Origin of the sequence: Staphylococcus sp. HMSC065D05 (assembly GCF_001813195.1) — a bacterium.
Taxonomy (GTDB): domain Bacteria; phylum Bacillota; class Bacilli; order Staphylococcales; family Staphylococcaceae; genus Staphylococcus; species Staphylococcus epidermidis.
Window position 1 is genome coordinate 1 of sequence record NZ_KV811730.1, and the last position, 57671, is coordinate 57671.

The window sequence follows — 57671 nt, forward strand, 5'->3', positions numbered from 1 at the left end:
ATTAAGTTCCCGTTTAAGGGGGTCAGTACCATGTGTCCTAGGCTTTTTAATTTATTGCCTCGATAACTAAAATTAAAACTTACTTATATATAAGAGAGTCAATTTTAGTCCTCGTTGCTGAGAGGACAACGAATGTTGTCCCACTTTTCTAATTATATTATTAGATTTGGATTACATACCCCAAGCAGATAAACCTTGTGCTTTATATGCTTTATAAGCTGCATTGATTTGATCATTTACTGAACCAGTTGAACCCCAACCTGGCATAGTTTGGAATAATCCAGCTGCACCTGAAGCATTACGTGCATGTAATTGACCATTTGATTCTCTAGCAATGATGTGTTCCCATGTTGAAGCAGATACACCAGTACGTGCAGCCATTTGAGCAGCAGCATATGAACCTACTGAACCAGCAGTATTACCATTTGATAATCTTACTGAACTACTGTGAGAGCTGTAGTTATGGCTTGGTGCTGAGTATGAAGTAGTTGATGTGCTGTAGCTACGACTTTCTGAAGAAGTTGGAGCTGAAACAGCTTGTACATTTGTGTTACTAGATTGTGCATTTTCACTTACTTCTTGGTTTGATGATGATTCTGTATAATCAGCATCTGAACCTGCTACAGTGTAGCTCCATGACCATTCAGAACCATTTGAAGTAAAGTTGTATTGGTATCCATTGTCTACGAAATGAATATCGTAAGCACCAGCTTGAACTGGTTTAGCATTTAATTCTTCAGGATTATGTTGTGCTAAATCTACTAAGTGTGCTTTATCAACGTTAGTAGTTTCTGAAGCGTGTGCTTCATGTCCTGATAAACCATAACCTGCAATTCCTAAAGATACTGCTAATGTAGAAGCGATAACTGTTTTTTTCATGATATATAAATCCTCCAGATATAAATTTAAAATTTGTTTGTTTTGTTATTTAAATGTTTTAAATTCGTTGTGCTATATTGAAAATGTTTTTTGTTAACTTTTGACGTTACCCACTATATCATAAAAATCGCCTTTGTATATTACACGTTCCTTACAAAAGGTTACAATATCAACACTCTTTTGTAATCTTAAAACAGATATATTTCAGTTTGTAACATATAATTTCTTAATATTAGTTTCATATTCCATCTTAATTTAAGTAATTACATCGTGTTTCAAGCTGAAATACCATTATATTAAGTTATCTGTAAAATTACAGATTGCAATGTTGTTACATAAATGAAATAATTCTAACTATTTGATTCTAAGTATTATCATTTTTTATGAAGATTTGTTCATTTTAATGAGATTACTTTTTAACTTTTATTCTTTAATAAACAAAATATAACGCTATGTATCAATTTGGAACTCAAAATATCTTTTGTATTAAACGACGTTACCTTTTTCTATATAGGTGAGTTATCCTTTTAGAATATATAATAGAAGAAACACAGTATTTTCATTCATAAACATTTCATTATATTAAAAAAGAGAGTGAGACCAATGAATAATGCTTTATCCACGGTCTCACTCCCGAGATTTTTATTTAAAATTAATACGTTTTAACTCCCCATAGTACTTCTTCACATTTCCTAATAATTGTTTTAAGTACTTCAATCCGACCCGTTTTTTTATGATCTGCCGGGACAATATACCAAGGGGCATATGAAGTGTTTGTAGATTCAATCATATCTTGACTTGCTTCTAAATATTCATCCCATTTTTCTCTATTACGCCAATCTTCTTCAGTAATCTTCCATTGTTTATCAGGATTATTTTCACGGTCTTTAAAACGTTTTAGCTGCTCATCCTTATCTAAGCTCAAGAAGAATTTTAAAATGATTGTACCTTCATCTGTCCACATCTTTTCAAATTGATTAATTTCATCAGATGCACGTTGCCATTCATTCTGGCTCGCAAAACCTTCTACACGTTCAACTAGTACACGACCATACCAACTACGATCAAATATTTCTATATGACCTGATTTTGGCATCTTTTTAGCAAATCTCCACAAATAATGATGATTAAGTTCGACATCCGTAGGTGCACTAATACCATTCACTTCATACCCTGTTGGATCTAGTTTTTCTCTAATACGTTTAATATTGCCACCTTTACCGGCAGCATCCATACCTTCGAAAACCAAAACAAGAGGAATCTTTCTTTCATATAAAGCAAATTGGATTTCTCTCATTCTCTGTTGCAATTCAACAATGAGATTTTTATACGTTTTTTTGTCTACTTTCTCAAGATTATTATCAAATAAAGAAGTCGTGAAGCTTGATGTGAACTTACCGTTAACTTTAGTCGTTTGTTGTTCGACTTTTTTTATAACTTGCTCAAGTCTATCTATTAAATGTAAGTACATTTTTTCAAAAGCATGCTCACGCTCTGTGTAATCGATGACTTTCCAATCTTTATCCTTGTTGATGAATTGATGCATTTGATTTAGATAACTTTCTTGAGGTATAACATTTTCATATTCTTGAACTTTCCATCTAGTTAATGGATTATCTTTTGTCTGTTGAATATGTTCATTGCGTTTTTCTTCATTTATTTCTATGAAAAATTTTATAATTTCATAGTTATCATCCTTTAACATCGATTCAAAATGATAAATTTGATTGACTAAAACATCATAATTTTTATATTGATCATGCTTAATTTTATTTTCTTTATAATCTAAAAAGTGTGAATACCAACTTCTAAAATAAATATTTATATTACCCTTTTGCGGTAACGTATTCCAATATTTTTGTAAAAATTGATAACGTAAATCGTTTGATTCTGGCGATTTAGTAGCTATAAATTGCGAATATTTGGCATCTAGGTGCAATAGTAATTCATTTGATAAACGTGTCTTCCCTGAAGCAGGAATCCCCTCAAATAATACCATAATTGGAATACCTAATTCATGAGTACGTCGACTTAATCGAGATACTTTCAATTGTAATTCTTCTAGTTTCCCTGACATCATTTCACCCTCTATATATGTTAAAGTTAGATGCTATATTATTATATTTTAACATAGAAAAATCTCTTCAACGTTCAAACGTCGAAGAGAGATGACGGTTTATCCCATAAATTTAAAAATATCATTCTCATACAAATGAATAAATCTTCTAAGTATTAAATCTAAAATCCATGCAACTAGAAACGGCACAACAAAAAAGGCGATGACAATAAGTAATAAACTTAACCATGCAGAATCAACATGCATAAATTTGAAGGCATTAATAGGTCCAACCATTCCGATAAAACCAAATCCGGCTGATTCTTTTGTTCCTGAAATACCAATAATTCCAGAAGCAATACCAGATATTGCCGCTGTCAAGAAAATCGGAATCATAATGACAGGGTATTTAACCATATTTGGCATCATCATTTTCACCCCACCGAAAAATATTGATAAAGGAATACCTACATGATTAACTTTGCTGGTACCAATCAATAATACAGCTTCTGTTGCTGCTATACCTATTGAAGCAGATCCTGCAGCAATACCTGATAATCCAATAGCAATAGCTATGGCAACAGTTGACAATGGCGATATGATTATAAAACTAAACACCATAGAGATTAACATACTCATAAACACTGGTTGTAATTCAGTAAAGCTATTAACCATGTTACCAATTCCCGTAGTAATTAACCTTACATATGGTAAAGTAAATACGCCGATTGTAGCTGCTAAACCACCAACAACTGTCGGAAAAACAATTAAAGCCATACTACCAACACGTTCTTCTATTAATAAAATAAGTAACACGGCGATGGACGCAGTTAACATCGTATTAATTAAATCACCAATTCCCGTAATTACCCATGTACCTTGTTTAAATTGAGCTGCACCACTCCCAACATATGAAGCACTTGCTACTACAGCTATTGCTAATGGTGTCATATTGAACTTCATAGCTATCAATGCTCCAATAAGCGCTGGCACTGTAAATTGGATGGCTTGAACGACCCCTAATAAAGTTTTGAAAATAGGATGATATTGCATAAAGTATTTAAAAATTTCTCCCAAAATCGCATTTGGAACGAGTCCGGCTACTATTCCAATTGCTACCCCTGATAACACTCTAAAAATAAAATCCTTTGGTCCATCGATATTTTTTATCGTCGACATAAGTTAAACCTCCCAATGTGCTAAGTAAAATTATGTATAAAAAGAGTCTCGAAGCCTATATATGATTCAATTAAATCTTTCATAGATGCTGTAACTTAGAGGGATAATTAGTGAAATGCATATATGACATTCAAGACTATGCTCAATAGTATACCATATTTTTCTGAAAATTAAGATAACTTATTTGCCATTTAATTCAAAACATTAATTTTTTAATTAAAATACACTTCATAACCTTTAGTTTAAATACTAACGTTATGAAGTGTTACCTAACTCACCCTATTTGAAATAATAAGTGCTTTACTCTTCCTCAGTTTCAATTTTAGCTTTGCGAGATTCTTTTTTATATTTTTGATACATCAATAGCATGATAACAAACCATACGGGTGCAGAAAGTACGGCATAACGCGTTGCACTATTAATCAATAATATAATAAAAATAAATGCAAAGAACCCTAAAATACTGTAAGCCATGTATTTTCCGCCCCACATTTTATAGTTACTCTCTTTATGCTGTTTCGGATCATGTCTTAAATAACCTAGATACGCAATCATAATAATTGTCCAAATCATAATATTTAAAACAGTTGAAAATGTTGTAATTTGTACAAACACTTTAGTCGCATCTTTAAAAATTGCATTTAACACGACTGAAATACTTAATAAGCCACATGTCACTAAAATAGCATAATGTGGTACACCGTGCTTATTGGTTCTATGTAAGAATGCTGGACCCTGCTTTCTTCCAGCTAATCCAAACATCGTACGGCTATTAGCGAATATACCACTATTACAAGAAGACGCTGCGGCTGTGAGCACAACAAAGTTAATAATACCTGCTGCAAAAGGGATTCCAACTAATCCAAACATTTTAACGTATGGACTGTCAGCAGGATTTAATTGTTGCCATGGTACAACAGACATGATAACTGCTAACGATCCTACATAAAATAATAATATTCTAAACGGTACATTATTAATTGCTTGAGGAATTGTTTTGTGAGGGTTTTTAGTCTCTCCTGCAGTTATTCCAATCAACTCAATACCAATAAATGAGAAAATTGCCATTTGGAATGACATGAAGAAACCTTGTGTACCATTAGGGAAAATGCCTCCGTCTTTCCATATATTCGTCACCGTTGCAGGGCCATAGCTTGTCTTCATTCCAAATACAATCATAACAACACCAACAGCTATCAAAGCTAAAATAGTCAAAACTTTAATAATAGAAAGCCAAAATTCTAATTCTCCAAATAATTTAGCACTAAATAGATTTAAAGCAACTAAAACTAAAATCGTCGCTGCAGCTGTTAACCAGTTTGGAATTGTTGGATACCAGAAGGCAACATACTTGGCAACAGCAGTCACTTCTGCCATTCCTGAAATAATCCATGTTAGCCAATATGTCCAGCCCACCATAAAACCTGCCATAGAACCAATATGATGATGGGCAATATCACCAAACGATTTAAATCCTAAATTGGATAACAGTAATTCTCCCATAGCTCTCATGAACATAAAGAGAACAAAACCTACTATTATATATGTTAATAAGATAGATGGTCCTGCTAAATGAATAGATTGGCCAGCACCAAGAAATAAACCTGTTCCAATAGCCCCGCCAATCGCAATTAATTGTATATGTCTATTGCTTAATTCTCTTTGCAGTTTATCTGCCATAATCTTTTCTTCTCCATTTCATAGAGTAAATCACTGACTGAAAATGATGTCGTACGTCATACCCCTTGTTTTATAATAAATTTCTTTTAATTATAGAAAAATAGTATTACAAATTTAAATATACCCTATTTTTAAAATTTTCAATCAATCTTATTTTTTAAAACCTCACTAAAGCCCGTTGATATCTTTAGTGAGGTCGATGTTCTTTATTCTAAAATGATTTTCATAGAGCGTTGTACACTATCGGCATACATACCTCCAAATTTAAGTAAATGTATCATAAGTAAATATAATCTATAAAATTCTATACGCTTTTGTGATCCCTTGGCTAATGGTAGCTGTTGATTATATTCGTCATAGAACTCTTGTGTAAATCCACCAAACACTGTAGTGATTCCTATATCAAACTCTCTATCGCCGTAAAGTGGTGCAGGATCAAACAAAGCAGGTTGGCCATTTGTTAAGAACATATAGTTACCTCCCCATAAATCACCATGTAACAGAGAAGGTTTACTAGTATGATTTGATAGCTCGTCAACAATAACTTTTCTTACACGTTCATACATCTTTTTATCTTCTTGTTTCCACATTCCTACACGTAATAACTCATCTTGTATGTGATCCATTCTACGATTTATAAAAATCTCTTTCCATGTCTCAGTCCATGAATTATCAAATGAAATATCTGCACCTTCATGCGGTAAACGGAATCCAAATTTATTATCTTGTTGGTATTGGCTATGCATTCTAGCAACTAATCGAGCAAGTTCTCTTTGACTCCCTTGACTACCTTCTTCAAGAAAACTTAATAATAAATATGCATCTCCATTTATCTCTCCACTTGCAATTACTCTTGGAGCTGTTATACCTGCATTTTCAAATTCATTTAGTCCTGCAATTTCTGCGGCATAAAAGGCTTCTGATCGTTGACGTTGAACGAGTAGAAAAAAAGTATCTTCTTCAACTGTAGTGACTTTAAATGCTTCATTTACATCGCCTCCACTTACTGGAGAAATGTCTTTCACATTGTCAAGCGGCAATGCGCTCATCCATTGTTCATTCATTTTCTCACCCTCTTAACTTTATATTATATCTACATTATTATATTACCTATAATGAAAACATTAATCTTAACTTCTTTATATTATTAAATTAAGTCAATTTTTTAACTTTCTAATATTTAACTATGAAATTTTACATGAAAATGCTAGTCTATTAAAAGAATGAATTTCAAACATATTAACTGGGGATAGTAAGCCTCAAATATAATGAAATAGGAGCATTTATATGTACAAATTAGTTAAACCTTTATTATTCAAATTAGATCCTGAACGAGCACATGGTTTGACCATCAATGCGTTGAAGTGTGTTCAAAAATGTTCACCCATTTTACCTATCGTTAATAAGTTATTTACTTATAACAATCCAATATTAACGCAACATATTCACGGTATTTCTTTTGATAATCCTATCGGGTTAGCTGCAGGTTTTGATAAATCTTGTGAAGTTCCAAAAGCACTTGAAAACATTGGCTTCGGTGCAATTGAACTCGGCGGTATAACACCTAAGCCTCAACCAGGTAATCCAAAACCACGCATGTATCGTTTACTAGAAGATGATGCACTCATCAATCGTATGGGATTCAATAATAAGGGTATGGATAAAGCATTAAGTAATTTACGTAATCATTCATGCTCAATACCAGTAGGATTAAATGTTGGTGTGAATAAAACAACTTCTTATGAAAATCGCTATCAAGATTACATTAAAGTGATCGATACATTTAAAAATGATGTCTCATTCTTTACAGTGAATATTAGCTCCCCAAATACAGAAAATCTCCAAAACTTTCACGACGAAGATGAATTTTCGATGCTATGTGATGCTTTAAAAACATTTAAAGCTAAGAACAATATTAATGTACCTATCTTTTTAAAGTTAACATCTGATATGGAATTAGATGGTTTTAAAAAAATCTTGCCTTCAATTACAGATACATTCGATGGGGTTATGTTGGCAAATACCACACGACAACGCGATGGATTAAATTCAAAAAATAAAATTCAAGAAGGTGGTTTGAGTGGCAGACCATTATTCGAAAGAAACTTACAGCTGGTTAAATATGCCTATCAACAAACACGAGGTAACTTCTTAATTATTGGAACTGGTGGTATATTCAGTTCTGAAGATGCTATCAAAATGTTAAGAAACGGTGCGTCATTACTACAAATATACTCTTCATTAGTCATTGAAGGACCAGGTTTGACTAAGAAAATGAATAAAGAAATCGCGCATTATTTAACTCGACATGGTTATGCTAATGTAAGTGATATTATTGGTTTAGATGCATAAATTACAATTATGAAACTGCCTTTTAAATAATGAATAATTTAATAAATAATGTATAAAAGTTTAAGAACGCTATTATTCATTGGAGGTCCTATCATGGGTAAAAATAACAAAGCAGATACCGATACTAAAAAAGATAGTAATAACAACCATAAACATCAAAATGACCATATAGATAGACAAGGTTTAAATGGTTATCAAAAAACTGATTTGGATCTTGAGATAGAACGAGAACTACAGGAAATGATGGAAAATGGAGAATCTGATAAAGAAACAAAAAGTAAGCATTTCAAAATCTTATCTTTCGTTTCAATGATTGTCATTGCAGTGATAGCCATCATACGATTCATACAAAAAACGATATAAATATACAAATGCCTACTCATATGAGTAGGCACATTTTATATTTTAAAATTGTTGTAAAAATGCTTGAGCATCTTTATTTATTTGTTTAAAATCTATACCTTGCTTCATCGCTGCAAATACACAGCCACAATAACATTGTCTAAAAATATTATAATCATTACACATTTCGATAGAACGTTCATACCCTTTATTCTTTTTAAAATCACTTGGTAAATATTTTACATTATATATATTTTGTACATCCATACCTAGTTCATTGATTAATTGGGCATTTTTCTTTGGAGAGAGTGTGATTGCACTACCAAAATAATCGTAACCATGTTCTAAAGCAGCTTTTGCAACAATTTCTAATCGCATCTCGAAACAAGCCGTACACCTTAGTCCACCTTCCGGCTCTTCAGTTAGACCTTTATCTTTTGCCATTTTCATAAATTTATGCGGTTCATATTCGGCTTCAATATACTTTACATTTGCACCTGTTTTATTATTAAAATCATTTACAAATTGTTCTTGAACTTTAGCACGTCTTAAATATTCACTTTTGGGATGTATATTAGGATTCGCAAAATAAATCGCTATATCCGCATATTGTGTTAAAAATTCTAACGTATATGTACTACAAGGTGCACAACAACTATGAAGTAAGATTTTTGGACGTTCTCCATCACGTTCCCATTGAGAAATTATCTTTCTTAATACTTTATCATAGTTGATTTTTTGATTTTTCATTTTAGCTAAAATTTGATTCGCTTCAATCACAATATGACCTCTCTTTCATCTACATAACACATTATTTAATAATATTATATATTACCGAATATATAAAGGAAATATTGAACGTACAAGACAATTCGACTTTAACTCTTAAAAAATTTAAAAAAGTGACCGAATTCGAATTGCGTGTATTGCCACATTTTAACAACAAGTCCTAAAAATAAAAATTTGTAACATAGCTACTTTAAAATTAGTCATCAATTCCCACTATAATAAAACACCTGAGACAATTATTTTTGCCTCAGGTTCTTGCATTAAATATTAATAACCAGATCCAACTTCTTCACCATCTTCGTCATATTCTGTAACATAACCGTCGTCAATGTCTACCGTGTACGATCCAGCTAAATCTCCATCTTTATCTAAGAATGAAAAGCCCCATTTACCATCACCGGTTTTTTCAGGTTCTTTATACGTATACGTATCAGTATCTAGTGTATGTCCTTCATATGACTCTACTTTATCAATTACATTTTCACGCGTTACTTCACCACTACTTGAATCGTTATCTGACTCGTCATCTGAATCATCATCGTATTTTTCATCTGATTTTTTATCGACATACTGATCAATAGCTTCTTCATCGAATTTGACTGTGACATCTGTCACACCACCATCTTTTTCGCTTGCACTTGCTACATTAACCGAATTCGATTTAAAAGTTTTTCCTTCGTATGAACCTTCAGCGTGAACGATAACTTCTTCATCTGGATCATAAGGACCATATGTTTCTGATGAAAAACCATCTCCTATTTCTTTACCATTAGCATATATTTTTACATTATCTAATATATATCCGCCTTCAGTATCAACATTAAAACGTTTTTGTTTAAACGATTCATATGCAATACTATCACTTTCACTCATATCAATTGTAATAGCGCCTTTAAAATTTTTACCTTCCATGTCTTTTGATGCTTTTAAATTATAATCACCGATAGGAAATGTTCCTAATTCTTTATCGTCATCTTCTTCTACAGAAATATGATGTTTATCCCCGTTAAATTCATAAGTAATTTCACCACTATCACTTGAAACGAGCGTAATTGTTTTTTGAGGAACATTAAATTGATAGTTATCAAAAAAAACATATTTTTTTCCGTCTTTAGATATATTTAAAATATTATTACCATTTGCATCTACAGATAAATTGTTATAGTGATTATTTTTAATATCTTTGGTGTTTTCTTCAACTTTGTCAGCAACATGCTTTAAATCATTTTCTGCTTTAATATACTTTAAGTACGCACGTGCTTCTTCTTCACTTAAACGATGATTGTTTGATGTTAATTGCTTAGATAACGATTTAGCATCGTCTTTTTTGATAGCATGTGCAATGTGAGTCGCTTGTTTTTCTGGTGACATTTGATTTTTAGCTATAGTAAAGATTACTACCAAAGCAATGATAATAGCTAACACTATAATAATAATCAACCAAGTTTTTTTATTACTCTTATTGGAACGTGGTTGATGATGAGAATAGCGTTGTTCTGAATATTTATAATTAGTTCCATCATTTCTCACAGATGTACCACAATTTGTACATACCTTTACACCTTCTCGAAGAGGTTGACCACAATGACTGCAATATTTCATATTTTAATAAGTTCCTCCTTCAAATAAATCTCCTAGTTCTTCTATAAAATCACCAAATATTTGATGGAAAAATGCCTCACCAAAAATACGAATAAATAAGAACAAAATAATGATATAAATAATCACACCATAAAAGCTGGATATTCTTGTTTGATTACCTGTGCTATACTTCGCAATTAGATAAATACCAGAAGCAATAAATAATAATAATGACAATAATGCTATACTTCCGCCAAAGCTGTATGATTCTGCTAATGTTAAAATTACAGAAATAATTAAAATTGCTAACGAAACACTATTAATTAACACATAGTCTGATAATACTTTTTTAAAGGTAATAGGTTGTCTAACTACTAAACGTGTAAGTCCAAATATTGCACCTACTATGACAACCAAAAATAGAATAATACCGAAAATGATACTCGTTACCAAACTACCTCTTGTAGTACCGAAAATACCAATCTCAACTGGTATTACGGAAGCGAGTAAAATTGCTAATACAATAAAACCGATTATTAATAATGATAATAATAATTTAAAACTGAAAACATGATTAGTTTGAATGATTTTATCAGGTGCAGTAAATGCACTTTTAAAGAACCCTTTACTTTCATTTGTTACTTGTTTAGCTTGTTGACCTATTTGACTTTGTTGTTGATTGTGATTGTGTTGATTTTGAGGAATTTCTCGATGTTGAGGTCTTTGGTGGTATGTAGAGAGATTTGATTGTTGGATATCATTATGTGACTGCTTAGATTGTAATGTTGAATCTGCTACGTCATTTTCATTTGATCTAGTCTCATCATGAGATGTTGAATCAACATTTTGATGAGTCGCTACGTTGTTTTCTTTATTATTTGATGTTATGTTTTGTTCTTCATCATTCTTTTCAGCTTTTGTTATTTCACTTTCTGCATTTCTGACTGACTGTGGATGTCGACTTATTTTATGCCCACATTCACCACAGAATAAATCATCATCTTCTATTGGATTACCGCAATTCGGACAATGCATATAAAACCCTCCTACAATAAATATTTTGTAATCTTTTAAATTATATCATTTTATTTATATTGTTTTCTATAAAAATCCTAAAAATCTTATTTATTTAATCGGGTATAGTGAATTGTGGTACATAGATTTCATATAAAGGAGTATATATTTTCCGCCACTTTTTCAACTCATATATTCTCAAATTGACTTATAGTAATAGCATGACATTTTACTTCATTATTACTATTTAGACATTTATTTCAAAACAATATCATTGAAATATAAAAAAGAGTCTGGACATCCATATACCTTGTGTCCAGACTCTTAATCATCCTCTTAGTAATTTATTGGTTCAATCATCATCTTATTTATAACTTTTCAGTTTTTTGATTTTAAAATCGATAATGAACCTATCAATTGAGAATGAATTCCATCTCATCTCTTATACATTTGATATCGTATTTTCTTTCTCATTTATCATTTCTATAATTTCATTATTTTCATTTAACACAGCTACTTTTGGTGAGTGATTTACCATTTCATCTTCATTTAATTGTGCATATGTCATAATAATAATGACGTCTCCAACTTCAACTAGCCTTGAAGCCGCGCCATTTAAACACATCTTTCCACTACCACGTTCTCCAGCAATGACATATGTTTCAAATCGAGCACCGTTATTATTATTAACAATAGCAACCTTTTCATTGGGTAAAATATCAACCGCATCTAATATATTGGCATCTATTGTTATACTTCCAACGTAATTTAAATTAGATTCTGTAACTCTAGCCCTATGGATTTTTGAGTTCATAAATGTTCTAATCAATATAGTCATCTCCAATAATTATATTATCTATCAATCTTGCTTTAGAAAATTTAACTGCCAATGATATGAATATTCGTCCATGAATCTCTGATTGTTGTATAAGATTTGGATAACTATAAATACCCAAATCATCAATATGTCCACTAATATTTTTGTTTAAATACGCAGCGATTTGACTTATAATCTCATTGCTATCTCGTTCACCCGCTTCATACAAATTCTTTGCTAAGCGTAGACTTTGATATAAATGTTTTGCCTCTCTTCGTTCTTCAGAGGTCAAGTAAATATTTCTAGAGCTTTTGGCTAAACCATCTTTTTCTCTTACGATATCAATGCCAATAACGTGTACAGGAAGATTAAAGTCTTTAACCATCTTTTCAACAATAGCTAATTGTTGCGCATCCTTTTTCCCGAAATAGGCATAATCTGGTTGCACAATATTAAATAATTTGTTGACCACGGTCACAACACCTTCGAAGTGTCCAGGTCTTTGTGCTCCCTCTAATACTTGTGCTAAATGTCCAACTTTGAGATGAACACCTAATTCTTCTGGATACATTTCATCTACACTTGGATGGAAAACATAGTCCACTTTTAACTTTTTTACTGCATCCACATCATCATCGAGTTGACGTGGATAAGCGTCAAAATCCTCATTTGGACCAAACTGTAAGGGATTCACAAATATACTAATAACCGTGAGATCATTTTCGTTTACAGATTGCTTCATCATGGTTAAATGACCATCATGTAAAGCTCCCATAGTCGGAACGAATCCTATTGTTTTACCTTCACGTTGATATTGTTTAACAATAGATTGCATTTCATTAATTTTTGTAATAACTTTAGTCATGTTGCTCTACCTCATCCATAATACGTTTTTTATAAGTATGCTTTTCAGAAGGAAACGCCCCGTCTTTAACCTCTTCATTATATTGCCTTAATCCATCAATACCGGTTGAAAAGTCTGCAAATTGTTTAACAAACTTAGCGTGTCGATCAACACCGTAATTTAACATATCATGATAAACTAATACTTGCCCGTCAGTATCTTTACCTGCCCCTATACCTATAACTGGAATAGTGAGTTGCTGACTAATTTCTCGAGCTAAATCACTAGGTATGGCTTCTAAAACCAGTACTACTGCACCAGCAGTTTCCATTGCTTTAGCATCTTTGATAAGTTGCATAGCGGCTGCCTTTGTATCCCCTTGAAGTTTATACCCCATTACACCTACACTTTGAGGTGTAAGACCTAAGTGAGAAACAACAGGTATACCCATTTTAGTTGCTTTTTGAATAAATGATGTAAGATGAGCCCCTTCTACTTTGACAGCGTTAGCATTCGTGTTTTGATAAAGCTTAAGTGCATTTTTTAAATCTTCTTCATCACTTAAACCAACAGTCCCTATAGGCATATCAACAACTATAAATGTATCCGGAGCACCTCTTTTAACAGCCTTACCATGATGAATCATATCGTTCAATGTTACTTGAACAGTACTATCATATCCTAACACTGTCATTCCTAAAGAATCTCCTACTAAAATCATGTCAATTTCAGCTTGTTGTGCTTGCTTAGCACTAGGATAATCATAAGCTGTAACCATAGAAATCTTTTGCTGTGATGCCTTCATTTTGTTTAAATGATTTAAAGTTTTCAATTCATTTCACCCTCAATTTCCTTTATTATTAGCAATAGTATAATGAATCGTAAAAAGAAAGGAAAGAATAAAGTTATGACAATTGCCATTATAGGTTCAGGTGCAGTGGGTACAACATTAGCTGTTGAATTAAAAAAAGTTCTACCAGATACGGAACTCATCGGCCGGCAAGATAAATTAATGACCTATTTCCCAGAAAATACTACAAATGGATGTCATATTAAAGTGACTTCATTTAATCATATTAATCATACTTTTGATGTCATTATCATAGCTGTTAAAACACATCAATTGGATGACGTCATTAAACAATTACCTAAAATCACTCATGATAATTCGCTCATTATCTTAGCACAAAATGGCTATGGACAGCTTAATAAACTTCCATATCAACATGTCTTTCAAGCAGTCGTCTATATTAGCGGACAAAAAGTCAACAACAAGGTTCAACATTTCAGAGATTACCAACTATGTATTCAAGATAGCACACTAACTCGTCAATTCAAGCAAATGGTTCGTCCTTCCAAAATAGAGGTGGTTTTAGAAGAAAATATTGAAAAAAGCATTTGGTATAAATTATTAGTGAATTTAGGTATAAATACCATCACTGCTATTGGACGTCAACCAGCTAAAATTTTAAAATCTCCTCATATTGAGTCGATATGTCGTCGTATATTAGTTGATGGTCTTAAAGTTGCTAGAGCTGAACAAATTGACTTTGAAGATCATATCGTTGATGATATTTTAAATATTTATAAAGGTTATCCAGACGAAATGGGAACAAGTATGTATTACGATGTCATTAACAAGCACCCTCTTGAAGTCGAGGCCATACAGGGTTATATATATAAATGTGCAAAAAAACATCATTTAGAAACACCCTATCTAGATATGGCTTATACATTTTTATACGCTTATCACCTCGAATACACCCAACCAGATTGATATCTTAGGTGAATCATTCATTAAAAAATATGACTTTTTCTCAAATAAATGTCTTTATTCTACAAATAAACAACCTCATATTTGAAATGCGTTTACTTTATAAATTCTAACCATCATAAACATACAACAAAGCCTAGAACACAAATTCATGTCCTAGGCTTTGTTAACGTACAGACAATCTATACTTGAATTGAAGAAGTTATTTATATCAAACTTTTTCAATAGTAGTACAAGAAATCCCAACATTGTGAGTTTCATTCAGAAATTTTCTATGTTGGGATTCGTTACCAGGATAAGACAATATATTCAATACATATTTTATCCTATCCCTCATCTATTTAGTATACAAATCATCGTAGTCTATAATGTTTGGAGTTAAGGTACATCTAGCTAACAATTATTCAGCTTCTCTGATTTCATCAGCTATATCTTTATAGTCAATGTCAGCATCAGTAAATGATTTAGCATCTACTGGGAAGTGTTGTTCAAATGTTTCAAAGTTTTGTATTTCAACAGTCACATCATCCACTTCAAAGTCTAAAATATGACCACCGAAATCACGATCATCATTTGCAAAGTGAATATGGAAACCTGCAGAACCAATACCATGGAATAATTCTGGAGTGAAGAAACCTACGATTGAACCTTTGATATTTTCACGTGTTTCTTCAGGTTGTCTACGAGCTGAATCAATTAAACGTGTGTATGGAGGTTCTTGACCAGGCATCATACGTACATGCATTTTTTTAAACGTTCCTGAAATTTTAACTGCTGAGAACATATTTTCACTTGTCATTTGTTTTTTAACTTCATCGAATACTTCTTCTTGATTTTTATTAGAAGTTTTAAAACTTGAGTCTGACTTGAATTTTGTAACTGTTGCATATGGTGTCATTTCGTCGCCTGTCAATTCTATAAACTCTTTATGTTCATTTGCATGATAAGCTTTACCATCAACAAAAATTACTTCTCCATCAGAACCTGTAAGCGTAGCAATACCTAAATCACCATGCTCTAATAAGTCATTAATTGAAGCAGTTCCTTCTAATAAACCTGCCATTAAAGTTCCTAATGTTCCGTGTTGATACAATACATTAGTCATTCATAATCACTCCTATTAATATTCATTACTTGAAGAAACGCATCCTAAGGTAGCCTTTCAACCTTAGAGTGCGTTCTATTAAAATTCAACTTAGTATCATTGATTAATATATTAATTTAAAGCATTGGGTAACATATTTGTAGATAATTTAACATTATCTGCATAGTTAACTGGGATATCAATTAATACTGGTCCATCAGTTTCGTAACCCTCTTTAAGTGCTGCCTCTAATTCTTCTTGATTAGTCACACGTAATCCTTTAGCGCCAAATGATTCTGCATATTTTACATAATCAACTGGTCCAAATTCTACACCTGCAGAGCGTTTGTATTTCATTTCTTCTTGGAATTCAACCATGTTATAACGACCATCATTCCAAATTAATTGAATGATATTTAAGTTTTTACGTACTGCAGTTTCTAATTCTTGTCCTGAGAATAGGAAACCACCGTCTCCAGCTACAGAAACAACTTGTGTATTTGGACGTACAAGTGCAGCTGAAATAGCCCATGGAAGTGCAACACCTAAAGTTTGCATACCGTTACTGAATAGTAAATGTCTAGGATTGTAACTTCTGTATTTACGAGCCATCCAAATGTAATGGCTTCCCACATCTACAGTTACAGTAGTATCATCAGTTAAAACTTTTTGCATTGTTTCAATGATTTCAACTGGGTGCATCACACCTTCTTTGTGAGTTGCTTTAATTCCAGTTGCTTCTATGATTTCGCCTCTTAATTTTTCAAGTTCATCTAAATGATCTTGATTAATAAATGGTTCATTTACATGTTCAGAAATCATATCGATTGTACTTGCAATGTTTCCAATTAACTCTTTAACTGGTTGCATGTAATTTGTGATTTCAGCATGTTCTTCGTCGACATTGATGATTTTAGTATCTAATTCTTTATTCCAGTTACTTGCTTCATATTCAATAGGGTCATAACCGATTGTGATAACTAAATCACTTTTTCTAAGTAATTCGTCACCCACTTGGTTTCTAAATAAACCAACACGACCGAAGAAGTGATTTTCTAATTCGCGACTAATTACGCCGGCACCTTGGAATGTTTCAACAACAGGTAAATTTGTTTTTTGAACTAAACGGCGAATAGCTTCTGTTTCAGCTTGGCTTGAACTTCTCATTCCAGCTAATAATACTGGGAATTTAGAATTTTTAATAGCCTCAATCACTTCATTAATTTCTTGTTCTGAAGGTACACCAAGATGTGGTTTTTGACATAATGAAATTGCATCAGCTTTGACAGGTGATGAAATAACATCTTGTGGAATACTGATAAAGCTCGCTCCATTTTTACCTGAAGTAGCTGTACGCATTGCATTCGTAATAACCTCTGATAGTGATTCTGGATCTTGTACTTCTGCACTATATTTAGTTGAGGATCTAAGTAATGATGCATTATCAATACTTTGATGTGTTAAACGTAATAAGTCATTTCTTTTAACTTGACCACCGATAGCTAATACAGGGTCACCTTCAGAAGTTGCAGTTAATAAACCAGTAGTTAAGTTACTTACCCCTGGGCCACTTGTAGTAATAGCCACACCTGGTTTTCCTGTTAAACGACCAATACCTTGTGCAATCATCGCTGCATTTTGTTCATGACGCGTAACGACTAATTCAAGATCGTCATCCTCTAGTGCATTAAATAAGTAGTCGATTTTTGCACCTGGAATACCAAATACATACTCAACTCCATTATTTTTTAAAGTATCAATTACCATTTGTGCTGCAGAATATTGTTTTTCCGCCATTTATATTCATTTCCTTTCAAAAATTAAGTTCATTCAAAACATCTTCGTCATTCTTATAAGTTTTAAACTAAATGTTTTATAGAATCATAAGTGTCTTCTAAAGTTTTCACTGATTTTTCTAGTAATTGTAGTTCGTTATCATTTAATGGTGTTTCATAAATTTTAACTGCACCATTTTGATTGATAAGTGTTGGTAAGCCAAGATAAACATCTTTAAATCCATATTGACCATTAAGTTGACTAGAAACTGTCAAAATACTATTTTCATTATTTAATAAAGCTTTAGAAATACGTAATAATGCTAGAGCTATACCATAATACGTAGATCCTTTAGCTTGAATGATGTCGTAAGCAGCATCTCTTGTATTAATATAAATTTCATTCGCTTTAGCATCGCTACCAGTTTCTTCTTTCAATGTATCATACACTGAAATACCTCCAACGTTTGCTTGAGACCAAACTGCAAGTTCAGAGTCACCATGTTCACCTATAATGCTAGCGTGAACACTACTTGCAGTAACACCTAATTCTTTACTTATTAAATATCTGAATCTTGCACTATCAAGCACTGTACCAGAACCAATAACACGTTCAGCTGGTAAACCTGTAACTTCTTTAACATAACGTGTTAAAATATCAACTGGGTTTGCAGCAATTAAGAAGAAACCATCAAAGCCACTATCCATGACACTAGTTACGATACTTTTCATGATTTTAGTATTTTTCTCAACAAGTTGTAAACGAGTTTCACCCGGTTTTTGAGGTGCACCTGCTGTAATAACAACTAAATCTGCATCTTTACAATCTTCATATTCTCCAGCTTTTACAGTCACTGGTGAAGCACTGTAAAGTGCACCATGGTTTAAATCTTTAACGTCTGCTTCCACTTTATCTTTTGCAATATCAATAATTACAAATTCATCTGCAATTCCTTGAGTCACCATAGCAAATGCATAACTTGAACCTACGGAACCGTCTCCTACTAGAACAACTTTTTTCCCAAATTTTTTCATTTTAACGAACTCCTTCATAATAAAGTTACACAAATAACTGTGTTAGCTTATTTGTATAATATTTCTATTAAAATAACTAGAATTTTACTTCAGTTCAGATATAAAAAATTCATTTTAATGACAATTTTTCAACACTTTTCTGAAGTAATCAACTCAGCGACTAACTTTATTACGTTTATTATTATAGTACGTGACAAAGTATTAATAAAATACATAATAACGATGTTAACCATTCATAAAAGGAATAGGTTTCCTATAGAAAAATGTAATACTTTGTTTGTTCATATATGAAATAAACGAATGTGAGTTAATCGCGGTCTTTTTTCGACAATAAAGACATCAATTCAATACCTTTATTAAAAGACTACCTACTAGGCCATACCCACCTCTATGTATAAACTAACAATTAAATACAATGAATTCCAAATATTTATCAATAAGTATAACGTCAAAGCATCGAAAAATCGTAATTGATTAAAATATCTACCGTCGCATACCTTTTTCAAGAATTTATAATATAAAAGTTTAACATCGGCACATTTTAAAACTAAGCCATCAACTTCCAATACACAAAACACCTGAGACAAATATCAATGTCTCAGGCTCAGTTATTTAAGTATAAACACCTACTTGAAAAGCACACTTCAATTTATGTACTAGTCATTTTAATATTTAAATAGTGGAGCAAGAACTATTAGTGTACCTTAATGAATTTTAAGTGCATATGTACAATACATTAAAAATGTGTTCGTGCCTCTAACATATCTTTGGCGTTATTAAAAATAGACAAGTTGTTATATCGACTTTGATATAAAATCCTTTACTAAGTATTAAGCTATGTTGGTTTCATCTCAGAAATAAATTCGATCCATTTGCGAGTTACATGATTGAGATAAGCATCTTTTCGCCATATCACGCCAAGATGCCATGATAATTCAACATTCTCTAATTGAATGGACGTTACGTTATTCCCCATTAAATTAACTAAACTTTCTGGAACGATACTTATTCCAATTCCTTGTTGAATCATGTTAGCGATAAAGCTAATTTGAGAAATATTAGCAACAGTTTTAGGGTAATAGCCTAGCCTTTTACAATTCTCTATAATTTGATCTTTTAAATAATAATCATCATGAAATAAAACAAACTCTTCATCTTTCAAATCTGCCATGTCTACTTTATTTAAATGTGCTAAGTGGTGGTCATTACTTACTACTAATAGTAATTCCTCGTTATACAAAGAAGTTGAATGAAATTCACTGTGATCTACAGGTAGTGTAGTAATACCAATATCCACATCATCATTAGATGTTAAGTTCTCAACAATTTTACCACCACCCTCAATCACTTCATATGTCACATTAGGATAGAGTCTGTGAAACTGATTCAATGCATTTGTAAACATTTGAACATTCATCATTGGTGATAATCCTATTTTAATATGACCTTTTTGAACGTTCACAATGTCATTCATTTCTAAAGATAATTTCTCGAATAAAGCTAAAAATTCTAAACTATTATCATAAAATGTTTGACCTATATCTGTTAGTTTTATTTGTTTTTGTGACCGGTCAAACAATGTAATATCATATTCATTTTCAATATTTTTAATCGCTTTGCTAATCGTTGACTGCGCAATGTATAAGTGTTCAGATGCTTGCGTCATACCACCTTGTCGTACAACTTCTACGAAATATTTAATTTGTTTAATTTCCATTTATATTCATCCTTAATTATTAACATTTGATTGATAGATATTTCTTCACATAGAACCATCGTTTGATATCTAGCATTTTTTCATCGACATAACTTCTTCAATTATTCATTTACACTAACACTGATTAAACAATAAATCCTTGTATATATTTGTTTCAATTGACTAATACCGATTATTTTTCATCAGTATCACGATGCTCTCTTTTACGATAACATGTTTTACAAATATAGTTACTTTACTAATTTATAAATCATGTGAAGAAATACATGACAAATACCATAATTTAAAACTCCTGTGATATTAACATTCAATTTATATTTGTCCCTATTGAAATTTAACTATATTAACTTAATCACTGTGAAAATAATTTTTATTAATTTTTCAGAATTTTTAGACAAAACATTTATCTTCTGTGCTATTATATTAATTATCAGAATCAGCCAACTCATTTATCTACATGTAGATGATTTTTAATACGTATTGTTAAGGAATGTTTGCTGACTCATGTTAATAGTAAGTTGATGTTATGGAGGTTTGTTATGGGAAGTTTTTTTAATCGGATGACTCGGAAAGAGAATCCTACTATTTATCAAAATAAAGATGGGCATCTTAAACGCACGCTACGTGTACGCGACTTTCTTGCACTAGGTGTTGGTACAATTGTTTCTACATCTATCTTCACTTTACCAGGTGTTGTCGCGGCTGAGCATGCCGGACCTGCTGTTTCGTTGTCATTCTTATTAGCTGCTATTGTGGCAGGTCTTGTAGCCTTTACTTATGCAGAAATGGCATCTACAATGCCTTTTGCAGGATCAGCTTATTCATGGATTAATGTACTTTTTGGTGAATTATTCGGATGGGTTGCCGGTTGGGCGCTTTTAGCAGAATACTTTATTGCTGTTGCTTTCGTTGCTTCCGGCTTTTCTGCTAACTTAAGAGGTCTTATTGCACCATTAGGTATTTCTTTACCTAAATCATTATCTAATCCATTTGGAAGTAACGGTGGTGTCATTGATATCATTGCTGCTGTGGTGATTATTTTAACTGCATTACTATTATCACGCGGAATGAACGAAGCTGCTCGTATGGAAAATATATTGGTTATTCTAAAGGTGTTAGCCATCATTTTATTTGTGATTGTAGGGCTCACTGCGATAAATTTCAGTAACTATATACCATTTATTCCAGAACATAAGGTTACTGATACTGGTGATTTTGGAGGTTGGCAAGGTATTTATGCTGGAGTTTCAATGATTTTCTTAGCTTATATTGGTTTTGACTCTATTGCTGCTAATTCAGCTGAAGCGATTAATCCACAGAAGACAATGCCTAGAGGAATCTTAGGATCACTCATAGTAGCTATTGTATTGTTTGTTGCCGTAGCACTTGTTCTTGTTGGCATGTTCCACTACTCTCAATATGCTGATAATGCAGAGCCAGTAGGTTGGGCATTACGAGAAAGTGGTCATGGTATTATTGCTGCAATTGTTCAAGCAATTTCTGTTATCGGTATGTTCACTGCATTAATTGGTATGATGCTTGCAGGTTCACGTCTATTATATTCATTTGGACGAGATGGTTTACTCCCTTCTTGGTTAAGTCAATTAAATCACAAACATTTACCTAATCGAGCACTTGTCTTACTTACAATCATTGGTGTAGTTATCGGATCAATGTTCCCGTTTGCTTTCTTAGCACAATTGATTTCCGCAGGTACCCTTGTTGCATTCATGTTTGTGTCACTAGCCATGTATCGATTAAGAAAACGCGAAGGGAAAGATTTACCTAAGCCAGAATTTAAATTACCTTTATATCCTATTTTGCCTGCAATTACATTTATATTAGTATTGCTAGTATTTTGGGGATTAAGTTTTGAAGCTAAATTGTATACACTGATATGGTTTATTGTAGGTATAATTATTTATTTAATTTATGGAATTAGACATTCCAAAAAGAATGATGAAGAAGCGTATCAAGTACCTAGAGAATAAATGAAAGACCCATAGATTAAATTAAAATATAGGGAGTAGGACAACGAACTCGTTATGAATTCTGTCCCACTCCCTATATTAATATTGTTATTTAGTGTCGAGGCTTTGCTATTCATCTACTTTTTTCTTACCAACCTTGACCACTAATGTCATATTGATTTAATTCTCCTCTTTCCAACTTTTCAAGCGCCTGTTCTATTGTATCTAATGCTTTATCAAGTTGCTTATAGGTAATCACAAGTGGTGGTTGAAATCTTAAAACATTACCCGCAACTGCTATGATAATCACACCATTTTCAAAGCAGTAATTACATATCTTTAATGCTGCTTCAGAATCTCTAGTTTTCTCAATTTTATTTGATACTATGTCTATTCCAATTGATAATCCAATACCTCGAACATCACCTACATATTGGTAACGTTCTATCCATGGGTCTATTCTTTTTCTAACATAATTCCCTTTTTTCCATGAGGCGTTTAGTAAATCTTCATCTTCAATCATCTTTATCGTTGCTAATGCTGCTTCACAACTTACAGGATTTGCACCAGTTGTAAATAAATGTGCAGGTGCTTCAAGACTTTCCATGATTTCTTTACGACCTACAATCGCAGACATTGGTAAACCACCAGCTAATGACTTTCCAAATGTCATTAAATCTGGAGTAAAATGATAATGATCCACGGAACTCCACTTTCCTGTACGACCTAATCCTTGTTGGATATCATCAACTGCAATAAGAATATTGTGAGCGTGGCAAAGCTCTTGTAATGCTTCAAAATAACCTGGTACGGGTTCAAGTAAGCCACCGTCACCTTGAATTGTTTCAACCACAATACATGCCACTTCCTCCGCAGGGACGTATTTTGCAAACATTTCTTTTAAAGGCGCTAAATATTCCTCAACCGTGTTAGGTTTAGCTTGATCAAACATCCCCCTATACTTATCGGGAAAAGGTATATGGTAAAATCCATTAAGTAATGGTCCATAATGCTTACGCATATTCAAACTAATTGAAGACATTGATAATGAACCAAATGTTGAACCATGGTATGCATTGGTAAAACTTATGATGTATGGACGTCCTGTATACGCACGTGCAAACTTTATAATCCCATCATTAGCATCAGAGCCACTTAATCCGAAAGTAACTCTCTTCTCATAATTTCCAGGAGCAATGTCACATAATTTTTTTGATAATCGCACTAACGGTTCATGATACATATATGCCGGTGTATAATGAATGAATTTCTCAGTTTGGTTCTTAATTGCTTCAACTACTGGCTTCGGAGCGTGACCCACATTTTGTGAACTTGCACTTGCTAATAAATCAATATAAGACTTACCCTCTATATCGATTAACGTGGCTCCATAACCATGATCAATAACTAGAGGATAATATTTAATCCGTCCAGAATGTGCAAAATAACGTTCATCTTCATCTATCAAATGACTAACTTTACTCATTGAGTTCCCTCCCAATAATGACTCTTTTTAATATAGCTATCTACATTTGAAGCTATAAAACTATCAACTGCTATCGTTTTAAAATAAATCAATACTAATAGGATAGTAATCAATATACTAACAATTTTCAGATTTGTAAATATTTTCTGATAATTAAAAATATTTTCGTTTCGATTCTTTTGTGATAAAGAAATATATGTCCTTGAGTCTTAGATGATATGTTTAAAGGGAATATAGAATAAAATATTTTACGGAGGATATTAATATGAATGGGTTAAAAATATTTTATCATTTATTATACGCAACCACGATTAGCGTGCTATTACTTATTTTAACTATATTAATGGATGTGTTACTACAAAACACACACTTAACTCAGTTATTACTCAATATTGATTTTTTAATCAACCCTGATGAAGTGCCAACAATTATCGAAGTACTGATTCATTTAAGTATTGGAATATTGATTTATATCACCTTTTTAATTATCTATCATTATTCAAAATTCTTGTATCGTCTAGCATACTTACTTTTAGTATTAATATTTGCTTTGATGTATCCACTTCTCGTTTTTCTTGCGCAACGCTCAATTTTTTCCTTTAGTTGGAACGAATTTGCATGGTGGTTAGTTGCACATCTTTTTTTCGTCATTTTAATGGCGAGTTGTCTACCTATCATTTCGAAAAAAACTTTATGATTTTAAAACTCATTTCTCAATGTCTTTTACATATTATAAAATAAATATTGGCAGTAGAAACATCATAGATAATTAGACTATGATATCTCTACTGCCCTATTAGTTATTCTGGCTCTCCATCTTCATCATACTTCGTTACTTCTCCATCTTTATCGATAATATAAGATCCTTCTAAATGACCTTCTTTATCTGTAAACGAGAACCCCCAACTACCATCACTATCTTTTTCTGGTTCTTTGTAAATATATGTGTCTGTATCTAATTGATGCCCTTCGTAGTCCTCAACTATATCGATAACATTACTTCGTGTCACCGTTACTTCATCAGAACTGCTTGATTGATTTTCCGTTTCAGAAGTATCATCTTCATCTTTTAAATTATCGCCAACTGAAAATTGAGTCCTCATCATCTGACTTATCTTATTGATTTCACTTTCACTTGCGTTGTATAACTTAACTGTACGAGCATCATCTATAATGCGCTGAGATTCTCTTTTAGAGTAATCAGCGTCACGCCAACTCCCTTGAAAATGTGATGGTACATTATATATTGTAATTGTGCCATCTCCATTATTTTTATAATAAACTGAACCTGCTGCAGTAACACTTGCTGTTAACAATTCTGTTCCTTCAGGTAGTTTAGCTGATTCGTCTGGGTGATAGGGATCTAAAACTTTATTAGAAATATTTTGATGTACAATTTCTAAATCGTCAAAAGGAAGGTCACTATCACCTCTATAGCTATCTAAAGCAGTTAACCAAACTTGAGCATAGTATTTATTCGAATGGGTATCTTGTTGTGTGTCTTGCTGATTACCTCCTGTTTGATTTCTACTTGTACTTGATTTTGAATCTCTGTTATTTTTATCCCCTGATTGTTGATCATCATTTATCGTTGAGCTTCCTTTATTATCACTATCTCCAAGACCACAACCGGCTAATATTAATACTGTAAACGCACATATCACTGCTAATTTCTTCAATTCAAATACTCCCCTACATTCTAATCTATTTAACACAACAAAATAAACCACTTTATAAAATAATTATAAACTAACTATTTTTAAAAATGTACAACAATTTAACAGATTATTAAAAATTCGCTATTTACTAAGCAATACTTGACGTCTTTTTTACTGCTGTATCATCAGCAATGATTTATAATTATTAAGATTTTTAACGTATCTTAAAATTTGTGTTTGAATTCTTTTAAACCACTATTATCTCGCAATCAAGGTGCTAAACTATAATCGTAAAGTAATTTAAATACATCATATATCATCAATTCGAAATGGGGTTATCAATGTGAAAAAGATTTCTCTAATTGCAACGACTGTATTAACAGGATTATTATTATTTCCAAGTGTCAATGACACAACGACACATGCAGCCGAAGTAACATCTCATGATGCACAAGCTGTAGCAATTCAAGCTATGAAAAATAGTGGTGGCAATCCGGACTTACAAAATTTCAAAAAAGTTAAGGATAAAGGGGATTATTTCACAATTGATATCAATAATAAATCTGGTGCTGGTGTCGGTACTTATAAAGTATACAAAAATGGTGTGGTGCTATATAAAAGTGGAGATTATGGAGAATATAGTCAACTCAATACACCACAATGCTATGTTGCACAAGATATTGCTACAACATCTTCACAAGTAAAACAACACTCTACTCAACAGACACATGCAGTGGATAGCACACGTGAACTCAATTCATATTACGTAGGTCAAGTTCAATCTTCTGACTTACCACAACAAAGCTCATCTGATATGCTACCGAATACTGGTATGAAAGATAAAAATTTCAATACAAATGGTATAATAAGTCTATTTTTACTCACTGCTGGTTTCATTGCACTTTACCATCAACCTTTACGTAAAATGACATAGTTCTTTGAATATCATTTTGGGATAGTATAATGTTGCACCACGATGATGTCTGAATTCAGTCTTAGGAATTGTTTCTACAAAATCATTTGTGGGGATAAGAACTGAAGTATCCTTTGGTAAAGTAAGTTGAGTCATATTATAATCTTTATATATTAGGCACCTCGTTAATTTAGTTTAGTGGTATTTATTAAATTATACGAAAGGGCCTTATTTTTTTAGTATTTCAATGTAAAATGACATATAAACACAAAGTATTTTGGCGATACTCCTGAGGGAACAGGACAAGCTGAAGACTACAGGATGAAGCTGTTCCCTAAGAAAGCAATCCAACAATACGAACTATTGTAAATAAAGGAGCCAGTAAATGAATTTATAAAAAACTCATTTACTGGTTATTTTGCTAGAAATTATGTGCCAATCTCTCCTTTTAATTTCAATATTTGTAAAATATTTTGAACACACTCTCCTACCAATAACATAAATATTGAAACAAGCTTGATAATAGCGCATTTTAATCCACTATCGACTACCCATATGTAAAAATCCTTGAGTCAATGACTTAAGTTTCATATTAATCGAACATGAACGAACCTCCAATTCTTTTACAAAATTTTGAAATATATATCACTTTTTCAATAACGTTGAATAGAATTTAACTACCTGGGTAAACATCATAATGTAATTGCTAAAACTAACGTAATCTATACGTTTTTATAAATAAAAGGAGGACATCATAATGAAATATATTGTGGTAGGTACATCTCATTCAGGATATGAAGTAATCCAAACATTGCTTAAAGAAGATGAAAATGCTGATATTCAAGTTTTTGAAAGTGCAGATCAACCGTCCTTTTTATCTTGTGGTATTCAAAGTTATCTTGAAGACATCTCATCATCACTAGATGATTTACATTACGCATCCGTTGACTCTTATAAGGCACAAGGTGTAAACATTCATACGAATAGCACAGTCACAGATTTAGATACTGACAATAAGACTGTTACAGTTGAACACCAAGGTCAAACATCAACTTATTCTTATGATAAATTGTTCCTAAGTCCCGGCGGTAAACCTGTTACACCTCCAGTCGATGGAATTGAAAAATATAAACATGTATTATTTATGCGTGGACGCGATTGGGCAAATCAAATTAAAGAACGCATGAAAGATGCCAAAAAGGCTGTTGTAGTCGGAGGTGGCTATATAGGTATTGAAGCTGCTGAAGCTTTTGCTAAAGCAGGCATAGATACTACAATCGTAGATGTCGCTGATCGTATATTAAACACTTACTTAGATAAAGAGTTTACAGACGTATTAGAAACAAATGCACAGCAACACGGTCTTCATTTTAAAGGTGGCGAAACAGTACAATCACTTTCAGGAAATCAAAATGGCGAAGTAACTACTGTAGTTACCGACAAAAATGAATATGACGCAGATACTGTCTTATTTGCTGTAGGTGTCGAACCGGCTACCGAGTGGCTAAAAGATAAAATAGATTTAGGTAAAAAAGGAATTATAAACATTAATCACCAACAACAAACATCTGCTAAAGATGTCTATGCAGGTGGCGATGCGACATTAGTTCCTTTTGCACCAGTATCTGAGGATCGTTATATTGCATTAGCAACAAATTCAAGACGTCAAGGCGTTGTCGCAGCAAAAAACATGTTGGGTAAAGAAATGACAATGCCACGCGTTTCTGGTACTTCAGGTTTACAATTATTTGATTATAAATTTGGACAGACTGGCATTCATGGTACAGAAATCGATAATTATGATGGCAATTTAGGTCAAACATACGTAGAAGAATTGATTCGTCCTCAATTTATGCAAGATGATACGAAAATTCATATGAAAATTATTTATGATAAAGACACTCATCGTATACTTGGTGGTCAAGTCATGTCAAAAGAAGATATTACTGCTTCTATTAATACTATTTCAGTAGTAATATCTGCTGGTTTCACACTTGAACAGCTCGCTGTCCAAGATTTCTTCTTCCAACCTGATTATGATAGACCATGGCATTACCTTAATGTGTTAGCCCAACAAGCATTGGGAGATACATTTGGTAGCGATAAGATGTTATTCTAAATCTCTTAATCTGATATAGGAAAAAGTACTTATAAGCCTAGGATATCTAATGTTGTCCTAGGTTGATTTAACCTTTATCAATTGATAGTTAAATATCCAATACCAGTTAAACTTCTTCAATTCTATTCGTCGGTGTTTCTGACGAAATGATGCATTTAAGGAAAATCATTGTTACGATTTATTTACATTTTACACATCTAAATCATAGTTAATTACAACAATTATGTGATTTTTCATCATTTTTAAGTAGAAAAACTTGAGATAAAAAGTAATTTTTATCATACTGTATATGAAAGTTATATTAAGGAGTGGAAAGTATGAATAAAGAACAATTAGAAAAAATGACTCATGGTAAAGGATTCATTGCTGCATTAGACCAAAGTGGTGGTAGTACACCTAAAGCACTTAAAGAATATGGTGTGAATGAAGACCAATACAGTAATGAAGACGAAATGTTCCAACTTGTTCACGATATGCGTACACGCGTTGTAACTTCACCTTCATTTTCACCTGATAAAATTTTAGGTGCGATTTTATTCGAACAAACTATGGATCGCGAAGTTGAAGGTAAATACACTGGAGACTATTTAGCGGACAAAGGCGTTGTTCCTTTCTTAAAAGTCGACAAAGGTCTTGCTGAAGAGAAAAATGGCGTGCAATTAATGAAACCAATTGATGATTTAGATGAAACTTTAGATCGTGCAAATGAACGTCATATCTTCGGTACTAAAATGCGTTCTAACATCCTTGAACTTAATGAACAAGGAATCAAAGATGTTGTTGAACAACAATTTGAATTCGCTAAAAAAATCATCGCTAAAGGTTTAGTACCTATTATCGAACCAGAAGTTAATATTAACGCTAAAGATAAATCTGAAATTGAGAAAGTTTTAAAAGCTGAAATCAAAAAAGGTTTAGATTCATTAAACGATGATCAATTAGTTATGCTAAAATTAACTATTCCTACTGAAGCTAACTTATATAAAGAATTAGCTGACCACCCTAATGTTGTACGTGTAGTAGTATTATCAGGTGGTTACAGCCGAGATGAAGCTAACAAATTGTTAAAAGATAACGATGAATTAATTGCAAGCTTCTCACGTGCATTAGCAAGTGACTTACGTGCTAGCCAATCACAAGAAGAATTCGATAAAGCATTAGGCGATGCTGTAGATTCAATCTATGATGCGTCAGTAAATAAAAACTAATTATTTATCAGTTCATAACGAACAATGTTTTCTCTAAACAACATCACATTGTCTAGAGAAATATTAAAACCGTGTGGTAGATTAATCTGACCACACGGTTTTTTTATACTTTACACACATTTTGTCCTTTGATTATTCATCGAACGACATACTACTTTCGATAATTTTTTTAAATACACCAAGTTGATAAGATGAAAAATCGTTTTGAGCACTTAAGAATGGCGCTGATGCAACTTCAACGTATTTATGATTATCATCACTATCTAATTCCGTTGGTGAAAATAGATAATAAGCTAATATGGCTGAGGAAATATCATTCTCTTCATCAGAATCACTGCCTAATATTGAAACTTGAGTGTATGGTTTTCCTTTATATTTCGTCTGTAAAATACCATATGATGTCGCTTTAGGATCTTTCAAACGCGTTAAATCTTCCAATGTCTTAACTTCTTCTAAGTCTTTAGCTTTAACCATTTTCTTTTTGTCTAAAGCAAAAAATCCAGGTTGAATATTTGTAGCTACTAATTTACCTTCTTTAAATGTTGCAAGTATTTGAGCGTAGGACATAGGTTGCTTATTTTTACCTGTTTTTTTACCATCTGGATCTACATACATATAATTGATATGCTTAATATTTTTTCCTTACTTTTCATTCGTTTAATCTCTACACCTTTTTTATCTTTAAAGAACTTATTAACTTCTTCAATAGATGACCCTTTAGATTCTTTTGTATATTTATAATCTGCAAGTGTTACCTTATCCACTAATTTTTTATAGTCTTCCCAGCCTTGCAATCCCGTTTTATTTGTAAAACCTTTTTCTGTAATAAGTGCATCGATTTCATTAAGAACTGGCTTTTGTTTAAGATCCTTAGCTTCTTTTTCTAGTTCTTTATATTCGTCCTCTTTTGTATATTCAGTCGCCACGTCCGTTTTTTTCTCCGAGCTTTTTGATGATGACTTTTCATTAGAAGATTGATCTGAATCATTGCTATTTGAACATCCCACAAGAGCAATTGACATCACAATTAATAAAATTCCAAAAATTTTTTCATATTCTATCTCCTTTTAATTTTTATATACAGAGAAATAACAATTAAATATTGATTAGTTTTAAATTGCTATTTATAACTTTATAATACACTATTTAAGGTTTTGAATATATAGTTACCTATACATATTTTTATTTATTAATTTTACAAAATGAATTTTCATTAATTATCTATCAATTAAAGAAAAGATATGAAATATACTTTGTATTGAAATTTTTTCGCTGCCTTATCATAGGATATGATAGTTAACAATCTTGATTTAAATCCCTTTCATCTGCAAATTAGCCATCGACTGTTAATATATAAAAATGCCTGAGACACTCATTGTCTCAGGCATTTAAAAGATTAAATACAGCAACTTTACCTAATAAGGAATAATAGATAACGCTATATCTTTTTATTTTGCTTTATTATAGAACCCTAATTCAAGATCTTTAGATGTTTGTTTACGTATTTTTCTCATTAATTGAACATCATCAATAAGTGATTCACCATATGAAGGAATCATTTTCTTGATTTTAGGTTCCCAGTCTTTCGCGTATTCAGGGAAGTTTTTCTCTAAAACTTCTAGTGCTACTGATACTGAAGTTGATGCTCCTGGTGATTCGCCTAGTAATGCAATAACTGAGTGGTCTTCAGAATTAACCACTTCAGTACCAAATTGGATAAATCCTTTACCATTCTCTTCAGTATCTTTAATAACTTGTACACGTTTACCAGCTGTGTAAACTTGCCAATCTTCATCACGCGCTTCAGGATAGAACGTACGTAAATGGTTCATACAACCTTCTTTTGTCATAATGACTTGGTCAAATGAATACTTAATTAATGGTAAGTTTTTAACTGCAGAAGCAAGTAAAGTCGTAATGTTATATGGTTTAATTGATTTGAATAAATCCAAGTTAGAACCATGTTTTAGGAATTTAGGCCCCACGTTTGCAAATGGCCCAAATAATAATGTTCTTTCACCATCAATGTAACGTGTATCTAAGTGAGGTACCGTCATTGGTGGTGTACCAGGTGGTTCTTTACCATAAACTTTGGCATCGTGTTGTTCAATAACTTGTGGATTTGTACAAGCAATAAATTGTCCACTGATTGGGAATCCACCTAAATGTTTACTTTCTGGAATGCCAGTTTTTTGTAATAGTGGAATTGCGCCACCACCAGCACCGATAAACACATAATCAGTTTGATGTTCGAATACTTGTCCATTATTTAGATTTTTAATTTTAACTGACCATTTACCATTAGACAAACGTTCAAAATCAACAACTTCATGTTTGTATTGCACTTCAACGTTTGGTGAGTTTTTAAGATTTTGAGCCATTTTACGAGTTAATTCACCGTAGTTTACGTCAGTGCCTTCGTCTATTTTACTCGCTGCCATGTAGCCCTTATCTTCACGGCCTTTCATCATTAATGGAATCCATTTTCTCATTTCTTCAATATCTTCAGTATATTCGATATTATCGAACATAGGGAATTGCTTCATCGCTTCATAACGATCTTTTAAGAATTTAACGTTATTTTTACCACGAACAAAACTAATATGAGGTAATGGATTAATAAATTCTTTAGGATTTTGAATTTCTCCTGATTTAACTAAATGACCCCAGAATTGTTTAGAAATTTCAAATTGTTCATTAATTTCTTTAGCTTTTTCAATATCAATTGAACCATCAGGTTGTTGTACAGTATAGTTCAATTCACATAAAGCTGCATGCCCTGTTCCTGCATTGTTACGTTCATTTGAACTTTCAATACCAGGACGATCTAGACGTTCATATAAATGAATGTCCCAATCAGGTGCAATCGTTTTCAACATAGAACCAAATGTAGTACTTAGTACACCGGCACCGATTAACACGACGTCTTTTTTGTCAGACATAGCCATAATGTTCACCTCTTATGTAGTAGTTATCAAATTGCTTTCCAGCTAATTAGACGTCATCATTCTTGTTATATTACTTTATAACCTCAAAACCTTAGAAAAGAATCAAATCTAATAGCTTTTACATATATATGTTAAAGCAAGCACTTTGAAAAGTAAATTGTTAATAGTAAATTTATGACAATTTTATGATATATATTTTTATGAAAATTTAACGTTTAGCTAAAAACTTTTCAATATAAAATGCCGATTCCTCTATCGATTTATATTCTGTATTAATTACCGTTGCATTTAATTTTCTAAAAACTTCTTCAGCATAAGATAATTCTTTTTTGATACGCTCTAAACTATTGTAATTAGATTCTGAAGATAGTCCTAATGTTTCTGCACGATTACGTCGTATATTTGCGATATAATTGGGACTTGCTGTTAATCCAAATACCTTTAAATTCTTTTGTTGAAATACATTATCTGGAATAGCCACTTCAGGGACTAAAGGAATATTTGCAATCTTATATCCTTTATTAGCTAAGTACATACTTAATGGCGTTTTAGAGGTACGTGATACACCTACTATTAAAGCATCCGCTTCTCCAATATCTGTAAAATGCTTACCATCATCATATTTCACTGAATACTCAATTGCTTCTATACGCTTAAAATACTCATCATTAAGCTTACGCAACGCACCACTTTCCATTAATGGTTTAGCGTGTGTATGTTTTTTAATTATACTAATTAACTCAGACATGTAATCTACATAGGGAATTTGATGTTCATTTGCAAACTGATGACCTAATGCATTAAATGACTCACTCACTAATGTTGTTGCAACAATTGCATTCTGTTCTTTAGCTAATTGTAAGACATTTAAAAATTCTTGTTCGTCCTTAATATACGGAAATTTCTTAATTTCTACTTGAGTTAAATCTGGAAACTGTGTCAACGTTGCATGAATCATCCGTTGCGCTGTTTCTCCTATTGAATCTGAAACTATAAATAACTTTAATACTTCATTATTATCCTTCACCTTATCGCTCGCTTTCCTCCGCTTGACTCTGAGCTGTAGCTAAAATTGCACCCGGAACTCTAAATGGTGAACATGAAACATAATCAATTCCCCATTGGTTAAATTGACGAATTGATTTTGCATCGCCACCAAGCTCACCACATACACCAATTTTAATCTCTGGATTGGTATTTTTAGCTTGTTCAACGGCTAATTGAATTAGTCGTCCTACACCTTCTCTATCTAAAGTTTGGAATGGGTCAAGCTGTAAAATGTTATTTTCAGTATACACATTTATGAATTTTCCTGCATCATCTCTAGAGAAACCAAATGTCAATTGTGTTAAATCATTAGTACCAAAACTGAAGAAATCACAATGTTTCGCAAGGTCATTCGCAATCAAGCATGCTCTAGGCGTTTCAATCATAGTACCTATCATATATTGTATATCTTGTTGAGATTCTTTTTCTAAATGTGTAATTGTATTAACTAATCGTTCTTTTAAAGTTGTAAATTCTTCTACTGTTGACACGAGAGGAATCATAATTTCTGGCAGGCACGTTATCCCCTCTTTTTGAAGCTTAATAACACTTTCAATGATAGCTTCAACTTGCATCTCATATAACTCTGGATAAGTCACAGCCAAACGACAACCACGATGACCAAGCATTGGATTGACTTCATTTAAGTCAACAATTCGTTTGCGTAAGAACTCTGAAGATACATTCAGCTGTTGAGAAACATTGTTTATATCTTCTTCAGATGATGGCAAGAACTCATGTAACGGTGGATCAAGTAAACGAACAATCGTAGGTCTATCTTGAGATAATCTGAAAATTGTTTCAAAATCTTCTACTTGATATGTTTTAATTTTTTCTAAAGCTTGTACACGTTCGTCATGATTTGAAGCTAAGATAAAACGGCGCATTTCTATTAAACGTTCAGGTCCAAAGAACATGTGCTCAGTACGAACTAAACCTATTCCTTTAGAGCCAAAATTATATCCAGCTTTTATATCTTGTGGTGTTTCAGCATTCATTCTAACTTGCAGTCTTGCAATCTCTTCAGACCAAGTCATAAATTGATCGAACTCTTCACTATGTTCAGCATTGACTGTTTCAATTGCTCCTAAATATAAATCACCAGCTGAACCATCTACAGAAACGATATCCCCTTCATGTAATTCACCTTCAGGATAATATACTGTTTTGTTCACTGTATCTATCTCTACATTCGAACATCCTGTCACACAACATTTACCCATTCCTCTTGCTACAACAGCAGCGTGTGATGTCATACCACCATGAGTTGTTACGATTGCTTCACTTGCTACCATCCCCTCAATATCTTCAGGTGATGTTTCCGGTCGCATTAACACTACTTTATTACCATTTTCAGCTTGAAGTTTTGCTTCTTCAGCAGAGAAGACTACTTTTCCTGTTGCTGCACCGGGACTAGCTGGTAAGCCCATTTTAGAAACCACTGTCGCTTGCTTTAATGACTCTTCATTAAAATTAGGATGTAATAATTGGTCGATTGATTTTACTTCTACTTTTGATACTGCTTCTTCACGTGTAATTAATTGCTCGTGAACTAAATCCACAGCAATTTTTATTGCTGCTTTAGCAGTGCGCTTTCCGTTACGTGTTTGTAATAAATAAAGTTTCCCATTTTCAATTGTAAATTCTATATCTTGCATATCTTTGTAATGCTTTTCAAGTTGTTTAGTTACATCAACGAACTCTTGATGCACGTCTGGCATTTGTTGTTTTAAAGTGTCAATATCCTTAGGGGTACGAATACCTGCAACAACATCTTCACCTTGAGCATTAAGTAAGTACTCCCCGAATAAATGATTTTCTCCGGTAACTGGATTTCTTGTAAATGCTACACCCGTACCACTATTTGCACCACTATTACCAAATACCATTTCCTGAATATTTACAGCTGTACCAATATCATGTGGAATATCATTTAAATCTCTATATACACGTGCACGATCATTATCCCAAGATTTAAATACTGCTTCAATTGCTTCTTCTAATTGCTTTAACGGTTCTTGTGGAAAAGGTTTATATGCCTCTTCTACATAAATTTCTTTATATCTTTCACATATAGTTTGTAGTCCTTCTGCCGGAATTTCAGCATCATTTTGATAACGATGCTTCGTTTTAAAATCATTAAAATATGTATCGAAAGCTGTCATTGGAATACCGTAAACAACCTCTCCAAACATTTGTAGTAAACGACGGTAACAATCATATGCAAAGCGCGCATCATTTGTTTTGTCAGCAAGTTTTTTCACATTATCATCATTAAGTCCCAAGTTAAGAATTGTATCCATCATTCCTGGCATGGAAATTTTTGCACCACTACGTACTGATACTAATAACAAGTTGTCATCAGAAGAAAAGGACTTTCCTGTTCGTTTAGAAAAAGCTGCTAAATGATCAATTAATTGTGTCTTTACTTCTGTAGGTAGTTCTTCATTTTGTTTTAAATAGGTAATACAAGCTTCAGTCGTAATTGTAAAACCATCAGGTACTGGTAGTCCGAGTCTCTTCATCTCTGAAAGATTGGCACCTTTACCACCAAGTAAGTCTTTCATAGCTATATTTCCTTCATTAAATGCATAAACGAATTGTGTCATTCTTGACCACCTCTTATTTTTATTATGTCATACTATTTATTTACAAGTATGTCATAATAGAAAAGGAATTACAACACTTTTAAGAAAAGGCTTTCATTAAATTTGTTCTAAATATGTCAAAAGTATTAATTTAATGCTTTTTTATTCATGATTCTATTTTTCAATTCATCATTGATGAGATTATACTCATGTAATCGTAAAAAGCAGGACAAAATTCATATTGAATTCCCTATCGCATGACATTAACTAAATTATACTAATGCATATTTCTAATATTAGTCTCTGATAGTCAAAATAAAAAACCTGAGACATTGTATAAGTGTCCCAGGAAATATTTTCATTCATACTTAATGCGATGAATACTATTGTTTATATTTTTTAATTTCTGCATCACGTAATTCAACGCGACGTATCTTACCTGAATTTGTTTTTGGTAGATTTTCAACAAATTCAATTGCTCTTGGATATTTATACGGTGCTACTTCATTTTTACAGAATACTTGTAATTCTTGGATTAACTCATCACTTGCTTCATAATCATCTTGCAAGATGATAAATGCTTTAACAATATTTCCACGAATGTCATGCGGACTTGCTACAACAGCACATTCTTTAACAGCTGCATGATTTGTTAATGCATCTTCTACTTCAAAAGGTCCAATGGTATATCCTGAACTAATAATAATATCGTCACGGCGACCTTCGAACCAGAAATAACCATCATTATCAATATGAGCTTGGTCTCCAGTAACATAATAATCACCTGTTGAAGCTGCTTTTGTGCGTGCTTCATCTTTAAAATAACCTTTAAATAAGGCTGGTAAGTCTAAAGGCACGGCAATATTACCTTTTACATTTGGGCCAACCTCTTTACCATCATCATCAATGACAGTAACAAAACTACCAGGTATACCTTTACCCATTGAACCCATACGTGGTTCAGTATCTTTTAGAAATCCAATCAACAATGTACTTTCCGTTTGTCCATATCCATCTCGAACAGTAATATTAAAATGACGTTTAAATTGTTCAACAACTTCTCGATTTAAAGGTTCACCCGCAGACACCGCACTGTGTAAATGTTCTAAATTATACTGTTCTAAATGACTAAGTTTAGCCATCATACGATATTCTGTTGGTGTACAACATAGAACATTGATTTGATAATTTTGAAGTAACTCGAGATATGTTTCAGGGTGGAAACGACCGTTATAGACAAATGCTGTTGCTCCCATCCCTAAAACAGATAAGAATGGACTCCACACCCACTTTTGCCACCCTGGTGCTGCAGTTGCCCATACAAGATCATTCTCTTGTATGCATAACCAATGTTTTGGTGCCATTTGCAAATGGGCATACCCCCATCCATGTGAATGCGTTACTGCTTTTGGATTACCTGTTGTACCTGATGTATAAGAAAGAATCGCCAAATCATCTCGTGTTGTATCTGCGCCTTTAAGGTCATCACTTACTTTTTCTTTTTCATCTTCTATTGAAACCCAATCTTCTTTGTGACCAGCTACTATAAATTTCTTTAATTGGTCATATTCTTTAACGTTTTCGAATTCTTTAGTTAGAGAATCAAATGAAATAACTGCATCAATCTCACCGTGAGTAATTCGATATTGTAAATCTTTTGTTCGTAACATTTCCGAACTTGGAACAATCGCTATACCCAGTTTCAATGCTGCAATATATAATTCATATGTAACGATTGCTCGTGGCATCATGATGAGAACTTTATCTCCCTTTTTTAGCCCATGATTGAGGAATACATTCCCTACTTTATTAGCATTACTGATAAGTTCTTTATAACTTACAGAAATATTTTCATGCTCGTTATCCTTGTAAATAATGGCTTTTTTATGATCTTCTGAAGCATATTTTTCTATTTCTGAAACAATATTATATTTCTCAGGTGCTAGTAAATTTGATTTATTCATAAGTGTACTTCCTTTCAATATACTTTCATCTAAAAACTACCAAAGGTTTATAATCTATCAAACCTATTAAAAACATTCATATCATACATCATCAACTAACAAATTTTCAAATAAGAAAAACCTGAAACATAAAATAATGTACAGGTTTATCATTAACTTTTTGTTACATTCATTTATCTTATATTATTTGAACAAGTCAAATAGACTTTTACGTGCGTACAATTCATTAAAAGTATCCTCAAATTTTTATTCTTAATAAATTCAATAACATATTATACTGTTTTTTATATTTTATCATTCATATATTCAACACAAATTTAGTTATTAAGACTTTCTAACTCTATTCTTATATTATAGGATAAATCTCTATTGACTATACGATGATCGATACCTTTTTGAGTTCCACGTTTTTTATGAGTTTGCGCATATGCTTTTGAATTTTGCCAATCATAGAAAGCTTGTCTACTGTTCCATAGCGTGATGATAATGTAATGTCTCCCTTTGACTACCGGTCTAAGAAATCTTAGCGCTTTAAATCCAGACACATCTTGCAAATGTTGATTTCTCTTTAAAAACCGTGACTCAAAAACCTCTTCATTACCTTCATTGACGAATAAGTGATTTAACACACAAAATGAATCATTAGATAAGCTGTTAATTGATTCTAATACTTCGTAATGTTGTTGATCATTATTCCTTTCAATTGTGAATGAATTACGAGTTTCTTCTATTATATATGTTTTATTTGTATCGCTAACTAACATAAGACATCCCTTCATTTCAATTTAATATTATAGGGCTACTTTACTTTGTTCATATAGTGATAGTGAGCGTTTTACAGTTTCAATACAATCGTCATCAAAATAATTTAACTGATTAAAATAGTTTAATATATTATGTGCTGTTGTTTCCTCCATAGGGAAATCTTCATCTTGGTTAATCCATGCGGCTAGTTTACCTAAAGGTGTTTCATCACCAACGAAATTTTGTATAAAATGATAAAAACTCACCCTATCACCTCTTCAATATGATATACATACATACTACCATGATTTATTATATAAAACATTAAATCCAAACCGACACTCTTTGCACTTCACTTATACATATATTCTTAATAACTTATCAAAGTAAGAGAAACTAAGTGATATAGTAGCTGAAAAGTGTTGTTGACACATAAAAAACATAAACTTATCATTGCTCTTAATTTCTCTAATTAATTAAACAGAATATCAAACCTACTACATATAGAAGTAAACATAATTATCTCTATGGCACACAAAATGTGAGACTTGATTATCTTGTAAATATCTGAAGCAACATTTACTATTCAATTATTACTTTTCTAAATATAAGCATATATATTATTTATAAATTATGACCTCAAGTATGCATCATTACCTCATTTTCAGAAGGGTAAAATAAGGCTAATTCTTTAATATTGATAGAGCGACAAAGACGTTACATATAACTATGGTTTAACAAAGATGGTGTCTTAATGATTATAGATGTAATTTCATTAGCTCGTATATGCACCTCAATTAAACAATCCGTGCCTTCATAAAAGTAAGTAATAGTAGTATTTCATTTTTCTTGAATAATAAATACAGAGTATTGTGTAAATAACGTCTGATTTCTACCTTTCTCTGTTTTTTCAAGATAATTTTGAACTAATGTTTGACGCATCTAAATACTCACTTTGAAAGCTCAATGAAATTTCATTTATAACTACTGTTATATATGTAAAAACCTGAGACAACGATTTGTCTCAGGTCATTTTATGAATAATGAATAAAAGAGCTAAAAATACACATGTAATTAAATTTTTTAATTTAACTTTTCATTAGCCATTTTAATATTGGTAGAATGGATCGTCTTCCATTGCACCAGCTTTTTCATCGTCAATACCATGTTTGTAATAATCAACATATTGAGGTTCAAGCGGTTTTCTACCACGAATAATGTCCGCTGCTTTCTCAGCTAACATCAATACAGGCGCATGAATATTACCATTTGTTGTTCTAGGCATTGCTGAAGCATCAACGACACGTAAATTTTCCATACCATGTACTTTCATAGTTAAAGGATCGACTACTGCCATTGGGTCAGATGCAGGTCCCATTTTCGCGCTACAAGATGGATGTAATGCAGTTTCTCCATCTTTACGTACCCAATCTAGAATTTCTTCATCCGTTTGAACTTGTGGTCCTGGTGAAATTTCTCCACCATTAAATGGATCCATAGCTTTTTGTTTTAGGATATTTCTTGCTACTCTGATTGCTTCAACCCATTCTCTTTCGTCTTCTTTCGTAGATAAGTAATTAAACACGATACTTGGTTTTTCAAATGGATCCTTAGATTTGATTTTCAAACTACCTCTTGAATTGGAGTACATTGGTCCAACATGTACTTGGTAACCATGTGCTACTGGTGCTTTTTGACCATCATATCTTACAGCAATTGGTAAGAAGTGGAACATGAGGTTTGGATAATCAACATCATCATTTGATCTTACGAAGCCGCCACCTTCAAAGTGGTTAGACGCCGCTGCACCTTTACGTGCAAAAATCCATTGTAAACCGATGAACGGCATACGTTTAACATCAAGGCTAGGTTGTAGTGAAACCGGTTGTTTACATTTATGTTGAATATATACTTCTAAGTGATCTTCGAAGTTCTCACCAACACCTGGTAAATGCATACGTGGTTCAATACCTTTTGATTTTAAGAATTCTGAGTCACCAATACCTGATAATTGTAATAGTTGTGGCGTATTGAAAGCACCGCCAGATAAAATGACTTCGTTTGCATGAACAGTATGTTCTTTACCATTTTTCTTGAAAGTCACGCCTGTTACTTTTTTACTATTATTTTCATCAAATATTAATTTTGTTACGAACGCACGTGTTTCAACATCTAAGTTTCTACGTCTTAATGCTGGGCGTAGATACGCTCTTGAAGCAGACATACGACGTCCATGATGTACTTGGCTATCAAATGGGCCAAATCCTTCTTGTCTGTAACCATTAACGTCTGCAGTTTTATGATAGCCCGCTTCAACACCTGCGTTAAAGAATGATTTAAATAATGGATTAGTAGCTGGTCCACGTTTTAATTTGATTGGACCATCATGACCTCTAACTTTATCATATGGCGCTGCACCATATGTTGTTTCTAACTTTTTGAAGTATGGTAGACAATGCGCAAAGTCCCATGTATCCATTCCTTCAGGTTCTGCCCATCCTTCATAGTCCATTGGGTTACCTCGTTGATAAATCATACCGTTAATAGAACTTGAGCCACCTAATACTTTACCTCTCGCATGATCAACTCTACGTCCCATATGTGGTTCTTCGTCAGTTTGATATTCCCAGTCATAAAAACGATTACCTGATGGGAACATCAATGCTGCTGGCATTTGAATAAATAAATCCCAGAAATAGTCACTACGTCCAGCTTCTAATACCAAAACATTTTTATCTTTATCTTCTGAAAGGCGTGCACCAAGAACTGAACCTGCACTACCACCACCAATAATGACATAATCGTATGAATCGCGTTTTCTTCTCATCGTTAAAGACCTCCAAAAATTGATTTGTTTTCTTTGTTTGTTAACATCTCTTTCTTAAAAGGTTTCATTTATTGAAGTGAGCACTATACCTTTGTAAGTACTCACTTCATGTAGCATTTTGTATTTATAGGTCATTTACTGTATAAAAGCAATTTATTATTATTTACTAAACCAATCCACTGGTTCTGGATTAGTATTTGTAAGAATATGTTTACTTACTAAATATTCCTCTAAGCCTTCTTTACCTAATTCTCTACCAATACCTGATTGTTTGTAACCGCCCCATGGCGCTTGTGCAAAGTATGGATGGAAATCGTTAATCCAAACCGTACCAAGTTTCAATTTATTCGCAACACGTTGTGCTTTACCAATATCTTTAGTAAATACAGCACCTGCTAAACCGTAAATTGAATCATTTGCTAAGCGAATAGCTTCTTCTTCGTCAGCAAATCCTTCTACAGTCACAACTGGTCCAAAGACTTCCTCTTGAACAATACGCATTGATGTATCACAATCTGTAATTACAGTAGGTTCAAAGAATAATCCCGCTTGTAAGTCTTCTCGTTCAGGACGTTTACCACCAATAGCAATTGTTGCTCCATCTTTTTTCGCAACTTTCATATAACCTTCAATTTTATCGCGGTGTGCTGTTGAGATAACTGGTCCCATTTCAGTATCTTGATCAAAACCGTTACCTAATTTGATTTTGCTTACGCGATCAATAAGAGCTTTTTCAAATTTATCTTTAATATCATTGTGAACTAAGATTCTAGAACCAGCAGAACACACTTGACCAGCGTGGAAATATCCACCATTAAGTGCTTGGTCTACAGCTAATTCGAAATCAGCGTCATCAAAAATAATATTAGGATTTTTGCCGCCTAATTCTAATGCAACGTCGGTTACGTGATTAGCTGCTTGTTTCATAATGTGTTTTCCTGTTTCAATACCACCTGTAAATGAAACTAAATCGACTTCTTCATGACCTGACATCACGTCGCCCACTTCTGATCCAGCACCAAGTACTAAATTAATTGTTCCTTTTGGGAAACCAACTTCCTCCATCAATTCAAATACACGAATTGTTGTTAACGGAGTAATTTCACTTGGTTTCATAACTAATGAGCAACCTGTTGCTAAAGCTGGCGCAATTTTCCAAGATGCTTGAAGTAATGGATAGTTCCAAGGTGTAATTTGAGTAACAACACCTACAGGTTCTTTAACTATTTTACTTTCTGTATTAGGAATTGGTGAGTTAATCATTTCACCGCCATCTTTATCAGCTAAACCAGCAAAGTACATAAACACATTGTGAATATCATCCATATCAGCGTAGGATTCTTCTAAAGTTTTACCAGTGTCTAATGTTTCTAATTTAGCTAACTCTTCTCTATTTTTTTTAATTTTATCAGCAACGGCTCTCACTTTTTTACCTCTGACTTCACTTGTTTCAAGTGACCATTCACCGTCTTCGAAAGATCTTCTAGCAGCTAAAATTGCTCTTTCAACATCTTCTTTAGTTCCTTCAGCTACAGTGAAGATTGTTTCTTGATTGTAAGGATTTATAATATCTCTTGTGTTTTTATTTGAACTTTCAACCCATTCTCCATCAATATATTGACGATTTGATAATTTATCTACAAGTTCCATCAAACGACCTCCGTTAAGTTTGTTAAATTTTTATTTAACGAATTTTACAGAGTTATGTTATCATAATTGATGAAAAAGTGTCAATTTCTTTAAAAATGTTTGTATTTTACAATCAAACTTATCTATGTTTAAGAAATAATTTTTGTTCAGAAAATTACTTTTCTTTTTTTCATAAAAGGCTTTATAATGATTCTCGTGTGTATTTATTAGAAATGGGACATATAGTATAGGTTTTTATAGCCGTTTATAGATTACGGCATTGAGATAGTCAAACAGTAGTATAGACATTAACAATTCAAATCGATAACTAACATTTGATTTTGATGATTATAAACTTTCAATGTAACTATGCTTTATATTCACGAACGAACTACAACTCAAAGCAATAGATGTATTATTTACAATCATCATAAAATCATAGTATCTAGTGCGTCCCACCTAAGCTGAATAATGGATTAAAATGGAGGTGCAGTGATGGATTATAATAACAATGACAGTCAACATATCGAAGAAGCTAAAGATTTAGTTATCAACTCAATCGGTGAAACCATGGATTTGTATGGTATCAACCGTAGTGTAGGTAACCTGTATGGCATTATGGTTTTTGAAGGAAGTATGACACTTGATGAAATGCGACAACAACTGCAAATGAGTAAACCTAGTATGAGTACAGGTGTAAAAAAACTACAAGAATACGATATCGTCAAACAACAATTCACGCGTGGTAGCCGAAAGCAACATTTTATTGCAGAGAAAGATTTCTTCACTTTCTTCCGCAACTTTTTCACTAAAAAATGGGAACGTGAAATTGACACTAATATGGAAGCTATTAAAGATGCAGAAAATATCATTTACCCAATTCTTGAAAAGAATGATATAGACGAGGAAGTTAAAAACCAAGCAATAAATGTAAAAGCGCAGTTAGACCACTCTAAAATTTATTACAAGTGGCTCGCTCAATTAAGTGAAGCTTTAGAGTCAGGAGAAATCTTTAACTATTTTCCAATTCCAGATGAACAACATCATCATGATTAAAAATAAAAAGCCAAGCGATAATGACTTAACATTATTGCTTGGCTATTTTTTATAAGTTATCATCTTCAGGTTTATCTTTGACCTGAACTATTCTTAGAGAACGTCTTTCAATTTCTTTATGCTTATCTGCACGTCTTTCTAACTTGATACGATCTCGTCCGAGTATAATTAAGAACGAAATCATCATAAGCGTAAATATAACAATTAAAGGTACACTAGCAAGTAATGATGCTGTTTTCAATACTTCTAATGCACGTTCTCCTCCAACTAGCATTAAAGAGAACGGTAGTAAACATAACGCAAACGCCCAGAATAAACGATTAGCACGTAACGGTTCTCCTATCACTTTTTTCTGTGACGCTGCTGCTAAAATATATGAACCAGAATCGAATGTTGTTGCTAAGAATAAGAAAGCTGATATTAAGAATAAGATAATAGTAATTGTCGAGAATGGTAGTTGATGCATTACTTCTATGATTGTTGCCTCTGTACCATGATTGTTTAAATAGCTTATTACATTAAATTGCTCAGAAATTTGTAGATATACAGCATAGTTACCAAAAATACCGAAAAATAATACACAACCTAATGTTCCATAGCATATTGTTCCTAATACAACTTCTTTAAGTGTACGTCCTTTTGAGATACGTGCGATAAATAATCCAATAAACGGTGCATAAACGAGCCACCATGACCAGTAGAATATTGTCCAATCTTGAGGGAAATTCGTCTCTTTACGACCTTTTATGCCACCAAATGGTTCCATCCATGTCGCCATATGGAAGAAATCTTTTATCATATTACCGAACCCTGTAACTGTAGTTTCCATAATAAACACAGTTGGACCTACAATGAATACAAATGCTAATAATAAAAATGATAACCAAACGTTAACATCACTTAATTTTTGAATACCTTTTTTCAAACCTGTGTAAGAACTGATTGCGAAAATAACTGTAATAGTTAGTAAGATGATTGAACGTAAAATCATATTAGATCCATCTAAACCAGTCAATCGTTCAATACCAGCTGAGATCATTGGCACGCCTAGAGCGAGTGATGTTGCAGCACCACCGAGCAAACCGAAAATAAATAAAATATCTACGATTTTTCCTAATAATTTATCCGTATGTCCTTTTAAAATTGGTCGACAAGCTTGACTAATTTTATAGACGGGTTTCTTCTTAACGAAAACTAAATAACCAATTGGCAATGCTGGTAGCACATATATTGCCCAGGCTATAGGTCCCCAGTGAAACATACCATACTGAGTTGCATATTGAAGAGCTTGATCAGACATTGATTTTGCACCGTTAGGAGGTACTTGATAATAAAATGCCCACTCAATAACACCCCAATATAAAATATCCGAACCAATACCGGCACAGAATAACATGGCTGCCCATGTGAAATTATTAAATTCAGGTTTGTCAGTCGCTTTTCCTAACGTGACATTCCCGTACTTACCAAATGCTATGTATAAAACAAAACAAAATATAGCCAGTCCCATAAAGAGATATACCGATCCAATTGAATTAGAAATGGCACTATTGATATCGGTAATGATTATTTCACTTGCTTTCGGAAAAACCATCATAGGTATAACAGCAAAAAGTAACACAATGACTACGCCTATGAAGGTCGTCCAGTCCATAACTTTTTCCTTTTTCAAATGTGATCCCCCTAATATTAATTTATGAATCTTTACTTTAAATTACGTTCAATGGATAGTGATTCACAAAAAAGACAATAACGAATTTTTAATAATAATGCAAATTACATACATGGATCATCAAAATCTCATTTGAATAATTATATAATTTACGCCTCTCAAACATTCATCTTAAATTGCTATGACAATAGTGTTAAGTTAAAATTTAACAAAATGAACGAACTTTACAATATTTCATATTGTATTTTTATACACTTTTAACGTATATATATTTATTTTAAATTTTTTTCTCCACTTATACTCACTCTTAATCTATAAATAAAAAAATCGCCAATATTTAGTCATTCAAATACCTTACTCTATGAGATGAAGTATCTAAAGAACTATATATAGCGATTAAATTCCAACTTATAAAAATTGATTAATATCCTAAAATGGTTTTAATAACAAATCCAGTAATGACGGATACTGTTATAACAAAAAATCCTGGTATCATAAAGCTCGTAGGTCTTGTTCTACCAGTTTCATCTAGTTCTACAGCAAATAATAGTGTCGGTTGAGCTGGAATAACGAAATTCACATTTAATGTTTGTACCATCGCAACAAAATAGATGGGGGGTATACCTAAACTCATAACTATCGGTACCATAATTGATGCTGTAGCTGTTTGAGAAATGACAATCATTGCAACTACAGAAACAAGTATGATAACAAGCCAAGGTACTTCACTAATAATTGACCCAATATCATTTTTCAATATTTTTAAGTTATGTGGAGCATTAAATATTGTTGCACCTAACCAACCTGGGCCAAGAACTGCAAAGAGTGCTCCCATTGCAGACTGAGTAATATTCGATGACAGAATATCAGAAGTATTGATTTTTATTAATAATAAATTAATTGTAGCGCTGAGATACATAAAGAACTGAACAATTTCAGTCATCTCAACTTTAACTACATCTCCATTCACATTGAATTGCGGCATGAGATTAGGAAATATGCCAAACGTTAATATACCCATGACACATAATAGGAATGAGATAACACCTATTTTTACTTTTAATGAAAAGTCATTTTTGATTTCGACTTCTGGCATCTGAACTAAACGTTCTGATTCATCACGCACGTGTTCTTTTCGTCCTACAAATGTACAAAATGTACTAAGCATTAACATACTAATTAAAGCTGTAGGTAAAACAATACTTAAATACTTACCCATCGATATTTCATACCCTGCTAATACTGAAATAATATAAGCTGTAGCGGAAGCTGCCGGGCTACAAAGTAGGGCTAAATTGGCGGTTAGTACCGAAGCAGTTAATGCGCGTTTAGGCTGAATTCGTGCTTTTTGTGCAGTTTTAGCGATGATAGGTTCAAGTGAAAGAGCTATATTTGCAGTACCAATTCCAAAAACAAAGACAAAGACAATCATTGGTGCTATAAATATAATTGATTTTGGAAAGCGTTCAATCACACGTGAAGCAATGTAAACTAAATAGTCAATACCACCAGTAGCTTGTAACGTACCACCTGCTATACCAATAGATAATATGATCAAGACTGCCGTCACTGGTGCTGAACCTGGAGGTAACTGGAATCCAAATATCATAATAAGTTGCGCTACTATAGCAAAGATGCCACATCCCAGTGCACCAGCAGTTCTTAATCCTAATAATATCGCTAGAATCATGATTATGATTTCTATGATAAACAATAACATGGAAGAATCTCCTAACTTATGCCGAACAATTTTCACTTCAATATTTTATCACTTTAATATGTAATTAGTATATATATAAGTATAATATTATTTCTTTTACTTTTTAGATGTTTAATGTTTGTCACTTTTCAGTCTATAAATTGCAACAAATCACATCCACCTAATAAAAAGTGATAAAAATTTACTTTAAAAATAAAATTAACTATACTCTTTAAAACTGTCGTTATACATGTGATAACATTCCTGTTCATCTCATTGATAACTTATAACAAAGATTGCCCAAAACAAATGAACCATAACATTTATTTTGGGCTATTTTTCTAAGAGATATCTTAAAAATTAATTACAATTATTATCATAAACTATTTAGTTAGATATTCAATGACCTGTTCTTTTTTTAAGGAAGCTTGAACATCAATCACACGTTGATTAAGTGATCCTTTATATGGAAGATTCGGACGATATAAATGTTGAATAAACATACCATCAACTAATACATCAATATGTTCGAGTAATGACTTGCGCGCATCGTTTTGCTGTTTCAAATATTCAAATAAAAAGCCAGTCCACACCCAAATTGTTTTTGTATGACCGAATCGTTGTCTAAAAGCTTCAACGAGTTGGAGTGTGATAGACAAATTACAAAATGGTTCTCCACCAAGTATGCTTAAGCCTTCGATATAAGAAGGCGCACAATAATCTAAAATCTCTTCAAGCATTTCTAGTTCGAATGGTTCTCCGTATTTAAAATTTTGGGCTTGAACGTTATAACAACCTTTACATTGAAAAGGACATCCGGAAACATATACACTGCATCGAACACCTTCACCATCTACAAAGCTATGACTTTCTATTTTAGCTATATAGTGGTGACCTTCTTTAATGTTTAAAATATTCATGAACGAGGTTCCTTCATGTGTTTCACTCTCGCACATATCTCTTTTTGTCGTCCTTCAATAACTGGTCTTTGAACTGGATTTCCTAAATAACCACATGTTCTTTTTACAACGTCAACTGTTTTAGGATCATTGTTGCCACAATGTGGGCATTTATATCCGTTAGCAGTAGTTTCAAAATCTCCATCATAGCCACAACGATAACAGTGATCAATAGGAATATTCGTACCTAAATAACCTACCTTATCATAAGCATAATCCCATACTGCTTCTAAAGCTTTAAGATTATGATTTAACTTTGGATATTCACAATAATGAATGAATCCACCACTTGCGTAGTAAGGATAGTCCTTTTCAAAATCTAGTTTTTCAAACGGCGTTACATCTTTACGAACATCATAGTGGAATGAATTTTGGTAATATCCTTTGTCAGTAACATCTGGAATAGATCCAAATTTATCTTTGTCCAATCGGCAAAATCTATCTGTGAGTGATTCACTAGGTGTGCTGTATATACTGAACCAAATATCATATTGTTTCGTCCACTCTACTTGATAACGTTTCATTTCTCTTAATATGTCTAATGTGAATGTTTTAGCCTCAGGATTATGTTCCCAATTTGGTCCATAAAATAATGTTGCTGCTTCGTATAAACCGATATACCCCATTGAAATTGTAGCGCGTTGATTTGTAAATAATGATTCGACAGTATCTTCTGAAGTGAGTTTATTTTTAAATGCACCACTTTTATATAAAATAGGCGCGTTATCCGGAATAGCATCTTGTAGTCTTTCAATTCGATACACAAGTGCATCATGTAACAATTGCATGCGTTTTTCAAAGATATCCCAAAACTGTTGCATGTCACCATCTGCTTCGATTGCAATTCTCGGTACGTTCAGCGTCACTACACCTAAGTTACACCGTCCATTATTTTCCAATTGACCTTCATCATTCTTCCAACTTGGTAAAAATGAACGACATCCCATCGGTGCTTTAAAATCACCAAGCAGTTCCACTAGTTTATCGTAATTTAAAATATCGGGATACATGCGTTTTGTTGAACATTCCAATGCAAGTTGCTTAATATCATAGTTAGGATCTTCTGGACCAAAGTTAATACCCTTTTTTATCGAAAATACAAGTTTAGGGAAAATTGCAGTGACTCTATCTTTACCGAGACCTTTAATACGAGTATGTAAAATTGCTTGTTGAATCTTTCGACTTAATTGATCTGTTCCTAAACCAAATCCCAAAGTAACGAATGGCGTTTGTCCATTGGAAGTATATAGTGTGTTGATCTCATACTCTAAACTTTCAATCGCATCACCAATATCTTTAGTTACTTGCGTGTCCACATAATTCTCAATTTTGTCAGGTTGAACGAAATCATTCGCTACTTCCCTATGATATTGTGCGTTCATTTGTGCATATTTACTTAGTAATTCGTCAACACGATCGACAGTACAACCTCCGTATTGACTGCTTGAAACGTTTGCAATGATTTGTACAAGTTGTGCTGAGGCGGTTTGTATTGATTGAGGTCTTGTAACATTAGCATTACCTATCTCAAAGCCATTCTCTAACATATCTTTTGCATCTATGAGACAACAATTGGTTAATGGTTGAAATGGATGGTAATCTAAGTCGTGAAAATGAATATCTCCCGATTGATGTGCATGAGCAACATGCTTCGGAAGTAAATGATCGAGTGCATAAGACTTTGATACCGTTCCAGCTGTTAAATCTCGCATTGTTGAGAATGTATTACTATCTTTATTTGCATTTTCATTTAATATAGTTGGATCTTTTGTGATTAATCGAGTTAATGATGTTTCTAAAGTAGTCATTTTGTCACCCTTCGCTATATATAGTATATATCAATAAAATAAAACACTATATATAGTATTACAATCGATTACTAAGTCGTTAACTAAAATGTCATAAAGATTATTAACGTTTAGTGAACTCTATGTGAGATAAAGATAGTTTTGTAATCAATATAAAAACCTGAGACGTCAATGTTCTCAGGCTTCTATAACATATAGTTAGTTATTAATTCAGTTAAAATTTATAATATCTTCACTTTTGGTAATTCTAGTAATTATCTTCGTATAAATTGGGAATAAATAACCGAAAAAAGCATTTACCTTTTCCCTTTCACCTATCTAATTATTTCTATTATCTTGTGTTGATTGATTTATATTTTGATGTGTTTGTTGATGATCTTGAACGCCATGATGAGAATGCTCTTGTGTTACTTGTTCTTCCCCGTTGCTCGACTCTTGCGATTCATCTGTATGCCCCTTTGACATCTCAAGATTTTTTCTAAATTTTTGCGCTTTTCATCTTCTGATCGACGGTCATATGAACGCTCTTCTAACACTGAGCCAACTGTTAAAATGAGAATTACAGCTATTGTCCCAACAATAAATAATACAAGTAAAATCCACATCCAAATATTAAATGCCATGTTATATCACCATCCTCTTATTTTTTATGATAAATCACTCAATATCTCTTTAAAAATATTTTCCCTTTTTATTTCACTTTAATCACACATCAATAATTAGCTTTTTATAAATTTAAATTATATTTGTATTTAGATAATCACAAACTAAGCATAAATCATGACTCATAAGTATACTATTGATATCATTTAGAAATAACATCTTCTTACTTAATTAGAAGTAAGTATACCTGACCAAGTGCTTTTCTTTAAAAATTATGATATGTTCAAAACTTTCCAGTATACTTTTAAAATTAAAAAGAGTAAGATTAAGAATCTTTAATTCTCTCCTACTCTATATGATGAAATATCAATTTAAATATATTGGTGTTCTTTAAGATAACGTATAATTTGTTCCACTGATTGTTCAATAGTGTCGTGTTCAGTATCTATAGTGATTTCAGGATTTTCAGGTGCTTGATAAGGTGCACTTATACCTGTAAATTCAGGTATTTCCCCAGATCGTGCTTTTTTATACAATCCTTTCGGATCTCTCTTTTCACATTCTTCAACACTACATTTTGTATATACTTCTATAAACTCATTATCCTCTAGTAATGCTCTAACACCTTCTCTGTCTTCTTTATATGGGGAGATAAAAGCAGTAACTGTTAAAGCTCCAGCGTCTACCATTAATTTTGCTACTTCTCCAATGCGTCGAATATTTTCTGAACGATCTTCAGGACTAAATCCTAAATTTTTATTAAGACCGTGACGCACATTATCACCATCTAAACGGTATGTTTGTTTTCCTTCATTAAATAATTCTTTCTCTAAGGCAACAGAAACCGTTGATTTACCTGACCCAGATAGCCCTGTAAACCAAATTACAGCACTTTTGTGTCCATTTCTATGCTGTCTTTGTTTCTTCGTGACTTCTGAGTCATGCCATGTAATATGATTTGATTCACTCATTTTAACACTCCTGATTTATTTTTCTCGCAAACCTTTAATTAGAACTTCGGCAACTTCTGGTCTTGAAAATTTAGTTGGTAATGATTCGCCATTACGCAGTTTTTCCCTTACTTTAGTACCACTTAAATGTAAATGTTGAGAAGCGTCATGCGGACATGTTTTAGCAGTTGCCATATTACCACAAGCTTCACAATAAAAGGCATGTTCAAATTTTAAAATTTGAATACCTAACTCATCTTCAAATTGAGCAATCAGTTCTTGTGCTTCATAAGTACCATAATAATCGCCTACACCAGCATGATCTCTTCCCACAATAAAATGTGTACAACCATAATTTTTACGGACAGTTGCATGAAGTATCGCTTCACGTGGTCCGGCATAGCGCATTGCAGCAGGATAAATGACTAGACGTGCTCTATCTTCAGGATAATAGTTTTTTAATATCACTTCATAACTTTCCATACGTACATCCGCTGGAATATCGTCTGACTTTGTTTCACCAACTAGTGGATTTAAAAGTAGACCATCAACAATTTCTAGTGCTGATTTTTGAATATATTCATGTGCTCGATGCACTGGATTTCTCGTTTGAAAACCTACGACAGTTTTCCAACCTAAATCATGAAATAATTGTCTTGTCTCTGAAGGATCCAAATGATAATTTGAAAACGCATCATGTTTCGGACGATTTAATAGTTTAATAGGACCACCTAAATAAATATTTCCTTTTTCATAAACCTTTTTAACTCCAGGATGCGCTTCTTCAGTTGTTCCGTATACCAAACGCGCTTCTTTTTCTTTATCATATGTGTACTTTTCTTCTAATTTAAGCGTTCCATATAACTGTCCATCTTCACCATATAAAGCGATATCATCACCTATATCAAGTTTATCTGCTTCAGATTCTGTTACAGGTAAAGTGATAGGAATACTCCAGACCAAGCCATTGCTTAAATGCGTTTCCTCTATCACCTTAGTGTAGTCTTCTTTGTTCATAAATCCTGTAAGGGGACTAAATCCGCCAATACCTATGAGCTCTAGATCCGATATTCCCCAAGGATTTAAAGTAATCGGTTTAAACTTTAATGCTTCCTCAATCAAACGTTCACGTTCGTTTCCTTCAACAACACGATTGATAAGTTCTCCTCCATGAGGTTTAATTGTATAATTGGTTATTGTTTCATTGTTAGACATTATAATCAAATCCCCTTTTCTAATTAATTATATTTGTTTACTCGGCTTTTCTTGTAAGAAAAAGATAATTTCTTGTTTCGAACGACTTGAAAAACAAGCAAAATAATGATTGCAATAATAATAATGAATCGAACTGTATTTGAAATAGTGCTATCTTTTACAAAATAGCTTAATAATGCATTACTATTTGTAAAAATGATTAAACCTCCGACACAAATTGCAAGAATGTTAATAGGTAACACTTTAACTAAATACGCTGAAATAGGTGCCGCTACCATTCCACCGAGACTCAAAGCAATTACAGCAAACCAATTAATTTGAGTGATTCCTAAAAAGATGATGAAACTTAAAGCAGCAGATGACGTAACAAAAAATTCACTTGCTGAGACCGTTCCAATCGCATATCGTGGTTGAATTTTTTTACTTGAGAGCAGGAGTGGTGTATTAACTGGTCCCCAACCACCACCACCGATTGCGTCTAAAAATCCTGCCACAAAACCTTGTGGAATTACTTTAAAGCTACTCAAATCTCCCACATGATGATGATGTTCATGTGCACGTTTAAATAGAAATTGATACAAAATATAAAATCCCATACTTAACAAGAATAATGCAATGAACGGTTTAATATAATCACCATGAATAAATGTCAAAACACCTGCACCGATAAAGGCGCTTATTGAGCCGGGTATAGCTAACTTCAACATTGTTGGTTTATGAACATTATCAAATCTCCAATGTGATGTCCCAGATGCAGCTGTTGTTGCAATTTCAGAAAAATGAACGGTTGCTGACACTACTGCCGGTGCTATACCATAAGTTAATAATATTGATGACGATGAAGCGCCAAATCCCATGCCTAATGATCCATCAACAAGTTGTGCTAAAAATCCCGCAATTGCGAAAATTAATACTTTGCGCATATATCATATGCCCCCATTCTTCATTTGACTTGTGATTTTAGCCATCGGATGAAATCTTGTTGCTTCTTCTCATCTAAATATTTGTCTGACAAAATTTGCTCGAGTAACGCTTGTTTATCAGATGGCTCAATTTTAAGTGATTTAATATACTGTCTACTTTCATATAAAAACTGAATATACATTGAATAGTCTTCGTTGTATGTAACCTTTAAATCTTTAATAATTCGTTGACCTAATTTAGGACTTGCACCATCAGTTGATACACTTATTGTTAATTTATCTCTTTTTAAGAAATTAGGGAACGTTATATTTCCTAGGTCTGCTTGTCCTGCATGATTAAACAATACGTTCTTAGACAAAGCTGCCCTCACATCGTTGTTAACATCAGATTGATTAGTAGCCGCGATGACCATATCAGCATTCTTAACATCTTGTGGTTCGAAGAGTTTCTTTTCATAAGTGATTTGCTTCGTTTCTAGATATTTTTGTAATGTATCAGTAATTGTTGGACTTACAACATGAATATGGTTTGTATAAGCTAATAAACTTGTAGTACGACGTGTTGCAACTTTACCTCCACCTACAATGACGACTTTCTTGTTACTTAAATCAATCATTAAGGGCATATTCATGATGATTTCCTCCTATACACTTTTATTAATACTCTTTATAACATGATATTTATCCATGATTTTTATTGTTGCGTTAAATGTATGCGCTAAGTTGATGACATTTCCGTTAACGTTTCATTTTGAACAGTTGCTTGTTCTACAAACCAATTAATTTTTTCTCTCATCTTAACCACTTCGCCTACAATAATCATTGCTGGATTCTGAATGTGATGTGCTCGTTCTTGAATTGTATCCAGTGTCCCAGTCACTGTCATTTGCTGTTTTGACGTTCCCATATGCACGAGAGCTACTGGTGTTTCTGACGAACGGCCATATTGTATTAACAACTCACAAATTTCACTGAGTCTCTTAACCCCCATATATATGCATAAAGTTTCAGGACCATTGGCCAAATGTTGCCAGTATTTGCCTTTATCCATACCAGGTTTATTCACTGCAGTTACAAATGCTACAGAAGAACTATAATCACGATGTGTTACTGGAATTCCAGCATATGCTGGTGCTGCAATTCCCGATGTAATTCCAGGTATAATTTCAAAGTGGATATTATGACATGCTAATTCCTCTGCTTCTTCTCCGCCACGTCCAAAAACAAATGGATCGCCACCCTTTAAACGTGTAACTGTGTGCCCTTTTTTGGCTAAGGTTACCATCATTTTATTTGTTTCTTCCTGCGGTAAGGAGTGCCTGTGAGGATCCTTACCACAATAGAAGAACTTAGTAGAAGGAGAAGCATAATTAAGTATTTCTTTATTTACAAGTCGGTCATAAAGAATGACATCGGCTTCTTTAATGGCTTTTAAACCTTTTAATGTTATTAATTCTGGATCGCCAGGTCCAGCTCCAACTAAATATACTTTCCCCATATGAAACACTACCCCTCTCGTTTAGCTATGAAAATCGCGACCATCATGAACTTTGGCTATCACACCGGCACGAATTACAAAGTCCCCAAAGTGTTCTCCGTCAAGACGCTCTTTACTATAACGCAATAACAATGGACGTAGACTTTCTAATATTTCATTTTCGTCGATATTCTCTTTATATATTTTATTTAGACGTTCGCCTTTAAAACTACCACCTAAGTACATATTATATTTACCAGGTGCTTTACCGATAAAAGCTATTTCTGCTAGCGCTGGTCTTGCACATCCATTAGGACAACCTGTCATACGAATCGTTATTTCTTCCTCTCTTAAACCAGACTCATCTAGTAAATCTTCAATTTTTGTAATTAATGAAGGAAGATATCTTTCAGATTCTGCCATAGCTAAACCACACGTTGGGAAAGCAACACAAGCCATAGAATTTCTTCTAAGTCCTGTATAATTTTTGCCATCTGTTAACTTATATTTATTAATAATAGCTTGTATTTCTTCCTTTTTCTCGGGAGAAACATTTGCAATAACTAAGTTCTGATTAGGTGATAATCTGAAATCTCCAGTATGGATTTCTGCGATTTCTCTTAAGGCTGTTTTTAACAAATAGTCTTCAGTATCTTTCACACGCCCATTTTGTATAAATAAAGTGAAGTTCCAATTATTAACACCTTCAATCCAACCTAATCGATCACCATTATGTTCAAATTCGAAATCACGTGGCGCTTTAATTTCCCAACCTAATCGTCGGTTTAATTCTTCAGTCACCCAAGTTTCTCCTAGACGGTCCACTGTATATTTAAAACGTGCATTTTTTCGATTTTCACGATTACCATAATCACGTTGTATTGTAAGTATTTTCTCACATACATCTACAACCTTTTCCTTAGGTATAAAACCTATGAGACGTCCAAGTTGAGGATATGTTTCTGTATTACCATGAGTCATACCCATACCGCCACCGATAGTCACATTAAATCCAATTAACTCATCTTGTTCAACGATAGCGATTAAACCAATATCTTGAGAATAGACGTCAATATCATTAGATGGTGGTACCGCAATACCTATTTTGAATTTACGTGGTAAATACGTATTCCCATAAATAGGTTCCTTTTCCTCACTAGAATCTAAAACCTTTTCACCATCAAGCCAAATTTCATGATATGCATTTGTTCTTGGAAGTAAGTGATTACTTATACGCGTTGCATAATCATTAATCTCCTTATGTACTTGAGATTGATAAGGATTAGGATT

General features: G+C 32.9%; 45 protein-coding genes and 2 pseudogenes (1 of these 47 running past the window's edge). 9 read left to right on the forward strand and 38 right to left on the reverse strand.

The window, feature by feature from the left end; all coding sequences use genetic code 11:
- Window positions 1-171: 171 nt before the first annotated feature.
- The 5 genes from HMPREF2897_RS01675 to HMPREF2897_RS01695 form a co-directional block, all read right to left on the reverse strand.
- Window positions 172-879 (reverse strand): lysozyme family protein, encoded by a 708-nt coding sequence (locus HMPREF2897_RS01675; protein ID WP_070592508.1) that lies wholly within the window; start codon window positions 877-879, stop codon window positions 172-174.
- A 652-nt stretch (window positions 880-1531) separates the two neighbouring features.
- Window positions 1532-2956 (reverse strand): phosphate--AMP phosphotransferase, encoded by a 1425-nt coding sequence (locus HMPREF2897_RS01680; protein ID WP_070592509.1) that lies wholly within the window; start codon window positions 2954-2956, stop codon window positions 1532-1534.
- A gap of 99 nt (window positions 2957-3055) precedes the next feature.
- Window positions 3056-4114 (reverse strand): PTS sugar transporter subunit IIC, encoded by a 1059-nt coding sequence (locus HMPREF2897_RS01685; protein WP_002447066.1) that lies wholly within the window; start codon window positions 4112-4114, stop codon window positions 3056-3058.
- Window positions 4115-4414: 300 nt separating this feature from the next.
- Window positions 4415-5794 (reverse strand): amino acid permease, encoded by a 1380-nt coding sequence (locus HMPREF2897_RS01690; RefSeq protein ID WP_070592511.1) that lies wholly within the window; start codon window positions 5792-5794, stop codon window positions 4415-4417.
- Between the two features lie 206 nt (window positions 5795-6000).
- Window positions 6001-6858 carry a fructosamine kinase family protein gene (locus HMPREF2897_RS01695; RefSeq protein ID WP_070592512.1) on the reverse strand — a complete coding sequence of 286 codons (858 nt, stop codon included), beginning with the start codon at window positions 6856-6858 and terminating at the stop codon, window positions 6001-6003.
- Between the two features lie 223 nt (window positions 6859-7081).
- Here HMPREF2897_RS01695 and HMPREF2897_RS01700 point away from each other — a divergent pair, with 223 nt between their 5' ends.
- Window positions 7082-8146: a quinone-dependent dihydroorotate dehydrogenase gene (locus HMPREF2897_RS01700; RefSeq protein ID WP_070592513.1), complete on the forward strand. Its 1065-nt coding sequence runs from the start codon at window positions 7082-7084 to the stop codon at window positions 8144-8146.
- 93 nt (window positions 8147-8239) lie between these two features.
- Window positions 8240-8509 carry a hypothetical protein gene (locus HMPREF2897_RS01705; protein WP_002496714.1) on the forward strand — a complete coding sequence of 90 codons (270 nt, stop codon included), beginning with the start codon at window positions 8240-8242 and terminating at the stop codon, window positions 8507-8509.
- A gap of 42 nt (window positions 8510-8551) precedes the next feature.
- On the opposite strand, the gene HMPREF2897_RS01710 is transcribed toward HMPREF2897_RS01705, so the two are convergent.
- From HMPREF2897_RS01710 to panB, 6 genes are all read right to left on the reverse strand, one after another.
- Window positions 8552-9238 (reverse strand): epoxyqueuosine reductase QueH, encoded by a 687-nt coding sequence (locus tag HMPREF2897_RS01710; RefSeq protein WP_153647446.1) that lies wholly within the window; start codon window positions 9236-9238, stop codon window positions 8552-8554.
- Window positions 9239-9544: 306 nt separating this feature from the next.
- A complete protein-coding gene (locus HMPREF2897_RS01715) occupies window positions 9545-10879 on the reverse strand; it encodes a zinc ribbon domain-containing protein (RefSeq protein WP_070592515.1) in 1335 nt (444 codons plus the stop codon).
- 3 nt (window positions 10880-10882) lie between these two features.
- Window positions 10883-11893 (reverse strand): zinc-ribbon domain-containing protein, encoded by a 1011-nt coding sequence (locus HMPREF2897_RS01720; RefSeq protein WP_070592516.1) that lies wholly within the window; start codon window positions 11891-11893, stop codon window positions 10883-10885.
- Between the two features lie 421 nt (window positions 11894-12314).
- Entirely contained in the window at window positions 12315-12701 is a 387-nt protein-coding gene (panD, locus tag HMPREF2897_RS01725) for an aspartate 1-decarboxylase (protein WP_002475660.1), read from the reverse strand.
- Window positions 12694-13554: a pantoate--beta-alanine ligase gene (panC, locus tag HMPREF2897_RS01730; protein ID WP_002486870.1), complete on the reverse strand. Its 861-nt coding sequence runs from the start codon at window positions 13552-13554 to the stop codon at window positions 12694-12696. The genes panD and panC overlap by 8 nt, the downstream gene beginning before the upstream one ends.
- Window positions 13547-14365: a 3-methyl-2-oxobutanoate hydroxymethyltransferase gene (panB, locus tag HMPREF2897_RS01735; protein ID WP_070592518.1), complete on the reverse strand. Its 819-nt coding sequence runs from the start codon at window positions 14363-14365 to the stop codon at window positions 13547-13549. Before panB ends, panC begins: the two co-directional genes overlap by 8 nt.
- Before the next feature lie 75 nt (window positions 14366-14440).
- On the opposite strand from panB, the gene HMPREF2897_RS01740 reads away from it, so the two are divergent.
- On the forward strand, window positions 14441-15310 hold the full coding sequence (locus tag HMPREF2897_RS01740; protein ID WP_070592519.1) for an oxidoreductase: 870 nt from the start codon (window positions 14441-14443) through the stop codon (window positions 15308-15310).
- A gap of 397 nt (window positions 15311-15707) precedes the next feature.
- On the opposite strand, the gene budA is transcribed toward HMPREF2897_RS01740, so the two are convergent.
- From budA to HMPREF2897_RS01760, 4 genes are all read right to left on the reverse strand, one after another.
- Window positions 15708-16412 (reverse strand): acetolactate decarboxylase, encoded by a 705-nt coding sequence (gene budA, locus HMPREF2897_RS01745; RefSeq protein ID WP_070592521.1) that lies wholly within the window; start codon window positions 16410-16412, stop codon window positions 15708-15710.
- 111 nt (window positions 16413-16523) lie between these two features.
- The gene (gene alsS, locus HMPREF2897_RS01750) at window positions 16524-18188 is read right to left on the reverse strand and encodes an acetolactate synthase AlsS (protein WP_002447054.1); all 1665 of its coding nucleotides are present in this window, start codon (window positions 18186-18188) and stop codon (window positions 16524-16526) included.
- A gap of 62 nt (window positions 18189-18250) precedes the next feature.
- Window positions 18251-19201 (reverse strand): L-lactate dehydrogenase, encoded by a 951-nt coding sequence (locus tag HMPREF2897_RS01755; RefSeq protein WP_002490664.1) that lies wholly within the window; start codon window positions 19199-19201, stop codon window positions 18251-18253.
- A gap of 835 nt (window positions 19202-20036) precedes the next feature.
- Complete coding sequence (locus tag HMPREF2897_RS01760; protein ID WP_002447052.1) at window positions 20037-20918, reverse strand: cidABC operon transcriptional activator CidR; 882 nt, start codon at window positions 20916-20918, stop codon at window positions 20037-20039.
- Between the two features lie 539 nt (window positions 20919-21457).
- On the opposite strand from HMPREF2897_RS01760, the gene HMPREF2897_RS01765 reads away from it, so the two are divergent.
- The gene (locus tag HMPREF2897_RS01765; protein ID WP_002490588.1) at window positions 21458-22909 is read left to right on the forward strand and encodes an APC family permease; all 1452 of its coding nucleotides are present in this window, start codon (window positions 21458-21460) and stop codon (window positions 22907-22909) included.
- A gap of 127 nt (window positions 22910-23036) precedes the next feature.
- Here the strand turns inward: HMPREF2897_RS01765 and HMPREF2897_RS01770 are convergent, their stop codons facing one another.
- Window positions 23037-24374 carry an aspartate aminotransferase family protein gene (locus HMPREF2897_RS01770; protein ID WP_002447050.1) on the reverse strand — a complete coding sequence of 446 codons (1338 nt, stop codon included), beginning with the start codon at window positions 24372-24374 and terminating at the stop codon, window positions 23037-23039.
- Between the two features lie 265 nt (window positions 24375-24639).
- Here HMPREF2897_RS01770 and HMPREF2897_RS01775 point away from each other — a divergent pair, with 265 nt between their 5' ends.
- Complete coding sequence (locus HMPREF2897_RS01775; RefSeq protein WP_049383235.1) at window positions 24640-25071, forward strand: hypothetical protein; 432 nt, start codon at window positions 24640-24642, stop codon at window positions 25069-25071.
- Window positions 25072-25174: 103 nt separating this feature from the next.
- Here the strand turns inward: HMPREF2897_RS01775 and HMPREF2897_RS01780 are convergent, their stop codons facing one another.
- Window positions 25175-26053, reverse strand: a complete 879-nt coding sequence (locus HMPREF2897_RS01780) for a hypothetical protein (RefSeq protein WP_049383234.1) — start codon at window positions 26051-26053, stop codon at window positions 25175-25177.
- Between the two features lie 322 nt (window positions 26054-26375).
- Between HMPREF2897_RS01780 and HMPREF2897_RS01785 the strand changes: the two genes are divergently transcribed.
- Window positions 26376-26966 carry a hypothetical protein gene (locus HMPREF2897_RS01785; protein WP_002490686.1) on the forward strand — a complete coding sequence of 197 codons (591 nt, stop codon included), beginning with the start codon at window positions 26376-26378 and terminating at the stop codon, window positions 26964-26966.
- Here the strand turns inward: HMPREF2897_RS01785 and HMPREF2897_RS12715 are convergent.
- On the reverse strand, window positions 26949-27101 hold the full coding sequence (locus tag HMPREF2897_RS12715) for a hypothetical protein (protein ID WP_371091733.1): 153 nt from the start codon (window positions 27099-27101) through the stop codon (window positions 26949-26951). The genes HMPREF2897_RS01785 and HMPREF2897_RS12715 overlap by 18 nt on opposite strands.
- Before the next feature lie 601 nt (window positions 27102-27702).
- Between HMPREF2897_RS12715 and HMPREF2897_RS01790 the strand changes: the two genes are divergently transcribed.
- Both HMPREF2897_RS01790 and HMPREF2897_RS01795 read left to right on the forward strand, forming a co-directional pair.
- Window positions 27703-29064 carry an FAD-dependent oxidoreductase gene (locus tag HMPREF2897_RS01790; RefSeq protein WP_002486869.1) on the forward strand — a complete coding sequence of 454 codons (1362 nt, stop codon included), beginning with the start codon at window positions 27703-27705 and terminating at the stop codon, window positions 29062-29064.
- A 317-nt stretch (window positions 29065-29381) separates the two neighbouring features.
- Window positions 29382-30272 (forward strand): fructose bisphosphate aldolase, encoded by an 891-nt coding sequence (locus HMPREF2897_RS01795; protein WP_002458264.1) that lies wholly within the window; start codon window positions 29382-29384, stop codon window positions 30270-30272.
- Window positions 30273-30404: 132 nt separating this feature from the next.
- On the opposite strand, the pseudogene HMPREF2897_RS01800 reads toward HMPREF2897_RS01795, so the two are convergent.
- The 9 genes and pseudogenes from HMPREF2897_RS01800 to betB all read right to left on the reverse strand — a co-directional run bounded on the left by HMPREF2897_RS01800 (window position 30405) and on the right by betB (window position 44040).
- Window positions 30405-31294, reverse strand: a pseudogene (locus tag HMPREF2897_RS01800) (hypothetical protein).
- Window positions 31295-31720: 426 nt separating this feature from the next.
- Window positions 31721-33220: an L-lactate dehydrogenase (quinone) gene (gene lqo, locus HMPREF2897_RS01805; protein ID WP_001830651.1), complete on the reverse strand. Its 1500-nt coding sequence runs from the start codon at window positions 33218-33220 to the stop codon at window positions 31721-31723.
- A 208-nt stretch (window positions 33221-33428) separates the two neighbouring features.
- The gene (locus HMPREF2897_RS01810) at window positions 33429-34247 is read right to left on the reverse strand and encodes a pyruvate, water dikinase regulatory protein (RefSeq protein WP_002447042.1); all 819 of its coding nucleotides are present in this window, start codon (window positions 34245-34247) and stop codon (window positions 33429-33431) included.
- 1 nt (window position 34248) lies between these two features.
- Window positions 34249-36876 (reverse strand): pyruvate, phosphate dikinase, encoded by a 2628-nt coding sequence (gene ppdK / locus HMPREF2897_RS01815; protein WP_070592522.1) that lies wholly within the window; start codon window positions 36874-36876, stop codon window positions 34249-34251.
- Between the two features lie 362 nt (window positions 36877-37238).
- Window positions 37239-38819 carry an acyl-CoA synthetase MbcS gene (gene mbcS, locus HMPREF2897_RS01820; protein ID WP_002447040.1) on the reverse strand — a complete coding sequence of 527 codons (1581 nt, stop codon included), beginning with the start codon at window positions 38817-38819 and terminating at the stop codon, window positions 37239-37241.
- 317 nt (window positions 38820-39136) lie between these two features.
- Window positions 39137-39583: an antibiotic biosynthesis monooxygenase family protein gene (locus HMPREF2897_RS01825; protein WP_070592524.1), complete on the reverse strand. Its 447-nt coding sequence runs from the start codon at window positions 39581-39583 to the stop codon at window positions 39137-39139.
- Window positions 39584-39610: 27 nt separating this feature from the next.
- On the reverse strand, window positions 39611-39829 hold the full coding sequence (locus HMPREF2897_RS01830) for a sterile alpha motif-like domain-containing protein (protein WP_002447038.1): 219 nt from the start codon (window positions 39827-39829) through the stop codon (window positions 39611-39613).
- Between the two features lie 842 nt (window positions 39830-40671).
- Window positions 40672-42390, reverse strand: coding sequence for a choline dehydrogenase (gene betA / locus HMPREF2897_RS01835; protein WP_001830593.1), 1719 nt, complete (start codon window positions 42388-42390; stop codon window positions 40672-40674).
- A gap of 159 nt (window positions 42391-42549) precedes the next feature.
- Complete coding sequence (gene betB, locus HMPREF2897_RS01840; protein ID WP_002447037.1) at window positions 42550-44040, reverse strand: betaine-aldehyde dehydrogenase; 1491 nt, start codon at window positions 44038-44040, stop codon at window positions 42550-42552.
- Window positions 44041-44514: 474 nt separating this feature from the next.
- Here betB and HMPREF2897_RS01845 point away from each other — a divergent pair, with 474 nt between their 5' ends.
- Entirely contained in the window at window positions 44515-45075 is a 561-nt protein-coding gene (locus HMPREF2897_RS01845) for a choline uptake/conversion transcriptional regulator CudC (protein ID WP_002447036.1), read from the forward strand.
- Window positions 45076-45124: 49 nt separating this feature from the next.
- Here the strand turns inward: HMPREF2897_RS01845 and HMPREF2897_RS01850 are convergent, their stop codons facing one another.
- The 11 genes and pseudogenes from HMPREF2897_RS01850 to cysI form a co-directional block, all read right to left on the reverse strand.
- Window positions 45125-46747: a BCCT family transporter gene (locus tag HMPREF2897_RS01850; protein WP_002447035.1), complete on the reverse strand. Its 1623-nt coding sequence runs from the start codon at window positions 46745-46747 to the stop codon at window positions 45125-45127.
- 421 nt (window positions 46748-47168) lie between these two features.
- Window positions 47169-48467 carry an anaerobic C4-dicarboxylate transporter gene (locus HMPREF2897_RS01855; RefSeq protein WP_001830664.1) on the reverse strand — a complete coding sequence of 433 codons (1299 nt, stop codon included), beginning with the start codon at window positions 48465-48467 and terminating at the stop codon, window positions 47169-47171.
- Window positions 48468-48829: 362 nt separating this feature from the next.
- Window positions 48830-49366, reverse strand: coding sequence for an anaerobic ribonucleoside-triphosphate reductase activating protein (gene nrdG, locus HMPREF2897_RS01860; protein WP_002475643.1), 537 nt, complete (start codon window positions 49364-49366; stop codon window positions 48830-48832).
- Window positions 49363-51213, reverse strand: a complete 1851-nt coding sequence (nrdD, locus tag HMPREF2897_RS01865) for an anaerobic ribonucleoside-triphosphate reductase (RefSeq protein WP_002475640.1) — start codon at window positions 51211-51213, stop codon at window positions 49363-49365. Before nrdD ends, nrdG begins: the two co-directional genes overlap by 4 nt.
- Window positions 51214-51531: 318 nt before the next feature.
- Window positions 51532-51836: pseudogene (locus HMPREF2897_RS01870) on the reverse strand (hypothetical protein).
- A gap of 351 nt (window positions 51837-52187) precedes the next feature.
- Window positions 52188-52787 carry an adenylyl-sulfate kinase gene (gene cysC / locus HMPREF2897_RS01875; RefSeq protein ID WP_001830609.1) on the reverse strand — a complete coding sequence of 200 codons (600 nt, stop codon included), beginning with the start codon at window positions 52785-52787 and terminating at the stop codon, window positions 52188-52190.
- A 15-nt stretch (window positions 52788-52802) separates the two neighbouring features.
- Window positions 52803-53981 (reverse strand): sulfate adenylyltransferase, encoded by a 1179-nt coding sequence (sat, locus tag HMPREF2897_RS01880; RefSeq protein WP_070592525.1) that lies wholly within the window; start codon window positions 53979-53981, stop codon window positions 52803-52805.
- 23 nt (window positions 53982-54004) lie between these two features.
- Window positions 54005-54904 carry a sulfite exporter TauE/SafE family protein gene (locus HMPREF2897_RS01885; protein ID WP_002458277.1) on the reverse strand — a complete coding sequence of 300 codons (900 nt, stop codon included), beginning with the start codon at window positions 54902-54904 and terminating at the stop codon, window positions 54005-54007.
- A 20-nt stretch (window positions 54905-54924) separates the two neighbouring features.
- Complete coding sequence (locus HMPREF2897_RS01890) at window positions 54925-55536, reverse strand: NAD(P)-binding protein (RefSeq protein ID WP_038812669.1); 612 nt, start codon at window positions 55534-55536, stop codon at window positions 54925-54927.
- An 86-nt stretch (window positions 55537-55622) separates the two neighbouring features.
- Window positions 55623-56402 carry a uroporphyrinogen-III C-methyltransferase gene (gene cobA, locus HMPREF2897_RS01895; RefSeq protein ID WP_002447028.1) on the reverse strand — a complete coding sequence of 260 codons (780 nt, stop codon included), beginning with the start codon at window positions 56400-56402 and terminating at the stop codon, window positions 55623-55625.
- A gap of 21 nt (window positions 56403-56423) precedes the next feature.
- Window positions 56424-57671, reverse strand: the 3' portion of a protein-coding gene (cysI, locus tag HMPREF2897_RS01900) for an assimilatory sulfite reductase (NADPH) hemoprotein subunit (protein WP_002447027.1). The gene runs 471 nt beyond the window's last position; the window shows 1248 of its 1719 coding nt (coding positions 472-1719); the start codon falls outside the window, past its right edge — the gene reads right to left on this strand; its stop codon occupies window positions 56424-56426.

What these genes read in the sequence shown, in the direction of transcription:
- sat (WP_070592525.1), bottom strand. Translation starts at nt 53,981, where the DNA reads ATGTCTAACAATGAAACAATAACCAATTATACAATTAAACCTCATGGA.
- HMPREF2897_RS12715 (WP_371091733.1), bottom strand. Translation starts at nt 27,101, where the DNA reads ATGACTCAACTTACTTTACCAAAGGATACTTCAGTTCTTATCCCCACA.
- HMPREF2897_RS01885 (WP_002458277.1), bottom strand. Translation starts at nt 54,904, where the DNA reads ATGCGCAAAGTATTAATTTTCGCAATTGCGGGATTTTTAGCACAACTT.
- HMPREF2897_RS01845 (WP_002447036.1), top strand. Translation starts at nt 44,515, where the DNA reads ATGGATTATAATAACAATGACAGTCAACATATCGAAGAAGCTAAAGAT.
- mbcS (WP_002447040.1), bottom strand. Translation starts at nt 38,819, where the DNA reads ATGAATAAATCAAATTTACTAGCACCTGAGAAATATAATATTGTTTCA.
- HMPREF2897_RS01685 (WP_002447066.1), bottom strand. Translation starts at nt 4,114, where the DNA reads ATGTCGACGATAAAAAATATCGATGGACCAAAGGATTTTATTTTTAGA.
- HMPREF2897_RS01720 (WP_070592516.1), bottom strand. Translation starts at nt 11,893, where the DNA reads ATGCATTGTCCGAATTGCGGTAATCCAATAGAAGATGATGATTTATTC.
- HMPREF2897_RS01855 (WP_001830664.1), bottom strand. Translation starts at nt 48,467, where the DNA reads ATGTTATTGTTTATCATAGAAATCATAATCATGATTCTAGCGATATTA.
- HMPREF2897_RS01755 (WP_002490664.1), bottom strand. Translation starts at nt 19,201, where the DNA reads ATGAAAAAATTTGGGAAAAAAGTTGTTCTAGTAGGAGACGGTTCCGTA.
- nrdD (WP_002475640.1), bottom strand. Translation starts at nt 51,213, where the DNA reads ATGACTACTTTAGAAACATCATTAACTCGATTAATCACAAAAGATCCA.
- nrdG (WP_002475643.1), bottom strand. Translation starts at nt 49,366, where the DNA reads ATGAATATTTTAAACATTAAAGAAGGTCACCACTATATAGCTAAAATA.
- HMPREF2897_RS01690 (WP_070592511.1), bottom strand. Translation starts at nt 5,794, where the DNA reads ATGGCAGATAAACTGCAAAGAGAATTAAGCAATAGACATATACAATTA.
- HMPREF2897_RS01825 (WP_070592524.1), bottom strand. Translation starts at nt 39,583, where the DNA reads ATGTTAGTTAGCGATACAAATAAAACATATATAATAGAAGAAACTCGT.
- betA (WP_001830593.1), bottom strand. Translation starts at nt 42,390, where the DNA reads ATGAGAAGAAAACGCGATTCATACGATTATGTCATTATTGGTGGTGGT.
- cysC (WP_001830609.1), bottom strand. Translation starts at nt 52,787, where the DNA reads ATGAGTGAATCAAATCATATTACATGGCATGACTCAGAAGTCACGAAG.
- cobA (WP_002447028.1), bottom strand. Translation starts at nt 56,402, where the DNA reads ATGGGGAAAGTATATTTAGTTGGAGCTGGACCTGGCGATCCAGAATTA.
- HMPREF2897_RS01790 (WP_002486869.1), top strand. Translation starts at nt 27,703, where the DNA reads ATGAAATATATTGTGGTAGGTACATCTCATTCAGGATATGAAGTAATC.
- HMPREF2897_RS01775 (WP_049383235.1), top strand. Translation starts at nt 24,640, where the DNA reads ATGAATGGGTTAAAAATATTTTATCATTTATTATACGCAACCACGATT.
- HMPREF2897_RS01740 (WP_070592519.1), top strand. Translation starts at nt 14,441, where the DNA reads ATGACAATTGCCATTATAGGTTCAGGTGCAGTGGGTACAACATTAGCT.
- HMPREF2897_RS01700 (WP_070592513.1), top strand. Translation starts at nt 7,082, where the DNA reads ATGTACAAATTAGTTAAACCTTTATTATTCAAATTAGATCCTGAACGA.
- betB (WP_002447037.1), bottom strand. Translation starts at nt 44,040, where the DNA reads ATGGAACTTGTAGATAAATTATCAAATCGTCAATATATTGATGGAGAA.
- budA (WP_070592521.1), bottom strand. Translation starts at nt 16,412, where the DNA reads ATGACTAATGTATTGTATCAACACGGAACATTAGGAACTTTAATGGCA.
- HMPREF2897_RS01710 (WP_153647446.1), bottom strand. Translation starts at nt 9,238, where the DNA reads ATGAAAAATCAAAAAATCAACTATGATAAAGTATTAAGAAAGATAATT.
- HMPREF2897_RS01760 (WP_002447052.1), bottom strand. Translation starts at nt 20,918, where the DNA reads ATGGAAATTAAACAAATTAAATATTTCGTAGAAGTTGTACGACAAGGT.
- alsS (WP_002447054.1), bottom strand. Translation starts at nt 18,188, where the DNA reads ATGGCGGAAAAACAATATTCTGCAGCACAAATGGTAATTGATACTTTA.
- lqo (WP_001830651.1), bottom strand. Translation starts at nt 33,220, where the DNA reads ATGGCTATGTCTGACAAAAAAGACGTCGTGTTAATCGGTGCCGGTGTA.
- HMPREF2897_RS01795 (WP_002458264.1), top strand. Translation starts at nt 29,382, where the DNA reads ATGAATAAAGAACAATTAGAAAAAATGACTCATGGTAAAGGATTCATT.
- panC (WP_002486870.1), bottom strand. Translation starts at nt 13,554, where the DNA reads ATGACTAAAGTTATTACAAAAATTAATGAAATGCAATCTATTGTTAAA.
- HMPREF2897_RS01705 (WP_002496714.1), top strand. Translation starts at nt 8,240, where the DNA reads ATGGGTAAAAATAACAAAGCAGATACCGATACTAAAAAAGATAGTAAT.
- HMPREF2897_RS01695 (WP_070592512.1), bottom strand. Translation starts at nt 6,858, where the DNA reads ATGAATGAACAATGGATGAGCGCATTGCCGCTTGACAATGTGAAAGAC.
- HMPREF2897_RS01715 (WP_070592515.1), bottom strand. Translation starts at nt 10,879, where the DNA reads ATGAAATATTGCAGTCATTGTGGTCAACCTCTTCGAGAAGGTGTAAAG.
- HMPREF2897_RS01680 (WP_070592509.1), bottom strand. Translation starts at nt 2,956, where the DNA reads ATGTCAGGGAAACTAGAAGAATTACAATTGAAAGTATCTCGATTAAGT.
- HMPREF2897_RS01765 (WP_002490588.1), top strand. Translation starts at nt 21,458, where the DNA reads ATGGGAAGTTTTTTTAATCGGATGACTCGGAAAGAGAATCCTACTATT.
- HMPREF2897_RS01675 (WP_070592508.1), bottom strand. Translation starts at nt 879, where the DNA reads ATGAAAAAAACAGTTATCGCTTCTACATTAGCAGTATCTTTAGGAATT.
- ppdK (WP_070592522.1), bottom strand. Translation starts at nt 36,876, where the DNA reads ATGACACAATTCGTTTATGCATTTAATGAAGGAAATATAGCTATGAAA.
- HMPREF2897_RS01770 (WP_002447050.1), bottom strand. Translation starts at nt 24,374, where the DNA reads ATGAGTAAAGTTAGTCATTTGATAGATGAAGATGAACGTTATTTTGCA.
- HMPREF2897_RS01890 (WP_038812669.1), bottom strand. Translation starts at nt 55,536, where the DNA reads ATGAATATGCCCTTAATGATTGATTTAAGTAACAAGAAAGTCGTCATT.